The organism is Streptomyces sp. NPDC111516 (genome assembly GCF_055635345.1).
Genome location: NZ_JBVKBV010000025.1, coordinates 1 through 53856 on the forward strand (window position 1 = coordinate 1; position 53856 = coordinate 53856).

At 70.4% G+C, this 53856-nt stretch carries 57 protein-coding genes and 3 pseudogenes (1 of these 60 only partly in view); 28 read left to right on the plus strand and 32 right to left on the minus strand.

The window, feature by feature from the left end; all coding sequences use genetic code 11:
* The 3 genes and pseudogenes from ACZ7L9_RS31785 to ACZ7L9_RS31795 form a co-directional block, all read right to left on the minus strand.
* Positions 1-81, minus strand: a pseudogene (locus tag ACZ7L9_RS31785) (electron transfer flavoprotein subunit beta); the annotation flags it as partial.
* 201 nt (positions 82-282) lie between these two features.
* Entirely contained in the window at positions 283-789 is a 507-nt protein-coding gene (locus ACZ7L9_RS31790; protein WP_471420664.1) for a flavin reductase family protein, read from the minus strand.
* Between the two features lie 202 nt (positions 790-991).
* Positions 992-1318 carry a TlpA family protein disulfide reductase gene (locus ACZ7L9_RS31795; RefSeq protein WP_471420666.1) on the minus strand — a complete coding sequence of 109 codons (327 nt, stop codon included), beginning with the start codon at positions 1316-1318 and terminating at the stop codon, positions 992-994.
* A 218-nt stretch (positions 1319-1536) separates the two neighbouring features.
* On the opposite strand from ACZ7L9_RS31795, the gene ACZ7L9_RS31800 reads away from it, so the two are divergent.
* Positions 1537-2259 carry a lysophospholipid acyltransferase family protein gene (locus ACZ7L9_RS31800; RefSeq protein ID WP_471420668.1) on the plus strand — a complete coding sequence of 241 codons (723 nt, stop codon included), beginning with the start codon at positions 1537-1539 and terminating at the stop codon, positions 2257-2259.
* Between the two features lie 30 nt (positions 2260-2289).
* On the opposite strand, the gene ACZ7L9_RS31805 is transcribed toward ACZ7L9_RS31800, so the two are convergent.
* The 5 genes from ACZ7L9_RS31805 to ACZ7L9_RS31825 form a co-directional block, all read right to left on the minus strand.
* On the minus strand, positions 2290-2982 hold the full coding sequence (locus ACZ7L9_RS31805; RefSeq protein ID WP_471420670.1) for a B3/B4 domain-containing protein: 693 nt from the start codon (positions 2980-2982) through the stop codon (positions 2290-2292).
* 26 nt (positions 2983-3008) lie between these two features.
* The gene (locus tag ACZ7L9_RS31810; protein WP_471420672.1) at positions 3009-3608 is read right to left on the minus strand and encodes a transglutaminase-like domain-containing protein; all 600 of its coding nucleotides are present in this window, start codon (positions 3606-3608) and stop codon (positions 3009-3011) included.
* A 72-nt stretch (positions 3609-3680) separates the two neighbouring features.
* Entirely contained in the window at positions 3681-4760 is a 1080-nt protein-coding gene (locus tag ACZ7L9_RS31815; protein ID WP_471420674.1) for a threonine aldolase family protein, read from the minus strand.
* Positions 4739-5506, minus strand: coding sequence for an SDR family NAD(P)-dependent oxidoreductase (locus tag ACZ7L9_RS31820; RefSeq protein ID WP_471420675.1), 768 nt, complete (start codon positions 5504-5506; stop codon positions 4739-4741). The genes ACZ7L9_RS31815 and ACZ7L9_RS31820 overlap by 22 nt, the downstream gene beginning before the upstream one ends.
* 26 nt (positions 5507-5532) lie before the next feature.
* Entirely contained in the window at positions 5533-6930 is a 1398-nt protein-coding gene (locus ACZ7L9_RS31825; protein ID WP_471420677.1) for a DUF6421 family protein, read from the minus strand.
* Between the two features lie 270 nt (positions 6931-7200).
* Between ACZ7L9_RS31825 and ACZ7L9_RS31830 the strand changes: the two genes are divergently transcribed.
* On the plus strand, positions 7201-7884 hold the full coding sequence (locus ACZ7L9_RS31830; protein ID WP_471420679.1) for a glycerophosphodiester phosphodiesterase: 684 nt from the start codon (positions 7201-7203) through the stop codon (positions 7882-7884).
* 74 nt (positions 7885-7958) lie between these two features.
* Here the strand turns inward: ACZ7L9_RS31830 and ACZ7L9_RS31835 are convergent, their stop codons facing one another.
* A complete protein-coding gene (locus ACZ7L9_RS31835) occupies positions 7959-8510 on the minus strand; it encodes a GNAT family N-acetyltransferase (RefSeq protein ID WP_471420681.1) in 552 nt (183 codons plus the stop codon).
* A 77-nt stretch (positions 8511-8587) separates the two neighbouring features.
* Here ACZ7L9_RS31835 and ACZ7L9_RS31840 point away from each other — a divergent pair, with 77 nt between their 5' ends.
* From ACZ7L9_RS31840 to ACZ7L9_RS31875, 8 genes and pseudogenes are all read left to right on the plus strand, one after another.
* The gene (locus ACZ7L9_RS31840; RefSeq protein ID WP_471420683.1) at positions 8588-8974 is read left to right on the plus strand and encodes a VOC family protein; all 387 of its coding nucleotides are present in this window, start codon (positions 8588-8590) and stop codon (positions 8972-8974) included.
* 182 nt (positions 8975-9156) lie between these two features.
* Positions 9157-9750 (plus strand): DUF5134 domain-containing protein, encoded by a 594-nt coding sequence (locus ACZ7L9_RS31845; RefSeq protein WP_471420685.1) that lies wholly within the window; start codon positions 9157-9159, stop codon positions 9748-9750.
* Between the two features lie 97 nt (positions 9751-9847).
* Positions 9848-10783, plus strand: a complete 936-nt coding sequence (locus ACZ7L9_RS31850) for a M56 family metallopeptidase (RefSeq protein ID WP_471420687.1) — start codon at positions 9848-9850, stop codon at positions 10781-10783.
* 33 nt (positions 10784-10816) lie between these two features.
* Positions 10817-11515, plus strand: coding sequence for a phosphatase PAP2 family protein (locus ACZ7L9_RS31855; RefSeq protein WP_471420688.1), 699 nt, complete (start codon positions 10817-10819; stop codon positions 11513-11515).
* Positions 11516-11534: 19 nt separating this feature from the next.
* Positions 11535-12260 (plus strand): HAD family hydrolase, encoded by a 726-nt coding sequence (locus ACZ7L9_RS31860; protein WP_471420690.1) that lies wholly within the window; start codon positions 11535-11537, stop codon positions 12258-12260.
* A 45-nt stretch (positions 12261-12305) separates the two neighbouring features.
* Positions 12306-12485 carry a hypothetical protein gene (locus ACZ7L9_RS31865; protein WP_471420692.1) on the plus strand — a complete coding sequence of 60 codons (180 nt, stop codon included), beginning with the start codon at positions 12306-12308 and terminating at the stop codon, positions 12483-12485.
* A gap of 90 nt (positions 12486-12575) precedes the next feature.
* Positions 12576-12758 (plus strand): annotated as a pseudogene (locus ACZ7L9_RS31870) (DUF305 domain-containing protein); the annotation flags it as partial.
* A gap of 77 nt (positions 12759-12835) precedes the next feature.
* Positions 12836-14260, plus strand: a complete 1425-nt coding sequence (locus ACZ7L9_RS31875) for an FAD-dependent oxidoreductase (protein WP_471420694.1) — start codon at positions 12836-12838, stop codon at positions 14258-14260.
* Positions 14261-14262: 2 nt separating this feature from the next.
* Here the strand turns inward: ACZ7L9_RS31875 and ACZ7L9_RS31880 are convergent, their stop codons facing one another.
* The 5 genes and pseudogenes from ACZ7L9_RS31880 to ACZ7L9_RS31900 all read right to left on the minus strand — a co-directional run.
* On the minus strand, positions 14263-14643 hold the full coding sequence (locus tag ACZ7L9_RS31880) for an ArsR/SmtB family transcription factor (RefSeq protein ID WP_471420696.1): 381 nt from the start codon (positions 14641-14643) through the stop codon (positions 14263-14265).
* Between the two features lie 90 nt (positions 14644-14733).
* Positions 14734-15150: an acyl-CoA thioesterase gene (locus ACZ7L9_RS31885; protein ID WP_471420698.1), complete on the minus strand. Its 417-nt coding sequence runs from the start codon at positions 15148-15150 to the stop codon at positions 14734-14736.
* Positions 15151-15414: 264 nt separating this feature from the next.
* Positions 15415-16512, minus strand: a complete 1098-nt coding sequence (locus ACZ7L9_RS31890; RefSeq protein WP_471420700.1) for an NADH:flavin oxidoreductase/NADH oxidase — start codon at positions 16510-16512, stop codon at positions 15415-15417.
* A gap of 101 nt (positions 16513-16613) precedes the next feature.
* Positions 16614-17003, minus strand: coding sequence for a hypothetical protein (locus tag ACZ7L9_RS31895; RefSeq protein ID WP_471420702.1), 390 nt, complete (start codon positions 17001-17003; stop codon positions 16614-16616).
* Between the two features lie 38 nt (positions 17004-17041).
* Positions 17042-17179 (minus strand): annotated as a pseudogene (locus ACZ7L9_RS31900) (hypothetical protein); the annotation flags it as partial.
* Positions 17180-17411: 232 nt separating this feature from the next.
* On the opposite strand from ACZ7L9_RS31900, the gene ACZ7L9_RS31905 reads away from it, so the two are divergent.
* A complete protein-coding gene (locus ACZ7L9_RS31905; RefSeq protein WP_471420704.1) occupies positions 17412-17957 on the plus strand; it encodes a GNAT family N-acetyltransferase in 546 nt (181 codons plus the stop codon).
* On the opposite strand, the gene ACZ7L9_RS31910 is transcribed toward ACZ7L9_RS31905, so the two are convergent.
* A complete protein-coding gene (locus ACZ7L9_RS31910; protein WP_471420706.1) occupies positions 17945-18661 on the minus strand; it encodes a cupin domain-containing protein in 717 nt (238 codons plus the stop codon). The genes ACZ7L9_RS31905 and ACZ7L9_RS31910 overlap by 13 nt on opposite strands.
* Positions 18662-18844: 183 nt before the next feature.
* Between ACZ7L9_RS31910 and ACZ7L9_RS31915 the strand changes: the two genes are divergently transcribed.
* The gene (locus ACZ7L9_RS31915) at positions 18845-19933 is read left to right on the plus strand and encodes a WD40/YVTN/BNR-like repeat-containing protein (protein ID WP_471420708.1); all 1089 of its coding nucleotides are present in this window, start codon (positions 18845-18847) and stop codon (positions 19931-19933) included.
* Positions 19934-20041: 108 nt separating this feature from the next.
* On the opposite strand, the gene ACZ7L9_RS31920 is transcribed toward ACZ7L9_RS31915, so the two are convergent.
* Entirely contained in the window at positions 20042-20719 is a 678-nt protein-coding gene (locus ACZ7L9_RS31920) for a uracil-DNA glycosylase (protein WP_471420710.1), read from the minus strand.
* A 155-nt stretch (positions 20720-20874) separates the two neighbouring features.
* On the opposite strand from ACZ7L9_RS31920, the gene ACZ7L9_RS31925 reads away from it, so the two are divergent.
* Complete coding sequence (locus ACZ7L9_RS31925; protein ID WP_471420712.1) at positions 20875-21981, plus strand: N-acetylglucosamine kinase; 1107 nt, start codon at positions 20875-20877, stop codon at positions 21979-21981.
* Between the two features lie 119 nt (positions 21982-22100).
* Positions 22101-23024 carry a sirohydrochlorin chelatase gene (locus ACZ7L9_RS31930; protein WP_471420714.1) on the plus strand — a complete coding sequence of 308 codons (924 nt, stop codon included), beginning with the start codon at positions 22101-22103 and terminating at the stop codon, positions 23022-23024.
* 148 nt (positions 23025-23172) lie between these two features.
* On the opposite strand, the gene ACZ7L9_RS31935 is transcribed toward ACZ7L9_RS31930, so the two are convergent.
* From ACZ7L9_RS31935 to ACZ7L9_RS31955, 5 genes are all read right to left on the minus strand, one after another.
* Positions 23173-24258 (minus strand): lactonase family protein, encoded by a 1086-nt coding sequence (locus ACZ7L9_RS31935; RefSeq protein ID WP_471420716.1) that lies wholly within the window; start codon positions 24256-24258, stop codon positions 23173-23175.
* A 131-nt stretch (positions 24259-24389) separates the two neighbouring features.
* Complete coding sequence (locus ACZ7L9_RS31940; RefSeq protein ID WP_471420718.1) at positions 24390-25895, minus strand: FUSC family protein; 1506 nt, start codon at positions 25893-25895, stop codon at positions 24390-24392.
* 280 nt (positions 25896-26175) lie between these two features.
* Positions 26176-27495, minus strand: coding sequence for a sensor histidine kinase (locus ACZ7L9_RS31945; protein WP_471420720.1), 1320 nt, complete (start codon positions 27493-27495; stop codon positions 26176-26178).
* A 10-nt stretch (positions 27496-27505) separates the two neighbouring features.
* Entirely contained in the window at positions 27506-28669 is a 1164-nt protein-coding gene (locus ACZ7L9_RS31950) for an acyltransferase family protein (protein WP_471420722.1), read from the minus strand.
* Positions 28670-28729: 60 nt separating this feature from the next.
* Entirely contained in the window at positions 28730-28861 is a 132-nt protein-coding gene (locus ACZ7L9_RS31955; RefSeq protein WP_471420724.1) for a hypothetical protein, read from the minus strand.
* 241 nt (positions 28862-29102) lie between these two features.
* Between ACZ7L9_RS31955 and ACZ7L9_RS31960 the strand changes: the two genes are divergently transcribed.
* The 3 genes from ACZ7L9_RS31960 (at position 29103) to ACZ7L9_RS31970 (ending at position 33221) form a co-directional block, all read left to right on the plus strand.
* Positions 29103-29585: an Lrp/AsnC family transcriptional regulator gene (locus ACZ7L9_RS31960; RefSeq protein WP_471420726.1), complete on the plus strand. Its 483-nt coding sequence runs from the start codon at positions 29103-29105 to the stop codon at positions 29583-29585.
* A 469-nt stretch (positions 29586-30054) separates the two neighbouring features.
* Positions 30055-31275 (plus strand): serine/threonine-protein kinase, encoded by a 1221-nt coding sequence (locus ACZ7L9_RS31965; RefSeq protein ID WP_471420857.1) that lies wholly within the window; start codon positions 30055-30057, stop codon positions 31273-31275.
* A gap of 617 nt (positions 31276-31892) precedes the next feature.
* Complete coding sequence (locus tag ACZ7L9_RS31970) at positions 31893-33221, plus strand: geranylgeranyl reductase family protein (RefSeq protein WP_471420728.1); 1329 nt, start codon at positions 31893-31895, stop codon at positions 33219-33221.
* Positions 33222-33246: 25 nt separating this feature from the next.
* On the opposite strand, the gene ACZ7L9_RS31975 is transcribed toward ACZ7L9_RS31970, so the two are convergent.
* Positions 33247-34035: a LysR substrate-binding domain-containing protein gene (locus tag ACZ7L9_RS31975; RefSeq protein ID WP_471420730.1), complete on the minus strand. Its 789-nt coding sequence runs from the start codon at positions 34033-34035 to the stop codon at positions 33247-33249.
* Between the two features lie 58 nt (positions 34036-34093).
* On the opposite strand from ACZ7L9_RS31975, the gene ACZ7L9_RS31980 reads away from it, so the two are divergent.
* Positions 34094-34495, plus strand: a complete 402-nt coding sequence (locus tag ACZ7L9_RS31980; protein WP_471420732.1) for a DUF5997 family protein — start codon at positions 34094-34096, stop codon at positions 34493-34495.
* 243 nt (positions 34496-34738) lie between these two features.
* Here ACZ7L9_RS31980 and ACZ7L9_RS31985 read toward each other — a convergent pair whose 3' ends face one another.
* The 6 genes from ACZ7L9_RS31985 to ACZ7L9_RS32010 all read right to left on the minus strand — a co-directional run bounded on the left by ACZ7L9_RS31985 (position 34739) and on the right by ACZ7L9_RS32010 (position 41024).
* Complete coding sequence (locus ACZ7L9_RS31985) at positions 34739-35893, minus strand: glycosyltransferase family 4 protein (protein ID WP_471420734.1); 1155 nt, start codon at positions 35891-35893, stop codon at positions 34739-34741.
* A gap of 16 nt (positions 35894-35909) precedes the next feature.
* Entirely contained in the window at positions 35910-36719 is an 810-nt protein-coding gene (locus ACZ7L9_RS31990) for an FkbM family methyltransferase (RefSeq protein ID WP_471420736.1), read from the minus strand.
* Positions 36720-36966: 247 nt separating this feature from the next.
* Positions 36967-37638, minus strand: a complete 672-nt coding sequence (locus ACZ7L9_RS31995) for a response regulator (RefSeq protein ID WP_471420739.1) — start codon at positions 37636-37638, stop codon at positions 36967-36969.
* A 176-nt stretch (positions 37639-37814) separates the two neighbouring features.
* Positions 37815-37988, minus strand: coding sequence for a hypothetical protein (locus ACZ7L9_RS32000; protein WP_471420741.1), 174 nt, complete (start codon positions 37986-37988; stop codon positions 37815-37817).
* Positions 37989-38194: 206 nt separating this feature from the next.
* Positions 38195-40072, minus strand: coding sequence for a transketolase (locus ACZ7L9_RS32005; protein WP_471420743.1), 1878 nt, complete (start codon positions 40070-40072; stop codon positions 38195-38197).
* A gap of 181 nt (positions 40073-40253) precedes the next feature.
* Entirely contained in the window at positions 40254-41024 is a 771-nt protein-coding gene (locus tag ACZ7L9_RS32010; protein ID WP_471420745.1) for a dienelactone hydrolase family protein, read from the minus strand.
* 276 nt (positions 41025-41300) lie between these two features.
* On the opposite strand from ACZ7L9_RS32010, the gene ACZ7L9_RS32015 reads away from it, so the two are divergent.
* Both ACZ7L9_RS32015 and ACZ7L9_RS32020 read left to right on the plus strand, forming a co-directional pair.
* The gene (locus ACZ7L9_RS32015) at positions 41301-41699 is read left to right on the plus strand and encodes a DUF6221 family protein (RefSeq protein WP_406492191.1); all 399 of its coding nucleotides are present in this window, start codon (positions 41301-41303) and stop codon (positions 41697-41699) included.
* A gap of 472 nt (positions 41700-42171) precedes the next feature.
* Positions 42172-42672, plus strand: coding sequence for an inorganic diphosphatase (locus ACZ7L9_RS32020; protein ID WP_471420747.1), 501 nt, complete (start codon positions 42172-42174; stop codon positions 42670-42672).
* A 37-nt stretch (positions 42673-42709) separates the two neighbouring features.
* On the opposite strand, the gene ACZ7L9_RS32025 is transcribed toward ACZ7L9_RS32020, so the two are convergent.
* Positions 42710-43243: a SixA phosphatase family protein gene (locus ACZ7L9_RS32025; protein ID WP_471420748.1), complete on the minus strand. Its 534-nt coding sequence runs from the start codon at positions 43241-43243 to the stop codon at positions 42710-42712.
* Between the two features lie 627 nt (positions 43244-43870).
* On the opposite strand from ACZ7L9_RS32025, the gene ACZ7L9_RS32030 reads away from it, so the two are divergent.
* Genes ACZ7L9_RS32030 through crcB form a run of 3 tightly spaced genes read left to right on the plus strand, consistent with a single transcriptional unit; the run spans position 43871 to position 45059 of the window.
* Entirely contained in the window at positions 43871-44335 is a 465-nt protein-coding gene (locus tag ACZ7L9_RS32030) for a fluoride efflux transporter FluC (protein WP_471420750.1), read from the plus strand.
* The gene (locus ACZ7L9_RS32035) at positions 44332-44688 is read left to right on the plus strand and encodes a DUF190 domain-containing protein (RefSeq protein WP_471420752.1); all 357 of its coding nucleotides are present in this window, start codon (positions 44332-44334) and stop codon (positions 44686-44688) included. Before ACZ7L9_RS32030 ends, ACZ7L9_RS32035 begins: the two co-directional genes overlap by 4 nt.
* The gene (crcB, locus tag ACZ7L9_RS32040; RefSeq protein WP_471420754.1) at positions 44685-45059 is read left to right on the plus strand and encodes a fluoride efflux transporter CrcB; all 375 of its coding nucleotides are present in this window, start codon (positions 44685-44687) and stop codon (positions 45057-45059) included. Before ACZ7L9_RS32035 ends, crcB begins: the two co-directional genes overlap by 4 nt.
* 170 nt (positions 45060-45229) lie before the next feature.
* Here crcB and ACZ7L9_RS32045 read toward each other — a convergent pair whose 3' ends face one another.
* Positions 45230-45862 carry a TetR/AcrR family transcriptional regulator gene (locus ACZ7L9_RS32045; RefSeq protein WP_471420755.1) on the minus strand — a complete coding sequence of 211 codons (633 nt, stop codon included), beginning with the start codon at positions 45860-45862 and terminating at the stop codon, positions 45230-45232.
* A gap of 87 nt (positions 45863-45949) precedes the next feature.
* Here ACZ7L9_RS32045 and ACZ7L9_RS32050 point away from each other — a divergent pair, with 87 nt between their 5' ends.
* The 3 genes from ACZ7L9_RS32050 to ACZ7L9_RS32060 all read left to right on the plus strand — a co-directional run bounded on the left by ACZ7L9_RS32050 (position 45950) and on the right by ACZ7L9_RS32060 (position 50232).
* Positions 45950-47383, plus strand: coding sequence for a purine-cytosine permease family protein (locus tag ACZ7L9_RS32050; RefSeq protein WP_471420757.1), 1434 nt, complete (start codon positions 45950-45952; stop codon positions 47381-47383).
* Positions 47384-47497: 114 nt separating this feature from the next.
* Complete coding sequence (locus tag ACZ7L9_RS32055; RefSeq protein ID WP_471420760.1) at positions 47498-49129, plus strand: amidohydrolase; 1632 nt, start codon at positions 47498-47500, stop codon at positions 49127-49129.
* Positions 49126-50232 (plus strand): C45 family autoproteolytic acyltransferase/hydolase, encoded by a 1107-nt coding sequence (locus ACZ7L9_RS32060; RefSeq protein WP_471420762.1) that lies wholly within the window; start codon positions 49126-49128, stop codon positions 50230-50232. The genes ACZ7L9_RS32055 and ACZ7L9_RS32060 overlap by 4 nt, the downstream gene beginning before the upstream one ends.
* A gap of 300 nt (positions 50233-50532) precedes the next feature.
* Here ACZ7L9_RS32060 and ACZ7L9_RS32065 read toward each other — a convergent pair whose 3' ends face one another.
* Positions 50533-50961: a zf-HC2 domain-containing protein gene (locus tag ACZ7L9_RS32065; RefSeq protein ID WP_471420763.1), complete on the minus strand. Its 429-nt coding sequence runs from the start codon at positions 50959-50961 to the stop codon at positions 50533-50535.
* A gap of 410 nt (positions 50962-51371) precedes the next feature.
* Positions 51372-52478 carry an alpha/beta hydrolase gene (locus ACZ7L9_RS32070; protein WP_471420765.1) on the minus strand — a complete coding sequence of 369 codons (1107 nt, stop codon included), beginning with the start codon at positions 52476-52478 and terminating at the stop codon, positions 51372-51374.
* A gap of 74 nt (positions 52479-52552) precedes the next feature.
* Here ACZ7L9_RS32070 and ACZ7L9_RS32075 point away from each other — a divergent pair, with 74 nt between their 5' ends.
* On the plus strand, positions 52553-52693 hold the full coding sequence (locus ACZ7L9_RS32075; RefSeq protein WP_471420767.1) for a hypothetical protein: 141 nt from the start codon (positions 52553-52555) through the stop codon (positions 52691-52693).
* Between the two features lie 535 nt (positions 52694-53228).
* Positions 53229-53856 carry the start of a PP2C family protein-serine/threonine phosphatase gene (locus ACZ7L9_RS32080; RefSeq protein WP_471420861.1) on the plus strand. It continues 683 nt past the right edge of the window, so the window shows 628 of its 1311 coding nt (coding positions 1-628); its start codon is at positions 53229-53231; its stop codon lies beyond the right edge, outside the window.

A 53856-nucleotide genomic window follows, 5' to 3' on the forward strand; every position in this document is an offset into this window, starting at 1 on the left:
CAGCGTCAGGTCATCGGCGAAATGCCGGTCCCCCGTGGCGTCGGGCACGTACTTCACACAGACAACGATCCTCAAGCTCACGCCGGCTCTCCTACTGCATCGTCATTTCCGGGCTGCCTTGTTGCACGCAGCATAGGCGCCTGATGGGGCGGATTCCGGTCAGGGCGACCGACGCTCCGACCAGAAATATTACTAGTCAGTACACCCAGTGCTTTACCCATGAGCAAGCGCTTGGAACTGTGATCTGGCCAACGTGCGGCGCCCAGGTGCCGCTTGGAGTTCTCAGTCCCGCAGGCCGGTGAAGCTGCCCCGGTGATAGAGCAGCGGGCGACCGCCCCCGGCCGGGTCGCCGACCACTGCCTCCGCGATCACGATCCGGTGGTCGCCCGCTGGGACCCGCGCCACCACGCGGCAGACCAGCCACGCCAGCACACCGTCGAGGACCGGCACACCTTCGGGCCCAGTGCGCCAATAGGTGGACGGGCCGAACCGATCGGCGCCGCTTCGGGCAAAAGTGGCGGCCAGCTCCCGCTGGTGTTCGCCGAGTACGTGGACACCTATGTGCTCGGCCTCGGCCACGACCGGCCAGCTGGAGGACGCGGTCCCCACGCCGAAGGAGATCAGTGGCGGCTCGGCGGCCACCGAGCTGAGAGAGGTGGCGGTGAAGCCGACCGGCCGGTCACCTGCGGCGGTGATCACTGACACACCGGCGGCGTGCTGCCGGAAGACCGAGCGGAGAAGTTCGGGGGATGCCGTGCGGGAGGTACCGAGCTCGGGCGATGCCGTCATGGAGAGGTCCTTCTACGGGGGTGGCGTACGGGGCCGTGGTTGCTCAGACACCCGGACAGCGCGCACTCGCGCAGGCCCTGTCCTGCCGATCTTCGCGGGCCCGGCCGTGGAGAAGGAGTCCTGGCGGCACAGCGTCACACTGACGATGCGCCGCCAGTGCAGTCAAGAGCGATCCGCAATGTGGGAGATCCATCACGGTCCGTCACATCGCCTGTCCCAGCGCGGCGACCACGTCGACGGTGCGCGGTTGCCCCACGGCCCGGCGGACGATCCGGCCGGTGGCGTCGAGGACGAGTACGGTCGGCGTCCGGCTGATCTCCAGTTCGCGCACGAGAGTGAGATGCGCCTCGGCGTCGATCTCCACATGCGCGACACCGTCCACCATGCGCGCCACCTCGACAAGGGTGCGCCGAGTGGCCCGGCAGGGCTGGCAGAACGCGCTGGAGAACTGCACCAGGGTTGCCCGCTCCCCCAATTCCGCGCCGAGTTGGGCCGCGCCCAGCGTTCCCCGGTGTGTCCGCCTGTCCACCTTCGGCCTCCTGTCAGAGCTCTTCGCAAGGGGTCAGCACCACCGGGCGCCGAGACATTCCCAGCGGTTCCACGTGACGAGAATCTCGCGCCCCGCGCCCTCCGAGACTGGCCACCGCGTCGCGCATGGGGCACGATCGGCCCAATGCCGCAAACCTACGGCTGCGTAACTTCCGCCGGGAGAATCCTCCCCAGGCGCTGAAGAAGGGTCTTCCCGAGATGGCAGAACTCGTCTATCGACCGGTCATCGGCGCCGCTCGTACGTTTTTCAAGGCGCTTGACCTGAAGATCGACACTCAGGGTTCCGAGCACATCCCGAAGACCGGTGGCGCGGTACTGGTGAGCAACCACATCAGCTATCTGGACTTCATCTTCACCGGGCTCGCGGCGCTGCCGCAGAAGCGGCTCGTCCGGTTCATGGCGAAGGAATCGGTCTTCCGGCACAAGGTGTCCGGGCCGCTGATGCGCGGCATGAAGCACATTCCCGTCGACCGCAAGCAGGGCGAGGACGCGTATGCGCACGCGCTCGACTCGTTGCGCTCCGGCGAGATCGTGGGCGTCTTCCCCGAGGCCACCATCTCGGAGTCGTTCACGCTGAAGAGCTTCAAGTCCGGCGCCGCCCGGCTGGCCCAGGAGGCCGGAGTGCCGCTGATCCCCATGGCGCTGTGGGGGACCCAGCGGCTGTGGACCAAGGGCCGGCCGCGCAATTTCAAGCGCAACCACATTCCGGTGACGATCCGGGTGGGCGAGCCGGTGGAGGCGCCCACCGACCAGTACGCGGGCGCGATCACCCGACGGCTGCGGGAGCGGGTCCAGGAGCTCCTGGAAGCGGCCCAGCGCGCCTACCCCGTGCGCCCGAAGGACGCGAGCGACACCTGGTGGGTGCCCGCGCACCTCGGCGGTACGGCTCCGACGCAGGCCGAGGTACGCGAGAAGAGCTGACGCGGCCGGTTCACGGCCACGACCGAAGTATCACTCCGGGGTGCCGACGGTGATCCGCGCCCCGGGGCTCAGCTTCTCCAGCCACTCGGCGAGTTCGGCGCCTGCGGCTTCGAGTTCACCGATCGTCATGGGCTCGAGGCGCTCCAGCAGGAATACGGCGTTCACGGACTCCTCGGTGAGCCGGGTGCGCACACCTTGTCGCCAGTTCCAGCGGCGGCAGGTGACGCCCTCGTCGTCGCACCAGACGACTTCGCCGGGCTCGGGGTGCTCCACGGTCTCCTCACCGCCGGCGACGGTGAGGAAAGGCTCCTGGCCGGTGGAACGCATGAGCCGCATGGTGCCGTTGATGCGGTCGGTATCCTCGCCGCCGACCGGGATCAGGTGGGCGACGCTGATGGCGTTGTAGAGGTCGACCAGGAGATTGATGCGCGGCAGCCCGGCGTCGGTGAGCGCGCGCCGGGCCAGGGCTTCGGCGGAATTGCGGGTGCGGGAGGGCTTCGCACCGAAGGCGGTGTAGGTGTCGCGCCAGGCGGCGAGGTGGGGGGCCTCGTGCGGGGCGCGGCCGTCGAGTCGCTCGGCCATGCGGCGGGCCGCCTCGTCCAGCAGGGCCGAACTTTCTTCGTTGCTGGGCCCGTTGACCAGGCCGCGCACTTCGACCGCGAGGTGGGTAAAGCTGGGGGCGAGGGTGCGTACGTCGTCGGAGACGGTGAACGTCAGGGTCATCGGCTGCCTTGCCTCGGGACGGGATCTCAGAGCGCTGTAGGGAGAGTGCCCCACAGCTGTGTGCGGTCCTCGGCGGACCGGAGGCCGCAAAGCACCGCCGGATGCGGTGCTACATAGAGTACCGGGTAGTCCACTTCATTGAACTCCGGGCGGACGGGCCACGCCAGTCGCTCCTCGCCGAGCGAGAAGTGGGCGTCGACACCCGGCTTGTTGCCCCGGGGGTCCTGACGGTCCCAGCGGTCGCGACCGGGCAGCCGGACCGCGATCAGCCCGTGCACGGGGCCCGGATCCCCGTTCCCATCACAGAGCCTCTGATAGCAGATGGCAGTCGGGATACCCGCCGCACGGAGGAGGGCAGTCAGGGCGTGGGATTTCGAGTGACAGATGCCGTTGCGCGTCGCGAGGACGTCGGAGGCACGCCAGGTGACCCGCATGTCGCCCGAATCAGCGGAGTGCGGAATGGCGTCACGCACGAAAGCGTAGGCGGCGGCCGCGTATGTGTATGCGTTGGTGGTGCTACTGCGGAGATCGGCGACCGTATCCCGTACCAACGGATGCTCGTGATCAATGGCCGCATCGACGGCGAGATAGGCGGAAAGTTCCGGGACCTGCTGGATCAGCTCCATGGCCACCGAGCGTAAGTAAGCGACCGACCGGACGTCAATTACTTTCCGGTCGATCGCATACTTATTCAGCGGCTACTTTGTCATCTCTTCCTTCAGCGCAAAGACGAAGGCGTCGACGTCGTCCTCTGTGGTGTCGAAGGAGCACATCCAGCGCACATCACCGGCTGCCTCGTCCCAGAAGTAGAAGCGGAAGCGCTTCTGCAGCCGTTCGCTCACGTCGTGCGGCAGCCGGGCGAAGACGGCGTTGGCCTGGACCGGATGGAGGATCTCCACACCGTCCACCGCGCGCACACCCTCCGCGAGCCGCTGAGCCATGGTGTTGGCGTGCCGGGCGTTGCGCAGCCAGAGGTCTCCGGCGAGCAGCGCCTCCAACTGCACGGAGACGAAGCGCATCTTGGAGGCGAGCTGCATCGACAGCTTGCGCAGGTGCTTCATGGCCCGGACGGCGTCCGGGTTCAGGACGACCACGGCCTCGCCGAAGATCGCCCCGTTCTTCGTGCCGCCGAAGGAGAGGACGTCGACGCCGACGGTGTTGGTGAACGTACGCATCGGTACGTCCAGTGACGCCGCGGCGTTGGCTATCCGGGCCCCGTCCAGGTGGACCTTCATGCCGTGACCGTGGGCGTGGTCGCAGATGGCGCGGATCTCATCGGGTGTGTAGACCGTGCCCAGCTCGGTGTTCTGGGTGATCGAGACGACCTGCGGCATGGCCCGGTGCTCGTCGTCCCAGCCGTACGCCTGCCGGTCGATGAGCTCGGGAGTGAGCTTGCCGTCCGGGGTCGGCACGGTGAGCAGCTTGAGACCACCCACCCGCTCCGGGGCGCCGCCCTCATCGACGTTGATGTGGGCGGACTCGGCGCAGATCACCGCGCCCCAACGGTCGGTCATCGCCTGGAGGGAGACGACGTTGGCGCCGGTTCCGTTGAAGACCGGAAAGGCTTCGGCGGTGGGACCGAAGTGACTGTGCATGACCCGCTGGAGGTGCTCGGTGTAGTCGTCCTCGCCGTAGGCGATCTGGTGACCGCCGTTGGCCAGGGCGATGGCCGCGAGAATCTCCGGGTGCGTGCCCGCGTAGTTGTCACTGGCGAAGCCGCGTACCTGCGGGTCGTGGTGGCGTCGCGCGTCGGTCCTTACGGTTGTGGGGTCAGCCACAGGCGCTTTCCGTTCACTTCCGGGGCGGGCCGGTCCCAGACGCCGGCGATGGCCTCGGCCAGGTCCTTGACGTCGGTGAAGCCCGCGAATTTCGCATTCGGGCGCTCGGCGCGCATCGCGTCGTGCACCAGTGCCTTGACGACCAGGATCGCAGCCGCGGTCCTCGGACCTTCGTCGCCCCCCGCCTTGCGGAAGGCGTCCGCGAGGGCGAGGGTCCAGGCCTCGGCGGCGGCCTTCGACGCCGCGTAGGCCGCGTTTCCCGCGGTGGGCTTGCTCGCCCCGGCCGCGCTGATCAGCACATAGCGACCCCGGTCACTGCGCTGCAGCCCCTCCTGGAAGGCCAGCGAGGTGTGCTGGACCGTACGGATCAGCAGCTTCTCCAGCAGGTTCCAGTCGGCGAGGTCGGTCTCGGCGAAGCTGGCACTGCCGCGCCAGCCGCCGACGAGGTGGACCAAGCCGTCGATCCGGCCGAATTCCTTCTCGGTCTTGTCCGCCCATTCGCGGGCGGCGGCCAGGTCCAGCAGATCGACGGTGTCGCCGGTGACGGTCGCTCCGCCGTGGGCGTAACGCGCCGCGTCGACCGCCTCGGCCAGGCGGGTGGCGTCCGCGTCGGAGGCTACGACCGTCGCACCGGCCTCGGCGAGCCTCAGCAGCGTGGCCCGCCCGGCCGGGCCCGCGGCTCCGGCGACCGCGATCACGGCACCTTCGAGAGCACCGCTCCCGTTACCCTTGCCGTTTCCGTTCATGGCCACCGCCTCCTCAAGCTCGGCGCTCACGCGGCTGCCCGCTCGGCATCCGCGGCGGTGATCCCCTTGGTCGAGGCGATCACGTTCTTCAGCTTCTTGGAGAGCGCCTCATAGAACATGCTCAGGGGAAACTCATCCGGAAGCACATCGTCGACGAGCTTACGCGGCGGCTGGGACAGATCCAGCGCGTCCGGGCCCTTGGCCCAGCGTGAGCCAGGGTGCGGTGCGAGATAGGTGGCGACCAGGTCGTAGGCGGCGAACCAGTGGACGAGCTTGGGGCGGTCGATGCCGTCCCGGTAGAGTTTCTCGATCTCGTCGCACAGCTGATTGGTGACCTGCGGGGCACGGCCCCAGTCGATCCTCAGCGTGTTGTCCGTCCAGCGGATCACGTCGTGCTTGTGGAGGTACGCGAAGAGGAGCTGGCCGCCGAGGCCGTCGTAGTTGCGGACGCGCTCGCCGGTGACGGGGAAGCGGAACATCCGGTCGAACAGCACGGCGTACTGCACGTCGCGGCCCTGCGGGAAGCCGTCGGCCTCCAGTTTCACGGCCTCCTTGAAGGCGGTGAGGTCGCAGCGCAGCTCCTCAAGGCCGTACATCCAGAACGGCTGGCGCTGCTTGATCATGAAGGGGTCGAACGGCAGGTCGCCGTGGCTGTGCGTCCGGTCGTGGACCATGTCCCAGAGCACGAAGGCCTGCTCGCAGCGCTGCTGGTCGCCGACCATTTCACGGATGTCGTCGGGCAGCTCGACGCCGAGCAGCTCGACCGCGGCCTCGGTGACCCGGCGGAACCGGGCGGCCTCGCGATCGCAGAAGATTCCACCCCAGCTGAAGCGCTCGGGGGCCTCGCGCATGGCGACGGTCTCCGGGAAGAGCACCGCGGAGTTGGTGTCGTAGCCCGAGGTGAAGTCCTCGAAGGTGATGCCGCAGAACAGCGGATTGTCGTAGCGGGTGGCTTCGAGCTCGGCCAGCCAGTCGGGCCAGACCATCCGCAGCACGACTGCTTCGAGGTTGCGGTCCGGATTGCCGTTCTGGGTGTACATCGCGAAGACGACCAGGTGCTGCAGCCCGTCGGTGCGGCCCTTGGCCGGCTGGAAGGCGAGCAGCGAGTCGAGGAAGTCCGGCACACCGAAACCGTCCGCGGCCCAGCGACGAAGGTCCACGACCAGAGCACGGTGGTAGGCCGCGTCGTGCGGGAGCAGCGGGGAGAGCTCCTCGATCGCTGCGATCACACGGTCCAGCGTGGCCCGGGCGGCCTCCCCGGACGGCGCGCCCTCGGCGTCGAAGTCGATGGAACCGTCCTTCGACTGCCAGGGCCGGATCTCCTCCACGGCATTCTTGAGCGTGGGCCAGGCCGGGTGCTCGATCACCCGCCGGTCCGGACCTATGTCACCTGCGGCGACGTCGTGCACAAGAATTTCCGTCATAACTCTTCCTCCACAGGAGAACCTCGCGTCAAGCAACCGTATCCGTGCACGGTTCCTTCGGACAAGTGGGCTTCAGGAAATTATCCTGCCAACCCCCCGTGGTCACCGCGGTTCTTCCTGTGATGCATCTCTTCTGCGACCACTTCCGTCGACGGGGCGTGGTTCGGTGGCTGTCGGCGGGAGGCGGGCCACTAGGCTGCCGTAGTGCCGTGCCGCCTGGTGGGTAGGAGCCGCACGCGGGCGGGACACCGTCGACGGAAGCGAGTTGCCTTGTCTTTTCTCACCATCGGTCATCGCGGAGTGATGGGTGTCGAGCCGGAGAACACCCTGCGGTCGTTCGTCCATGCGGAACGGGCCGGGATGGACGCCATCGAACTGGACCTTCATCTGAGCAAGGACGGCGCGCTGGCCGTCATGCACGACGCCGATGTCGACCGTACGACGGACGGCAGCGGTCCGATCGCCGAGAAGACCTTGTCCGAGCTGCGCGAACTCGATGCCGGGCAGGGTGAGCGGGTGCCGGTCTTCGAGGAGGTACTCGACGCCGTACGGTCCCCCGTGCAGGCGGAGATCAAGGATGTGGCCGCGGCCCGCGCCCTGGCCGAAGTGATGCTGCGGCGCGGCCTCGTCGAGCGGGTGGAGGTGTCGTCGTTCCACGACGAGGCGGTCGCCGAGATCGCCCAACTGGTGCCGGAGGTACGGACTGTACTCATCGCGAGCCGCTGGCGGAGCGATGTGGTGGAGCGGGCGAAGGCGGTGGGTGCGGCGACGCTGGCGCTGAACATCCGCCGCCTCACCCTGGAGGTGGTCGAGCAGGCGCACGCCGAGGGACTGAAGGTCATCGGCTGGGTGGTGAACACCCAGGACCATCTGCGGCTGGTACGCGCCCTGCGGCTGGACGGCGCGACCACCGACTACCCGGACATCCGCCGCGCCGGCCGCTTCACCGCTTGATCACCGGACCGGCCGGACCGGTCTCCGGCTCTGCCGGAGAGATCACCGACCCGGCCGGTCGGTCGACCGACCGGTCAGACCAGGGCCTTGACGAGCAGCTCGAATGCGAGATCGTCGCGCTGCGGGATGCCGAAGCGCGCATCGCCGTACGGGAACGGGCTGAGCTTTCCCGTACGGCGGTAGCCGCGCCGCTCGTACCAGGCGATCAGCTCCTCGCGCACCGGTATCACGGTTATGTGCATCTCGGTCACCCCCCAGCTCTCCCGGACGGTGCGCTCGGCCTCCGCGATGATCACCTTGCCGAGACCGGCTCCCTGCAGCTCGGGACGGACCGCGAACATCCCGAAGTAGGCGGCGTCACCGCGGTGTTCGAGCTGGCAGCAGGCGACGAGCGCGCCGTCGCGCTCCACCACGAGCAGTCGGCTGCCGGGCGCTTCGACGACCTCGCGGACACCGTCCGGGTCGGTCCGCTGCCCGTGCAGGATGTCCGCCTCCGTGGTCCATCCGGCCCGGCTGGAGTCTCCCCGGTACGCCGACTCGATCAGCGTCACAAGTGCGGGCACATCGGCGTCGGCCGCGTCGCGGAAGGTCAGCTGTCCCGGGTCCTGGGCAGGGGCTGTGTCCATGCGGGGACTCTCCGTTTCTCTGTTGTGGCCGTGCCGGAGCAGCGTATCCCGCGCGCTCAAGGCCTATGGTCGGGCGCATGGTTCATGTGCTGAGCAGCCGGATCCTGCTGCGTCCGGCCGATCCCGAGCGGTCACGGATTTTCTACGGGGAGTTGCTCGGGCTGCCCGTCTACCGGGAGTTCGGCACCGGTCCCGAGCGGGGCACGGTCTATTTCCTCGGCGGCGGCTTCCTGGAGGTCTCCGGGCGCGCTGCCAAACCGCCCGTGCCCGGACTCGAACTGTGGATGCAGGTCGCGGACGTCCGGACGGCGCACGAGGAGGTGTCGGCCCGCGGCGTCGAGGTGCTGAGGCCGCCGGTGCGTGAGCCGTGGGGACTCGTCGAGATGTGGATCCGCGATCCGGACGGGCACAGGATCGTCATGGTGGAAGTACCGGCGGACCATCCGCTGCGCTACCGCCCCTAGAAGTACCGCTCGCGCTGTCAGCGCGGGGCGCGGCTTGTGTCCGCGAAGTCGACGGGCGCGGCACGCGGCGGGAAACACCCCCTCCGCGCGCTCCCCTATACCTCAGTGCGCCGCGTATGACGGTCCCGGTCCGGGCATTCGACTAAGGAGGACCGAAGTCGTGCGTCAGGGGGAGGTGCGCTGTGCACGGACCGGCGGTGTCCGGCTGGCTGCTGATGGCGTTGTGCGGGGTGACGGGTGCGTACTGCCTGCTGCGCACGCGCGGCAAGACCGGGGAGGAACGCAGGGCGGCGCGAGCCGAGGCACTGATGGGCTTCGGTATGGCCGCCATGGCAGTGCCGGCTGCTGTCGTGACGCCACCGGTGTGGGGGTGGGCGGTGTACGCGGTGCTGTTCGGCCTGGCCTCGTTGCGCGCGCTGTGGTTCTCCCGGCACAGTGCGCACCATCTGCACCATCTGGTCGGGTCGTCGGCGATGGTGTACATGGCGGTGGCGATGGCACCGGGCGGTGGCGGGGCCCATGGCGGGCACGCGGGCCACGGCGTCGCGGCGACGGCCGGGGGCGTACCCCTGCTGACCGGACTGCTGCTGGCCTACTACGCGGCGTATGTGCTGAGGTCGGGGGCCCGGTTGATACCGGTGGCCGCCATGGCGGGCGGTGGCGGGCCGGTCGCGGGTGAGCCGGTCGGCGGTGGCTGGGCCGCTCGTCCCGAACTGGCTCTCGCGTGTCGGCTGACGATGGGTATAGCCATGTTCGCGATGCTGCTCGCTCTCTGAGAGATCCACGAGACGGCGAGTGGGCCAAACCGTGGCGTACATCACTTGCCGTGCAGAGCCATACCCGTGGGTACCGCGCCGCTCATAGGCTGACGCCATGTTGGTCTCCCTCGCGCTGCTGTTGCTCGGTGCACTGGCCGCCGTCGTGACCCCGCGTCTGATGGCGCGGGCGCAGTGGCCGGAGCGTGAGCCCGTTGTCGCGCTGTGGGTGTGGCAGTGCGTGGTGGCCGGGGTGCTGCTCTGTTTCGCGCTCTCCATGACGTTCAGCGCTGCCGCGGCCTGGCAGGCGGTGCGCGGGCATGTGTTCGCGCCGGCGCCGCGTGCCGTGGTGGAGGCGTATGCGCTGGGCGGACACGGGCAGTGGTCCGCCGCCATGGCCGTGCTGCTGGCGCTCGGCGGGGTGTGGACGGCGGCGATGCTGACCCGGGAGATCCGTCGTACCCGGGTGCGTCGCAGGCGGCGCCGGGCCGAATTGCTGGTGCGTTCCCCGCTGATGCCCGGGGAGGAGCCCGGCAGCGGCCGGCTCGTCGTGCTGGAGGGAGAACGTCCGGATGCCTGGTGGCTGCCGGGTGCGGCGCCTCAACTGGTCATCACCACCGCGGCGCTGGGCCGCCTGAAGGGTCGCCAGCTGGATGCGGTGCTCGCTCATGAGCAGGGCCATGCGAACGCCCGGCACGACTGGCTGCTGCACTGTTCCGGCGCGCTCGCGTCCGGGTTTCCTCAGGTGCCGGTGTTCGCGGCCTTCCGCGACGAGATGCACCGGCTGGTCGAACTGGCCGCGGACGATGTGGCGTCGAGGCGTTTCGGGCGGCTGACGATCGCCCTGGCCCTGGTGGAACTCAACGAGGACCGGGGCGTGTTCGGCCCCTGCCCGACGCCGGACGCCGAGCTCCCGCTGCGGGTGAACCGGCTACTGACCCCGGTGGAGCGGCTCACGGCCGGCCGTCGGCTCCGGCTGACCGCGGCAGCCGCCCTGGTACCGGTGGTTCCCCTTCTGGTCGCCTTCCTTCCGGGACTCACAGCGCTGGGATAGCCGGGGGCGCGGAACTTCCGCGAAGATCGCCCCATGTCATCCCCGCCGCCGGTCCCACCCGCCCGCGCCCGGTCCCGCCCCACTCCCTTCGGCACGGCTGTGGTCTGCGCCGCTCTCGCCCTGGTCCTGCTGATCCTGGTCGCCGGGCGCTGGTCGCCGTTGATGACGCTGGACCGTACGGTTGTGGATGCCCTGCACCGAAGGGCGGTCACCGAACCCGGCCTCGTCCACGCCAACCGGATCCTGACCGACTGGGTGTGGGATCCGTGGACGATGCGCGCCCTGATCACGGTGGCCGTGGTGGTGCTGTGGTGGCGCGGGGCGCGGGCGCTCGCGGTGTGGGTCGCCGTGACGAGCGTGCTGTCGGCTCTCCTGCAGCAGGGGCTGAAGTCCTCGGTCGGCCGGGAGCGGCCGCGGTGGCCGGACCCGGTGGATTCCGCCCACTACGCGGCGTTCCCCTCGGGTCACGCGATGACGGCGATGGTGAGCTGTGGTCTGCTGCTCTGGCTGCTCCGCAGGCACGACGCAGGGCGCCGGGTGTGGCGGGCGGCGCTGGTGGTGGCCTGGGTCTCGGTGATCGGGGTGGGAGTCACCCGGCTCTACCTGGGGGTGCACTGGCCGAGCGACGTACTGGGCGGCTGGCTGCTGGGGGCGGCCTTGGCCGGGTTCTCCATCGCCGGATTCGCCCGGTACGAGGAGCGCGGCAAATCGGCCTTGCGGCGGCGCTCCTGAACCGAGCAGGATCGCCTTCATGCAGATCAAGGGTGTGCTCTTCGACTTCTCCGGGACTCTCTTCCGTATCGAATCGGTCCAATCCTGGCTGCGCGCGGTCCTCGCCGAACGGGAGGTGGCGGTGAGCGAGGCCGACTTCGAGCGGTACGCGCAGGGGCTGGAGGCTGCAGGGGCACTGCCGGGCGGTCCGCTTCCCCGGCATGTTCCCGCCCGGCTCGCCTCCGTGTGGGCCACCCGTGACGAGAGCGCGGAACTCCACCGGGAAGCGTTCACCGGACTGGCCCGGCAGGTGGTCCTGCCGGATCCGGGACTGTACGACGCGCTGTACGAGCGGCACAGATCACCCGCCGCCTGGCGGCCGTACCCGGACGCGGCGGAGGTGCTCGGCGCGCTGCGCGACAGCGGCATCCGCATCGGTGTCGTCAGCAACATCGGCTGGGACCTGCGGCCGGTCTTCCGGGCGCACGGCCTGGACGCCCTGATCGACACCTACGTCCTGTCGTACGAGCACGGCGTCCAGAAGCCGGACACACGTCTCTTCCACACAGCCTGCACACTTCTCGGGCAGAACCCGGCGGATGTGGTGATGGTCGGCGACGACCGGCGCGCGGACGGCGGGGCGGCGACGCTGGGCTGCGACGTGCGATTTGTCCACCATCTGCCGGTGGAGCAGCGGCCCGACGGGCTGCGGACGCTCGGACTGGTGCCGGGCGTTGCCCGAGAGACATGTGAGAGATGTCCCTGACGCGCAATGGGTCGGATTGTCACATCGTGGCCTTAGCCTGTATGCATGCCCCGTCGACCCGGCTCCTCCGATTCCGTGCGTACCGCCGCCGTGGTGAACAAAGAGATTCGTGACCTGTGGGAGCGCTCAGGCGGCTGCCTGTCCCCGGAGGACGAGGAGCAGTACCAGCGGTTGCTCGTGGAGTGGGCGGCAGCGACCGGCGGGAGTGCCAGGTCCGCCGCCTGACCCGGGTGCCGGGTGCCGCACTCCTGTGCCGAGCGGCGTCGGCCGCGGCGCGTCCCGCCGGGCTGTGCCCCCGGCGCAGCAGGAGCAGTTGCGGACGGCGCGGCCTTCGACAACCTCTTCCTGAAGTTGCTGATCACCCACCACCAGGGGGGCGATCACGATGGCGACCGACGTGCTCTCGCAGGGCAACGACGTGCAGGTCGAGGAGATGGCCGGGGACGCGTCGCCCAGCAGACGGTGGAGATCGACCGAATGCGCGCATTGTCGTCCTGACCACGTCCCGGGCGCGCCTCTCCCCCGCGCCGGCCACCGGTGCCATGCTGGACAGAGCCTGTGGGAAGAGGTGCGCCGTGCTCCGTGTCGCCGTCGTCGGCTCCGGTCCCAGCGGGGTCTACACCGCCCAGGCCCTGGTCGGGCAGGACCGGGTGCCCGGTGTCCGGGTCCATGTGCTGGACCGGCTCCCCTGCCCGTACGGCCTGGTGCGCTATGGCGTCGCCCCCGACCACGAGAAGATCAAATCGCTGCAGAACGGCCTGCGGGCCGTCCTGGAGCACGAGCGGATCACATTTCTCGGCAATGTCGAGGTGGGCGGCGACGGAATCCCGCCCGAACGGCTCGGCGAGCTCTACCAGGCGGTGGTCTACTGCGTCGGAGCGGCGACCGATCGCGGCCTCGCGATCCCCGGCGAGGAGCTGCCCGGCAGCTTCTCCGCGACCGAGTTCGTCTCCTGGTACAGCGCGCACCCCGACGCGGCCGCCAACAGCTTTGCGCTGCGGGCACGTTCGGCCGTGGTGATCGGGGCCGGCAACGTGGCGGTGGACGTGACGCGGATTCTCGCGCGGAGCGCGCGGGAGCTGCACCCCACCGACGTACCGCACGGGGCGCTCGGGGCGCTGGCCGGGAGCCGGGTGCGCGAGGTGCACATGGCGGGCAGGCGCGGCCCCTCGCAGGCCAGGTTCACCACCAAGGAGCTGCGGGAACTGGGCGCGCTGCCGCAGGCGCGGGTGGTCGTGGACGAGGCGGAGCTGGCCCTCGACCCCGCGTACGTCGATCCGTCTCCCCGGGCGGCACCTTCCGCACCGCCGAACGCGCCGCCCTTGACCACGGCGGCGCGGCGCAATGTCGAGGTTCTGCGCGGTTGGGCGGCGGCGGGCGCCGCGGGTATCGGCGCGGAGGGAGGCGCGGAGGGAGGCCCGGTGCGCACGATCCGGCTGCGGTTCTTTCTGCGTCCCGTCGAGTTCCTGGAGCGGGACGGCCGGGTGGCCGGGGTGCGGTTCGCGCGTACCGTGCCGGACGGCAGCGGGAGCGTACGCGACTCCGGTACGTACGAGGACATCGGCGCCCAGCTCGTGCTGCGGGCCGTCGGCTACCGCGGGCTGCCGCTGCCCGGCCTGCCGTTCGACGCGGCGCGCGGGACGGTGCCGCATCTGGCGGGGCGGGTACTGCGGGGCGGGGCGCCATCGATCGGGGAGTACGTCGCCGGGTGGATCAAGCGAGGGCCCACCGGGGTGATCGGTTCGAACCGGTCGTGCGCGAAGGAGACTGTGGAGTCACTGCTCGACGACGCCCCGCTGCTCGCCGCGCGCCCGGCGGCTCCCGACCCCGTGGCCGCGCTGCGGGCGTGGGGGGTGCGCCCGGTGGAATGGGACGGCTGGCTGTCCATCGAGCGGGCTGAGGCGGCGCTGGGCAGGTCGCTGGGCCGGGGACCGGTGAAGATCCCGGACTGGGCGGGACTGCTGAGCGCCGCGCAGGATGGCGCCCCGGGCGGATCGTGAGGCTACCGGCCCTCGCCGTCGCACTGCGCCTGCCGGTTCGCGGCGTCGAGGACGCTGTCGAGAAGCCCGGGGAACAGCGCTTCCAGATCGTCGCGGCGCAGCCCGTTCATCTTGGCCGTACCGCGGTAGATCTGCTCGACGATGCCGCTCTCGCGCAGCACCCGGAAATGGTGGGTGGTCGTCGACTTGGACACCGGCAGGTCGAAGCAGGAGCAACTGAGCTCGGATTCGGCGGCTGCCAGCTCGCGGACCACGCGCAGCCGCATCGGGTCGGAGAGCGCGTGGAGCACTCCCTCGATGCGGATCTCGTCCCGCGTGGGGTGGTCGAGCGCGCGGCCGCCGACCGCAGCGGTGCTTGTGGCGGGGGCGCTGACTGGGGTCATGATGGCTCCACTTCCTGGACCGCTACGGCATCCCATAATACGAGACCCATCGTAGTTCGGGATCCGCCGCACGCCGGATTCGGCAACCGGTCAGCCACTCAGCAGGTCCGGGTTCTCGGCGAGCGAAGCGAGGTGTCCCGCCGGGTCGGCGATCAGTTTGCGGGCCGTCAGGTCGAGCAGTCCCGCCACGCCGGTGACCTGCGCCGCGACCGTGCCGTCCTCCTTGAGGATCTGCTGCGCGACCTTGAACGTCTTCCCCTCGCCGTATACGAACCGACAGGTCACCCGCACCCGGTCCCCGCCGCGCAATTCCCGCAGGAACTTCACCGTCGTCTCAAGGGCCACCGGCCCGACGCCGCCGGCCAGCAGCTTCTCCTGCGGCAGGCCGGCCGCGCGCAGCAGTTCCCAGCGCGCGTGCTCGGCGTACTGCAGATAGACGGCCTGGTTCAGGTGCCCCTGCGTGTCGAGCTCGTAGCCCCGGACGGTCACGTCAACAGAAAAAGTCATGGACGTACCAACACCACCGCGCATTCCGGCATTCCCATCTGGTGGTCACGGAACCCCGGCTCGGACCGGGTTCGGCGCGAGGTGGGGGAACCTGAACTCGGCGCGGCTGCGGGCGACTTCGCCGTGACGCGGCTCGGCGTCGGAGTGGTCGGGGCGGTGAGTCGGGCGGCCCGGCGCAGGGCGAAGTGCGGCCCGGACTCCCCGCAACGCGTCACCTCGTGCGGGGCGCCCGGGCCGGCGAGGTCCGCACGGTCGGACCGCGCGTCAGACCGCGCGGAGGTACTGCTCCGGCGTACGGACCTCGCTGCCCAGTTCGCGGGCCGCGTACTGGGCCCACGACGGGCTCCGCAGCAGCTCGCGGCCGAGGAGGACCGCGTCCGCCCGGCCCTCGGTGATGATCTTCTCGGCCTGCTGCGGATCGGTGATGAGGCCCACGGCCGCCACGGGCAGCGAGGTCTCCGCCCTGACCCGCTCGGCGAAGGGAACCTGGTAGCCAGGACCCGTCTCGATGCGGGCGCGCGGGGCGTTTCCGCCGCTGGAGACGTCCAGCAGGTCGACACCATGGGCCTGGAGCTCCCTCGCCAGTCGCACGGTCTCGTCGACGGTCCAGCCCTCGCGCTCGTCCTCCTCGTTCTCCGCGAGCCAGTCCGTGGCGGAGATCCGGAAGAGCACGGGCAGTTCCTCCGGCCAGACCTCCCGCACCGCGTCGACGACCTGCAGGGCGAAGCGGACTCGGTTTTCGAAGCTGCCGCCGTACTCGTCCGTCCGCCGGTTGCTGTGCGGGGAGAGGAACTGGCCGATGAGGTATCCGTGTGCTCCGTGCACCTCGGCGACCTCGAAGCCCGCGTCGACGGCGCGGCGGGCCGCATCACGGAACCGGCCGACGATGCCCTGGATCTCATCCACCGTCAGTTCGTGCGGCACGGGGTGACCGTCGTCGAACGGCAGCGGGCTGGGCGCGACGGGCGTCCAGCCGTGCGCGTCCGGACCGACGGGGCCGCCGCCCAGCCAGGGGGCCGCAGTCGACGCCTTGCGTCCGGCGTGGGCGAGCTGGATGCCGGGAACCGATCCCTGCCCCTTGACGAAATCCGTGATCCGCCGGAAGGCGGCGGCCTGGGTGTCGTTCCAGATGCCGAGGTCCGCCGGGCTGATCCGGCCCTCGGGGCTGACGGCCGTCGCCTCGGTGAGGATGAGTCCGGTTCCGCCGATGGCGCGTGCCGCGAGGTGGGCGAAGTGCCAGTCGGCCGGGACGCCCGCGTTCGGCCCCACCGGTTCGGCGCTGTACTGGCACATGGGCGCCATCCACACCCGGTTGGGAATGACGAGCGACCGCAAAGTGTAGGGCTCGAAGAGGGCACTCACGTCGGACTCCGTTTCGACGGGTATGGAAGAAGCATTAGTACGATACCTCTCGTACTACGACGCCCGTCAAATTACGACGTGCTTCGTACAAGGGTGCCTCCTCACCCGTTCCATCCGCGCCGCCTGAGCGTGATCGCGGTGTCCGCGTCGTACTCCTGGGTCCAGTTGCGTCCGGCGCCCGACTTCCAGGTGACCCGGGCGGTGGCGCCGTCGGTCCTGACGCTCTCCACCGTCATGGCCCGGTCGCCGTCCCGTACGTCCCCGCGGCGCAGCTCACCCGCCGTCACCGTGACGGGCTCCGCCGACTGCGCGCTCTCGGCCTCGTCCGCCGCGAGGGCGAGAGCCGCCGCCAGCTCCCGGGCGCGGGCAGGGGTGCCGATCACATCGATCTCTCCCGACGGTGCCACGCCCCGGATCCGGACCCCCGCCCCGACAGGGGTCACCTCCAGGGACGTGACGTGTCCGTCGCGGTCCTCGAACCCACTCGCCATCGCTCTGATCTCCCCTTGCCGGTACGCCATTCGGCTCGGTTCAGCCGGAGGCTCTCCGGCGGGCCCAGGTAGCTGGGCTTGAGGCCGCCGGTGTCGACCACCAGGTTCTGCAGCACCACCGTCGGGTCGACCATCCAGAATTTGAGCACATGGACGCCGGGCCGGCCGATCCGGTGCAGATGCGACGTGGAGATTCCGAAAGTTTCCAGAAGCTCCCCGCACGGCTGACGGGAAGGCCGGACTTCTGTGCAGCGAGGCAACCATCTCGCTGCTCGCGTCCTGTAAGTCGCTGGTGGTCCGCAGCAGCACCGCCGCCCCCAGCCGCTGGCCCCGCACCCCGCTCACCCGGCCCGGCCTGCACTTTATTTCCGTTGTTGGCCGGGCCGAACCCGCGTACCGTCCCCCGTCATGACGACCACCCCGACCCTGCACACCGGGCGGCTGCTCCTGGAGCCGTACACACTCGCGGACGAGGACGGCTTCGTTACGCTCTTCCAGGACAGCCGGGTGTCCCGGTGGATGGGTGACGGACCGCAGACCGAGTCCGAGGACCGTGCCCTGTTCGGGCGGGTCTTCAGCAAGGTGTACGCACAGGAACTCTTCGACGTATGGGCCGTGCGCAGAGGCGGCCGCCTGGTCGGCCACGCGGAGATCAAGCCCTCCCCGTCCCCGGATGTGGACGGTCACGAGATCGTCTACGCGCTGGCTCCGGCCGCGTGGGGACAGGGGTTCGGCACCGAGGTCGCGAAGGCGCTGACCTCGTACGGGTTCGGCGTTCTCGGGCTCACCGAAGTGCACGCGACGGTGGCCGCCGAGAACGCCGCCTCGCTGGCGCTGCTGGGCCGGATCGGCTTCCGGCACGTCCGGGACGCGGTGGAGGACGACGGCAGCACGACCCGGGTACTGAGCTGCTTTGCCGGTGGTGACAGCGCCGGGGCCGGTCAGCCACGGTAGACGTCGAGGTGCCCGCACATGCCGAACGTCCCGTGCGCGGAGGGCTGTTCGGCGTGCACGCGGGCGTCGGCGAGGTATCCGCCGTCACCGCGCGTCAGGGCGTCCAGCTGGCCGCCGGTCACCTCGGCCGCGGCCGCGGCCCCCTTCCGCCAGCGCTCCCGCCAGTCCTCGGTTCTCGGGCGTACGAGTGCGGCGGCGGCCCGGTGGAAGGCGGCGAGCGGTTCTGGGTCGCCCGTCTCGGTGGCCCGGCGCAGCGCGAGGAAACCCGCGACAGCGAGGTCCCGGCGGGTGCGGGCGGCCCGTTCCTGTTCCGCTTGGGAGCCATCGGCGGGAAGGGCGGCCGCCGCCCGGTAGGCCTCGGGGTCCGCCAGGTGGCGGGGCGGCAGAGTGAGGACGGCGTCACCGGCCTCGGGCAGTCCGCTGTTCTCCATGAGGACGACGATGCGCAGCCCGTCCTCGTTGACGAGGCGGTGGATCGTGCCCGGCGTGAACCAGACCAGTGCCCCCGGCGTCAGTGGCGTCTGCCGGAACCCGGACGTGGTGAGGGTCTGCACCGAACCCGAGCCCCCGACCACCACATACCCCTCGGAGCAGGTGAGGTGGAGATGGGGTGTCCCGCCGCGCAGGCCGTCCTCGGTGGGCCAGTCGTAGACCCGCAGGTGGGACACGGCGACGGCGCCGGGCAGCCCTTCGAAAGTCGGCACAGGTGCTCCCAGATCCCTCAGCGAAAGCGCTCGGCAAGCGCTTTCCACACGTGCTGTACCGTACCGCCGCCGACCGCGGAAGCAACAGGATCCGGGTGTCCGGGGCCGCCCTGCGGGTCTCTGTCAGTGGCCGGGTGCAGACTGACCCCTATCCGGCACAAAGACGTATCGGGAGGTTCGGCCATGACGGACGTACTGCTCACCGTAGGCACCCGCAAGGGACTCTTCATCGGCCGCAGGCGCGGCGGCACGTGGAAGTTCGACGGCCCGCACTTCAATGCCCAGGCGATCTATTCGATCGCCATCGACACCCGCAGGGAGGTTCCCCGGCTGCTGGTCGGCGGGGACAGCACGCACTGGGGCCCGTCGGTCTTCCACTCCGACGACCTGGGCGCCACGTGGGTCGAACCGAAACAACCGGCCGTGAAGTTCCCGGAGTTCACCGGGGCATCGCTGGAGCGGGTCTGGCAGCTGCACCCGGCGGGCCCCGAGGCGCCCGATGTCGTGTACGCGGGGACGGAGCCGGCCGCGCTGTTCCGTTCCGAGGACGGCGGGGAGTCCTTCGAGCTGGTCCGCCCGCTGTGGGAGCATCCGACGCGTTCGAAGTGGGTGCCGGGCGGCGGCGGCGAGGGTCTGCACACCATCCTCACGGATCCGCGAGATGCCCGGGAGTTGACGGTCGCGGTCTCCGCGGCCGGGGTGTTCCGCACCAAGGACGGCGGTGCGAGCTGGGCTCCGGCGAACAAGGGCGTGTCGGCGGTGTTCCTTCCCGACCCGAACCCGGAGTTCGGCCAGTGCGTCCACAAGGTGGCCAGGGACGCGGCCGATCGCGACCGGCTCTACCTCCAGAACCACTGGGGAGTCTTCCGGAGCGACGACTCCGGGGACAACTGGACGGACATCGGCCGGGACCTCCCCTCCGATTTCGGTTTCGCCGTAGCCGCACACCCGCACCGCGCGGACACGGCGTACATCTTCCCTGTCAACGCCGACGCCGACCGCGTCCCGGCCGAACACCGCTGCCGGGTGTTCCGCACCGAAGACGCGGGCCGTACCTGGGAGCCGCTGTCGGCAGGCCTGCCCGAGGAGATGCATTACGGCACGGTGCTGCGCGACGCGCTCCGTACGGACGACGCCGACCCGGCCGGCATCTACTTCGGCAATCGCAACGGCGAGGTGTACGCGAGCGCCGACGACGGCGACAGCTGGCAGCAGCTCGCCGCGCATCTGCCGGATGTCCTCTGCGTCCGGGCGGCGGTCATCGGTTCGTGACCACCGGCGGTTGATCCACGCGGCAGGCCCGGCCGGGCAGCCGGCGGCGGGTCGGCAGCACTCCCTCTCGGGGCCGGTGCCACGTCGAGGTCCGTGAACGTCCGGCTGCTACGGCAACTGCCAGTCCACCGGCTGGGCGCCCTGGCGGAGCAGGAGTTCATTGGTACGGCTGAAGGGGCGTGAGCCGAAGAAACCGCGGTCCGCCGACATGGGCGAGGGGTGCGCGGACTCGATCGCCGGGAAGCCGTCGAGGAACGGCCGCAGATTCCGGGCGTCACGTCCCCACAGCACGGACACCAGGGGCTTGCCGCGTGCGGCCAGCGCCCGGATGGCCTGCTCGGTCACTTCCTCCCAGCCCTTACCGCGGTGCGCGCCCGGCTTGCGGGGGGCCGTCGTGAGCGCCCTGTTCAGCAGCAGCACGCCCTGGCGGGTCCAGGGCGTCAGATCGCCGTTGGACGGCCGCGGAAGCCCCAGGTCCGTGTGCAGTTCGCGAAAGATGTTCTCCAGACTGCCGGGCAGCTGACGCACATCCGGTGCCACCGAGAAGCTCAGGCCCACCGCCATCCCGGGTGTCGGGTAGGGGTCCTGACCGACGATCAGGACACGTACCTCGTCGAAGGGTTGCTGGAACGCGCGCAGGACGTTCGCTCCGGCGGGCAGATAGGTGCGGCCGGCCGCGACCTCCGCACGCAGGAAATCGCCCATCGCGGCGATGCGTCCGGCCACCGGGGCAAGGGCCTCGGCCCATCCGGGCTCGACTACTTCGTTCAACGGTCGTGGTGCCACGAAACATCACTCTACCGGCGTACACGCCGCGTCCCGACGCGCGGTGCCGCAGGTCTTGGACCGAGCGGCAAATGGCGACGCCCCCCATTTGCCGCTCGGCCTCAACCCTAGGGATAGGCTGCCGGCGTCATTCCTCTTCTTCCTGGAGCCGGTTCATGAGCTCACGCAGGTGTTCGCCGGAAAGCAGCGGTGCCGGTGCGCGTCCGGGCGAGGAGACGGGTGCGTCGGGGCCGTTCGTGCTGGGCGTGGACTCGGGCGGTTCCGGGCTGCGGGTGGCGCTGGGGGCCCTCGGCAGGTCCGCGCCGGTGGGTACGACGGTCTGCGCCGAGCCGGTACGCACCGGACCTGCGGGCATCGACGCGGGCCATCTGCTGGAACAACTGCTGCCCGCCGCCCGCCTGCTGCTGGAGCGGCACGGCTGGGGCAGCGGCAGCGGCAGCACGGAAGGCTCCGCGATCACCGCCATGGCGATCGGCGCCGCCGGTATGGCGACGCTCGGCGGGCAGTTGCGCGCCGAACTGCCCTCGGCCCTGGAGCAGGCGCTCGGGGTGCGCCGGCTGGCTCTCGCGGCCGACGCAGTGACCGCGTACGCGGGTGCCGTCGGTCAGTATCCGGGGGCGGTCGTCGCGGCCGGCACGGGCATGATCGCGCTGGGTACGGATCTGACGAGCTGGCGCCGGGCCGATGGCTGGGGGCATCTGCTGGGTGACAGCGGTGGCGGCGCCTGGATCGGGCGGGCCGGTCTCGATGCGGCCATGCGCGCCCACGACGGGCGGCGCGGTGGGTCCGCCCCGCTGCTGGCCCGGCTGGAGGCCGTGTTCGGGCCGGCGCCGGAGCTGCCGGGGCTGCTCTATCCGCGTACCGACCGGGCTGCCGTGCTGGCCTCGTTCGCGCCCGCGGTCGCCGCTTGTGCCGGGCACGATCCGGTCGCCGAGGGCATTCTGCGCGAAGCCGCCGGACATATCGCGGAGGCCGCCGCGGCGGTGTGCCCCAAGGCCGGGGCCGACGACGAACCATGCCAAGTGGCTCTGACGGGCGGCCTGTTCCGGATGGGCGATCCGCTGCTCGTACCGCTGCGCGAGGAACTGTCCCGGCAGGTCCCGCAGGCACGGCCGGTCCCCGGTTCGGGTGATCCGCTGGCCGGGGCGGTGTCCATCGCCCAGGCGTTGGCCACCGGCGATCTGCGACTGCCCCGCCATCCGACACTGCTCCGCGTACCCGGTGAAGGGCCCTGGAAGGAGCCGGGACAGGCGCCCGGATAGGTACCGACAGAGCAGGATAGTCGGCCAGTAAGCCTCTCATCGGATAAAAGCGGACAGATGACGCCCGACTGCCCCCTCCCCGAACGGAGGGGTACCCAAAACCAGTAGCATGCGGCGCCATGAGCACCCCCACTGGGCCCGCTTCCGGCCTGCCTGTACGAATGCCGCGACCTCGCCAGTCCGGACGGCACCGCCGCCCGGAGCCCGTGGTCGCACCCGAGGGCGCTGCCGCGCTCGTTCTCGCCGTTCCCGGTACCCCCTCTTCGGCCACGCGGAGCCTGGCCGAAGAGGTGATCAGCATCGCCCGTTCCGAGCTGCCCGGCCTCAACGCCCGGATCGGCTACCTCGACGGCGACGATGCCGAGTACCCGACGCTGTCGTCCGTACTCACCCACAGCGCCGCCGAACGCGTCGAGCGCTACGAGCAGGCGCTGGCCGTCGGCCGTGAGGTCGCCGAGCCCGAGGGGCCGTCCGCCGTCGTGGTGCCGCTGCTCGCGGGGCCGGACAGCGCACTGATCCGGCGCATACGGCAGGCCGTGATGGACAGCGGTACGCAGGTCGAGCTGACCGATGTGCTCGGCCCCCACCCGCTGCTCGCCGAGGCGCTGCACGTACGGCTCTCCGAGGCCGGTCTGGCCCGCGCCGACCGTGCCAGGCTCTTCACCGTGGCGACGGCTGCCGACGGCATCGTGCTGGCCACGGTGGGTGGCGAGGAGGCCGTGCAGGCCGCCGGGATCACCGGCATGCTGCTCGCCGCCCGGCTCGCCGTACCGGTGATGGCCGCCGCACTCGACGTGGAGGGCTCCGTCGCGTCGATCGCCGAGCAGTTGACGGGTTCCGGCTCGGCGCAGCTCGCGCTCGCTCCCTACCTCGTCGGCCCCGAGGTGCCCGAGGGGCTGCTGGATGCCGCCGCGAAGGAAGCGGGTTGCGCGACGGCCGAGCCGCTCGGCGCGTATCCGGCGATCGGCAAGCTCGTGCTGTCGATGTACACGACGGCGCTCGGCATCGCACCGGCTTCGCCGCAGGGTGCGCAGGCGCACTGACCCGGTGCCGGTGCGCCCGGGGCCCCTCGTCCGGATCACGCCGGGCTCGCGGGCCCTGGCGCCGTGTGTGCCCTCGATCGCCGGACGGGCTTGAACCTCCTGGCCCGTACGGCGATCGCACGGTGCGTGGCGCAGTGGTGTCGTGATCTCAGGCGAAGATCACGCAGGAGGCGGCCGGGGCCTCCAGCGCGCCCGCGAGGTGCGGAATGCCGGTCACCGGGTCGACGGCGAACCAGCTGACGTTCCCGGACCGCTCGTTGGCCGCGTACAGCCATCGGCCGGTGGGGTCCAGCGCGAGGTCGCGCGGCCAGTTCCCGCCGCAGCCCACGGTCGTGACCAGGGTTGCCTGCTCGCCCGTCGCGTCGAGCGCGAGAACGGAGATGCTGTCGTGCCCCCGGTTGGCGGTCCAGAGGAACCGTCCGTCGTGCGAGACGACCACCCCGGACGGGTACGTCACCGTGTCCGTGCCGCCCGCCGGTTCCTCGGGCAGCACGGAGGTCTCACCGACCGGTACGAGGACTCCCGTGGTGGCGTCCCACCTGCATGCGGTGACGGTCGGTTCGAGTTCGTTCAGGACGTAGGCATGGCCGCCGGCGGGATGGAACGCCAGATGGCGTGGGCCGGTGCCCGGCCGCAGGGCCCTCTCGCCGTACGTCCGCAGCACCCCGGTGGTCGGGTCGAGCACGCAGATCCGTACCGAGTCCGTACCGAGGTCCACGCTGAGCAGCCAGTTCCCGGACGGGTCCGGCAGCACCTGGTGGGGGTGCGGGGCCTGCTGGCGGCCGGGGTTCGGACCGCTGCCCTCGTGCCGGAGCACGGTGGTGACATCGCCGAGGGAACCGTCGGCCCCCACGGACAGGGCGGTCACGCTGCCGGAGCCGTAGTTGGCGGTGAGCAGATGCCCGCCCGCGAGCGCGAGGTGGGTCGGACCGCTGCCTTCGACCGGCCGGATCTCGCCGATCGGCTGCGGCACATCGCCGGTGATGTCGAGGGCGGCGGCCGCGCCGTGCTCCGTCTCACTGACCGTGTAGAGCACCCTGCCGCCCGGTCCCGGTCCGTGGCCCAGGACGAGATAGGAGGGATCGGGGACGGTGTCCGTCGCGCCGAGGACCGTCAGCGCCCCGGTCTCCTGATCCACGGCGGCGACGGTGATTCCCCGCCCGCCCGCCGAGGTGAACGACCCGATGAATGCCCGCCCCGCGCCGTTGTCGCTGCCCGCCGCACTGCTTGTCATCGCACTGCCCCTCTTCGCCGAGTGACCACGGCCGTTCTCGCCGTCGTGATCTTCCGGGGGCGACGGTAGCAGTCGAGCCTTCGAGGTCTAGACCAAGGCCCTCGACTGTCGGCGGGGTCCTCGGGGCGGCCTCACACACTGATCAGCGGGGCGCGCGGATCGCTGCGCAGCGGGGTGGCGAGTTCGACGAGGGCCCGCTCCAGACCGTGCAGATGGGCGAGCGCGGGTTCCGCGACGGCCCGGCGTTCCGGGACGCTCGGTGAACTCGCCCGGTGCGGCAGGTCCGGGGCCGTCAGCGCCTCCACGGCGGCCTCGACGCGCCAGCAGGCGGCGGCGAGGCGGGCGTCGTGGGACGCTTCCGGGTCCGCGGCGACGGAGGTCAGTCCACGCACCTCCCGTGCGCAGGTGTCCAGCAGGGCGAGTACCTGTCGGGCACGGGCCTTGCGGGCGCGCAGCGGACTCAGCGGGTGCACCAACGGGGCCAGCGACAGCCGCACCCGTCCGAGGAGCGCCTCCAACTCGGCGATCCGGGGCGCGGGATCGGCGGTCTGCGTGCCCGAGAGCCGCGCCGCGGCCTCTGCCGTACAGGTGTGTACGCAGCGCAGGGCCCGCTGGATCCACGCGTCGGTCGTCGCGTGTGTGGTGACCGGCAGCACGAGGAGCACCGCGAGCATCGCGCCGAGCGCTCCGGCTGCGGTCTCGGTGAGCCGCAGCACGAGCAGGGCCGGGTCCAGCACGCCGAGGAGTCCGTAGAGCGCTCCGGCCATCACCGTCACCGAGAACACCATCCAGGTGTGGGAGACCGCGGCGGTGTAGAAGATCCCGAAGACGCCGATCGCGACGAGGACCGCGCTGGGCACGGCCGCCCCGTGCAGCGGAACGACGACGGCCAGGCCGATGGGGATGCCGATCAGTGTGCCCAGGATCCTGCGGAAGCCGCGTACCAGCGTCTCGCCGCGCGAGGCGGTGTTCACGAAGACCCACCATGTGGCACCCACGGCCCAGTACCAGCGCTGCTCGGACAGGAGCAGTCCCGCCACGAGTGCCATGGCTCCCCCGGCGGTCGCCTGAATCGCCTGGCGTGTGGTCGCGCGTGCCAGCCCCTTACCGGTCACCGGGGCGGGCACGGGGGCGGCGGGCAGCCGTCTCTCGTAGCACCACAGTCCGAAGCGTACGGTCGACGAGGCGAGCAACGAGAGGGCGACCGCGGAGTACAGCTCGGGCAGCTGTCGGGGCAGTGTGTGGAGGAACTGCGTGGTGAAGAAGGCCATGAACGCGAAGACGCCCAGTGAGTGACCGCGCGGCCCCCATCGCCTGGCGTACACGCCCAGGCCCATGACCGCGAGGAACGCCATGTCCCGCGCCAAGGGGTGATCGTGCAGCCCGGCGGCGAGGGCGAGCACGGGGAAACCGGCGGCCGGCAGCAGGGCGGTGGTGATCGCCTGAGCGCGCACCGTGGTGTCAAGCACCGTGAACAGGGCCAGCAGCGCGGCGAGACCGCCGGTGATCGCCGCGACGAGCGAGTGACCGACCAGCCCGCAAACCGCGACGGCCGACCCGATGCCGAGGACGGCCCGGACGCCGCTGCGCAGCCGCAGTCGGCCCGGGTCCGGGGAAACGAACATCCTCTTCAGCACCGCATGCTCCCGCTTCTGCATACCGGCCCTGCTCACCGGCATGAAAAAGGCGCCGCGGGGATCCGCAGCGCCATCGACGGGTACATCACAACATCTCTGCGACATGTGACTCAACACGACAGGAGTTCACTGGACCATTGGCCCAGATTCCAGGCGATTTATTGCGCCACGGATAGGCCAACGGACCGGAACGGGACCGAACTCCCACGCGCAACTCCCCGGCATGAGTGTGGCCGTCGCGTGGACGCATGACTCGATGGCACCTCGACCGGGCGGGTGGTCATCGGTACTGGGCAGGGGCCTGCGCGGGCAGGATCGCGGTCACTTCGTAGCCGCCGTCGGGGGTGGCTCCCGCGGCGAGTTCGCCGCCCAGCATCGCGGTGCGCTCGCGCATACCGAGCAGACCATGGCCCGCGCCCGCCGAAGGTGGGGCGACCCGGTCCGGCGAGGTGTTGGTGACCCGGACCGTGACCCCTGCCGCGTGGTGGTCGATCCCCACCCGCACCTGCGCACCCGGGGCGTGACGCATGGCGTTGCTGAGGGCCTCCTGCACGATGCGGAACGCCGAAAGCTCGACACCCGGTGACAGGGGGCGAGGCTCCCCGGTGGACTCGGTGGCGACGGTGAGCCCGGCACCGCGCGCATTGGCGATCAGTTCGCCCAACCGGTCGAGGGTGGGCTGGGGGGCGTGCCGGGTGGCCTGCGGGGGGTCCTCGGAGCGCAGCACGCCGAGCACCCGGCGCAGTTCGGTGAGCGCGTCGACCGCGTTCTTGCGAATGCCCTCGACGTTCTCCTTCAGCTCGTCGGACGGGTTCTCGACCAGGTGCGGGACGACCTGCGCCTGGATGGAGATGACCGACATGTGGTGGGCGACCACATCGTGCAGTTCGCGGGCGATCCGGCTGCGTTCCTCCAGAAGGGTGCGCCGCGCGCGCTCCCCGGCCGTGAGTTCCTCCTGTACGACCAACTGCGTACGGGCCACTCCGAGACCGCGGAGCGAGGCCCCGACCACCACCGTGGCGACGAGGACCCCGACGGCGAGTCGGATGTCGCCGTGATCGGGCCAGCGTCCGCTCGCACCGCAGGCGAGTCCGACCAGCAGGGTGATCGTCAAGGTCTCGGCCGCGATCCGGGGCCGGACCCGAAGGGCGAGCAGGAACAGCACCGCGGTCTGCAGCGCGATCCCGGCCGCGTCCCAGGGGTACGTCACGCCGCCGGGCACCGGGACCGCGGCGAACGGACCGGGGTCGGCAGCCGCGGCGAACGGGGTGACCACGACCATGACGAGCATCGAAGCCCACCAGGCCTGGACCGGGCGGAACAGCGCGCCGACGACCGCCGCCGACTGGACCCCGGCGAACAAGATGCCGAGTTGAATGCCCGTCCCGTAGCGGAAGGCGAACTGGTTGGTCTGAACGATGAACATGCCCACCGCGAGCATCCCCAGTGGAACCGCGATAACCGGCCGCCAGTCCAGCCAACGCGGCTGCCCCGGCTGCCCGTTCGGGTCGGCCGACGACGTCAGGAGATCCGTACGCAGGGTACGGGGCACAGCCCGCAGCACCTGTGCCGACCGCTTGACCATGTCTCCCCGTTTCATGGACCGCACCTTAGACATGCCGCGCCGCCCCCGCCCGTGCGGGACGCCGTTCGCGGACGACCGGACTGTTCCTCCGCGCCCGGCCCTGCTCGTGACCACGAAACGCCGCCCAGCAGATCAACAGCGCCCCGGCGAACGCGGGCAGCCAGGCCAGCCGGGCGAGTACCCAGCCTGGGGCGTCGGGGACGGTGTGCAGGCCCGGCAGGGTCCCGCCCACCAGGAGGCCGGTGGCGGTGACCGCGATCATCGCGGTCTGGTGCCACAGGAAGATCGTCATCGCGGAGAGGTTCACCGTCGCCACCGCCGCCCAGAGGGCCGGACGTCGCAGCGCCCGGCGCAGCGGGCCGAGCAGCAGCAGCGCCGCTCCGCACTGGGCGAGGCCGAATGTGACCACGGCGAGCGTCGGCGGGTCGAGGTTGGAGATCTTCCCGCCGGGCACTCCGACCATCACTGCGGGGTAGCCGGCCCGGAGTACGAGTCCGGCGGTGGCGGCGGCTCCGCCGAGCAGCAGCGCCCAGCCGGTCCTGCGGCCGCACAGGTCGCCCCGCGCCCAGGCCGCGCCAAGGCAGTACGGAACCAGCCAGCCGGCCAGCACGTTGACCGAGGCGAACCCGCCGGGGGCGTCCAGGCCGAACCGGTAGACGTCGGTGATCAGCACGACGGCGAACGGCCACAGCGGATGCAGCCTCGCCACGAGCGGGGTCGCCGCGGTCAGCACCGCGAAGACCACCAGGAACCAGAGTGGGGACCACACGAGCTTGCACAGCGCGCGCACGCTGTCCTGGTCCGCTCCCGAGGCGAGCATCGCGCCCGCCGCCACGGTCCATACGAGCAGCACGACGACCACCGGCCGCAGCAGCCGGGCCATCCGCGTGCGGAGCCACCGGCCGTAGTTCTCGCCCCGGGCGCGGGCGGAGGCGTAGCTCTTCGCCCCGGCCTGTCCACCGACCAGGAAGAAGACGGCAAGAGTCTGGAACACCCAGGAGACCGGGGTGAATTGGGGCATATGTTGCAGTGGGCTCGAACCGTGCATGGTGCCGCTGTCGACGACCAGTGCGGTCACCATCCAGTGGCCGAGGACGACGCCCAGGATGGCGATGGCGCGCAGGGCGTCGATGGCGCGGTCGCGGTCGGCGGGAGTGGCGGATTCGATCCGCCGGACGAAGTCACGCATGGCGCTCTCCCGAGGGCTCTGCGGGCATGGCCGTTCCGGCCACGATCCGGACGATGTTCTTCAGCGGTACGGAACGGGGTGGACGGTCTTGGTCGCTGTGGCCGCCGTCGCCCGCCGCGAACATGTCGGCGCGGCCGAAAGGTCGGGGACCAGCGCGGCGGCCGGGCCGCTCGGGCGTGTGTGGGACGGCATGGCGAGGGTTCCTTCCGTACCGGACGGCTTGTGGTGCTTCGGGTACAGAAGCTATGGACGGGGCCTCGTAGTCCGCGTCACGCCCGGGTGTGAACCGCTTTCGTAGGTCTGGAGGACTACGGGTACGAGACGGGCATGGGACGGGAACCGGGGCTGCGCCGGATCGGTGTGAACCAGCAGCCGACGGGCCGTTGGTACAGTCGCAGCCCGGATCGGCCTACCAGGAAGTGACCAGCGGACCATGGCGGTGGACGCCCTCGACACCCGCATCCTGCGGTTGCTCATCGAGCAACCGCGTACCAGCGTCCGCGAGTACGCGCGCATCCTCTCTGTTGCCCGGGGCACTCTCCAGGCCCGGATCGACCGGCTGGAGCGGGACGGTGTGATCACCGGTACGGGACCGGTCCTGTCCCCCGCCGCGTTGGGTCACCCGGTGCTGGCCTTCGTTCATCTGGAGGTCACCCAGGGGCATCTGGACGAGGTCGGTGAGGCGCTCGCCGTGGTGCCGGAAATCGTCGAGGCCTTCTCGACCACGGGCGGCGGTGATCTGCTGGCCCGGGTGGTGGCCCGCGACAACGGGCATCTGGAGGATGTGATCCAGCGGCTGATCCGGCTGCCCGGCGTGGTCAGGACGCGTACCGAGGTGGCGCTGCGCGAGCGGGTGCCGCACCGGCTGCTGCCGCTGGTCGAATCGGTCGGCCACTCGGCCGGCGGCCCGAAGTGATCACCGTGTCGGCATGCCGGATACCCTGAACTCACCACACGTCCCGGCCTCTTCGGCCCTGTTCAACCTCGGCGGCAGGCCGGTGGAGCAGAACACCCCTTTCCCCGGCTCAGCAGCCGTGAGGCGCTGACGGTCCTGCGCGTCGGCCGGTTCCGTCGTCCTGGTCCTGCCCGTCACGTTCATCGGAAGCCCGTCGGCCACCTCGCTCCCGATGATCTTGTACGGGGCCGAGCACCGCAACCATGGTGCGGGATCCGCGGCGCCTCCGCGCCGCGGAGCACCTGAGAGCAGCGGGATGGCCACGCGGCGTGCCATTGAGGTCCGGCGGCCCGATATCCTGATCATGCCGCGCGCCCGACCCCCGTCGGGGCGCTGCCGTGGCAGTCGAAGCGGCCCACAATTCGAGATTGGTGCACAGGTGCTGGTAGCAGGTCGGTACCGCTTGACGTCCCCCATCGGCCGCGGCGGCATGGGTGAGGTGTGGCGAGCCTCCGACGAAGTGCTCGGCCGGGCGGTGGCCGTGAAGCTGCTGCTGGGCGACCACGCGGACGAGTCGGCGACCGCCCGGTTCCGCCTGGAGGCGCAGACAGCGGCCCGCCTGAGCCACCCTCATCTGGTGGCCGTGTTCGACTTCGGGTCCTGGGAGAACCGCTTCTTCCTCGTGATGGAGCTCGTCGAAGGCAGAAGCCTGGGCGATCTGCTCGCGGCCGAGGAGCGGCTCGGCGCCGAGCAGGTCGCCCGGATCGCCGGCCAGGCCGCCGCGGGGCTCGCCGCCGCCCATCGGCAGGGCATCGTGCACCGCGACATCAAGCCCGGGAACCTGATGGTGGATGCCGAAGGTTCCGTCAAGATCGGCGACTTCGGCATCGCCCAGTTCGTCGATGACCCTTCCGCCGCGCTGACCACCACGGGACAGATCGTCGGCACCAGTCTCTATCTCGCCCCGGAACGCGCCCTGGGCCGCACGGCCGGTGCGGCGTCCGACATGTACTCCCTCGGCTGTGTGATCTACCAACTCCTGCTGGGCGAGCCGCCGTTCCGCTCCGACACGGCTACAGCCACGCTCTATCAACATGTCGATACCGCACCCGTGCCGCTCGGGCAGCGCGGCGTCGACCTGTCCCCTGCCTTCGACTCCTATCTGCTGGGACTGCTGGCGAAGCAGCCCGAGGACCGGCCCACGGCCCAGCAGGTCGCCGACTGGTTCCAGAGCGACGCGTGGCGGGGACAGCCGGAGCCCCTGCCGATGTACGCCCCCGCCCCTCCCGCGATGACGCCCAACGCTCCCCGTCCCCCTGCATCCGCCGCCGCGTTCGGCGGAGCCCCGGCGCCCGCCGCCGCGCAGCAGGCCGAGGGCTCGACGACGTACCGCATGCCGCAGGCCGGTGGGCACAGACGACGTGCGGCGGAACGGGCCGCGCCCACCGTACGGCGCACCGGTGCCCGCGAGGCCATCAGACGCCGGCCCAGAGTGGCGAGCGCCATCGCCGGTACAGTCGCCTTCCTCGCGGCCGTGTACCTGGGGATGAACCTGTTCTCGCCGGATCCCAGCTCGGCCGGCACGCCGGACACCGGCTCCACCGCGACCACCGGACCCGACGCACCGGCGCCCGGCCAGCCGGCGCAGAGCAACGGGAACGACGGTGGCAACGGAGACAGTGGGGACGGCGGGGACGACGAACAGGACTGAGTTCCTTCCCGGCGGCGCTCGGACAGCGAGCGTGAGCTGTCTCCGGTGCGGCGGGAGGACGGCGACTTCCCGCCCCCTGCCGCAGGTCGCCACCGACTGCGGGCCGGTTCACGTAACTCCCTTGTCCGATCGACCGGTTGGACGGGCCGAAACCGCATGAATGGGCGGCCCACCGGGCATATGGCGGGTATCCGTCAGGGGGTGGTGGCAATGGGCCGCATCAAGATCGTCCGACGCCCACAACGGCCGTCGCAGCCGCCGCCCCTCGATCTGCGGACCCCGTCCGGCCGCCCGCTGCCGTACTGATTCAGCACCGCGGCGTACCGGCGCGCAGGAAGATGCCGGAGAGGACATTGGACAGCGGGATGAAGCCGCCCTGACCGAAGGCGGCCATCGGCTATCCGTAGACGGCAGCCATCGACTCGCCAAGAGCCGCGCAGGCCGGTCCGTCGGTGGCCGCCCGGGTATGGCCACCGGTGGTTGACGCCGCGTCAGGCAGGTCTTGGACGTCCAGGCCTGGTTCCGTACCGGCCCTTCTTGATCGATGATGATGCCCGGGGCCGCCGTTCTCGTACGGCACCCGCTGTCCCAGGACCAGGAACAGGAAGGGGTTCCCCATGCGGGAGACGACGCCGGACCGGTCTCCGTCCGACGATCGGTCCGTCCACGGCTCGGACGAGGATGCCCAGGTGATCGTGGTGGGAGCGGGACCGGCGGGCTCGGCCGCGGCCTTCCACCTCGCCAGAGCGGGCGTCGATGTCCTGCTCCTGGAGAAGTCCCGCTTTCCCCGGGAGAAGGTGTGCGGGGACGGCTTGACTCCACGGGCCGTGTACCAGCTCATCCGGATGGGCGTCGACATCAAGGCTCCGGGGTGGACGCGTTCGCGCGGGATGCGCTGGGTGTCCGGGGAACATCAGGTGCACATCGACTGGCCCGCGCTCGGGCGTTACCCGGACTTCGGCCTCTCGCGCAGCCGGCACGACTTCGACGACATCCTGGCCCGGCACGCCGTCGCCGCCGGAGCCCGGCTGCGCAGCGGCGTGAAGGTGACCCAGCCGCTGACCGACCGCGCCGGCCGTATCACCGGCGTCGGTGCCACGACCGAAGCGAAGGAGCCGCTCGCCTTCCACGCACCGATCGTCATCGCCGCCGACGGTGCCTCCGCCCGCCTCGCACTCAGCATGGGCCTGCAGCGGGACAGGAAGAGGCAGATCGCGACGGCCGCCCGCCGCTACTACCGCAGTCCGGAACGCTCCCGGGAGGAGTACCTGGAGCTGTGGGCCGACCTCCGCTTCCCGGGCAGTGATCACTACCTGCCCGGGTACGGGTGGATCTTCCCCATGGGCGACGGCCGCGTCAATGTCGGTCTCGGTGCGCTGCCTCACCAACGGCACGGAAAGGCGGACCTGCGCGCCACGTTGGACGAGTGGCTGGCCCGTACCCCGCACGCATGGGGACTGCGTGAGGAGAACGCCGAGGGCCCCGTCCGGAGCGCCGCCCTTCCGCTGGGCTTCAACCGTCACCCCCTCTACACCCGGGGGCTCCTCCTCGTCGGCGACTCCGGAGGCATGATCAGCCCCTGGAACGGCGAGGGCATCGGCCAGGCCATGGAAGCCGGTGAAGTCGCGGCCGAGACCGCCACGCTCGCCCTCGCACTACCCCGGGGACCCGGGCGGGAGCGGGCGCTGCACGGCTACCCCGTCGAGATGAACCGCCGCTGGGGGCGGTACTACCGGCTGGGGAACACTGCGGCAGACCTTGTCTTCAGCCGTTCCGGCTTCCAACCGGTCCTCAACCGTTACGTCATGGGGTCGCCGTTCCTGCTCGACACCCTGGCCCGGCTGCTCACCAACCTCACGGACAAGCCCTCGCACGACCTGATCGACCATCTGCTCAATGGTGTCGTGCGCCTCGTCCCGGAACCGAAGGTGCGACGCAGGCGCTGACGCGCCCGGCGGGCGTGGGCCGTGTCTACGACCGGCGCCGGGGCTTCCCGCGCTTGCCGCCGCCCTTGGCGACACCGCCAAAACCGCTCCGCGGGCTCTTCCCGGACGCCTTGCCGGCGGCCTTCCCGGTGCTGGGCTTGCGCCGTGCGGTGCCCGTACCGGGGCGTCCGGTCTTCGATTCCTTCGGTTGTGCCGGGGACTTGGGGCGGCCCCGTGAACTGTTGACGGTCCGGCCCCGGACGATCCCGATGAAGTCCTCCACCAGGTCCGTGGTCTCGTCCTCCAGCCACGACAGCGCGACACGCGACTCGGGGGCGTCCGACACCGGCCGGTACGTGAGGTCCTTGCGGTGGTGCAGGCGGGCGAGCGACTGCGGGACGACGAGGAGGCCCACTCCTGCCGCCACCAGCTCGATGGCGTCCGCCGTCGTGGCGGGTCGATCGATCGCGGGCCGTCCCGGCCGGTGCTCCCAGACGAGGGTGTCGTCGAGCGGGTGGAGCACGATGTCATCGGCGAGATCCTCGGCGGAGACCTCGTCGACCGCCGCGACGACATGGTCCTTCGGAACCACCACGACCGTCGTCTCGGTGTAGAGGGGGATCGCGCTGAGGCCAGTCCGGTCGATCGGCAGCCGTACGAGACCCGCGTCGGCGCCACCGCCCCGCAGCACGTCGGACGCCTCGGCGGCCGACACCCCGATGAGGGTCAGGGGGACGTCGGGCAGCCGCTCGTTCCAGATCCGCACCCACTTGGTGGGCGTCACCCCCGGGACATACGCGAGCCGGAACGAAGGGGTTTCTTCCGAGCTTGTCACTCCGCCAGGTTACCGGCCCTGGTCAGAGGTAGCGCACATGCTCGATACCCTTGACACCATGACGTCGCAGAAGACCGCCCAGACAATGAAGCCCGCAACCGCGGCAAAGAAGCTGGGTGTGTACCTAGAGGCCACCCCCGCCGAGTTCCAGGAGGGTGTCGTCTCGCGCACCGAGCTGAACGCACTGCAGTCCGATCCTCCCGAGTGGCTGCAGGAACTGCGACGCAACGGCCCGCACCCCCGGCCGGTGGTCGCGGCGAAGCTGGGCGTCTCCATCTCGGGTCTCGCCCGTGGCGGAATCACGGACGCCCTCACCACGGAGCAGATCGAAGCGCTGAAGACGGAAAACCCCGACTGGCTGCAGCAGGAGCGCACCACCCAGGCCGAGGTCCGGAAGGAAGCGGTGCGTATCCAGGAGAAGAAGAAGGAGAAGGACGCAGCCCGCGGGTCGCGCTCCTGACTTCTGGCTTCCTGCCCCCGGCACCTCCGTCCCCGGCGCGTACGGGCGCGCTCAGGCGCCGGCGGGCCCCGTCTCCCGAGAACGGCACGGTCCCGGCGCCGGGCCCCGCAGGTCGAGGACCGAGCTGCTCAGCAGCGGCTCGATGCTGCACCCCTGCCGACCCGACTGGCGCCGTCGTCGAGACGCAGCCCGGGCTCCGTCGAAGAGCGCTGCGGTACGCGGGGCCGTCGCCGTTCGCCGTGCCTACTCCTGCCCCGGCGTGACCGCCGGGATGTTCTCGGGGTTCAGCAGCTGTGTCAGATGGCGGGCCGAGGCGTCCCAGGACCAGGATTCCCGCGCCCAGACGCGGCCCGCGGCTCCCATCTCGGCGGCCAGGTCGGCGTCGAGAAGTATCCGGGTCAGTGCACCGGCTACCGCCGTGGTGTCGGTGCCGTCGACGACGCGGCCGGTCCGGCCGTCGAGCACCGTGTCCGGAGCACCGCCCGAGTTGCCGACGACCACCGGCAGACCGCTCGCCGCCGCCTCCAGGAACACGATCCCCAGCCCCTCCGCCTCCAGCCCCGCCTTCCGGGTGCGGCACGGCATCGCGAAGACGTCCGCCGCCGCGTAGTACGCCGGCGTCTCGGTGTGCGACTTCCCGCCCACGAAGCGGACCGCCCCCTCGCCGTGGCGCAGCGCGAGCTTGCGCAGCCGTGCCTCGTCCGGGCCGCGTCCGACCACGACGAGCACCGCATCGGGCACCTCCCGGCGGATCAGCGGCAGAGCCCGGATCAGCATGTCCTGGCCCTTGCGCGGGACCAGCCGGGCCACACACAGAATCACCCGCTTGCCCTGCAGACCGAGCTCGGCCCGCAGGGCGGACCCGGCGTCCGCGTCGGGCCGGTACACCTCCGCGTCGACCCCCGGCACCAGGCGGCTCATCCGCGCACGCGGACCGAGGGACGGCTCGATCCGGGTCCGCGTGTACTGGCCGAGATACGTGACGACATCCACGCCCTCACCGATGCGGCGCATCATCCGGCGTGCACCGGGTGTCCTGGCCCACCAGATCTCATGGCCGTGGGTGGTCGCCACCATGCGCCGTATGCCACTGCGGCGCAGCGCCGGCGCCATCAGGGCGAGCGGCGCCGCGGCCCCGAACCAGACCCGGTCGCAGTCATGGGCCCTGGCTATCTCGACCGCGCTGCGCGTGACCCGCCCGGTCGGCAGCAGCATGCCGCTGGTATCACGTACGACAGGAAACGGGAGCGCCGCGTCGTAGGCCGTGTCACCGGGCTCACGCGACGTGTAGACCACCACGTCGTCGTCCGGTATCCGCGTCGCCATCGCGTGCACGAAGGTCTCGATACCTCCCTGACGCGGCGGGAAATCGTTGGTGATGACAAGGGTGGAGCCCATGAATGCGTTGGATCCTTCAGCTGGATGGGGTCGAGCGAACCGTGAAGAGGTAGTTGCGGCAGTCGTCGGTCACGTCGGCCACACGTATCCAACTCCCGTTCCGCCAGCGGTACATGGCGTAGTCGAGCTCGGCGAGCCGGCCGACCAGTTCGGCCGCCTTCATGTCGTACTTCTCCAGGTGCCGGTCCTCGATCTCCAGCAGGAGGGCGGGGCGGTGGCGCAGCAGCGTGCGCCGGGCGCCGGACAGCACGGCTGCCTCCGCCCCTTCGACATCGGCCTTGATGAAGTCGACCCGGTCCAGGCCCATGTGGTGACAGAGTCCGTCCACCGTCCGCACGGGAGTGGTCACGCGCCGGGAGGTGGCGAATTCGACGTTGGGACCGGGTCCCGAGGCGCCGTCGGTGAGGTAGGCGCGTCCGTGGACGGGCAGCAGGCGGCGCCGGGGCAGGCTCATCGTTCCTTCGTGCGCGCGCTCCCCGAGTGCCATGCGGTGCACGGTGACGTTGTCGCAGCCGAGGGTGGCGGCAACGGTCCTGAGCCATTGTGCGGGGCCGTGCAGCGGTTCAACGCTGTGCACCTTTCCCGACGGTCCGGCCAGCGCGGACAGACTCCAGGTGTAGAGGCCGTACTCGGCCCCGACGTCGAGGCAGACAGCGCCCGGCCGCACCAACGGCCGCAGTCCCGCCACTTCGTCTTCCACGAAGTCCCAGCGTGGGGATGCCCAGCGCAACGCGAGCGCGACCGACAGCACGCGCAGCCCCGACTGCGGGCGACCGTCGGCCCGGGGGGCCGAGGGATCCGGCCGACGGGTCAACCTGCCGCTCATCAAACGCCTTTCAGCCTGCACGGGCGCACGGGTTCTGTTGCCGGAGCGACGCCACACGCGGCCGGCGATCTATCGCATCATCGGATGCGGGATGATCCAATCCTTCTTCAGGAGCAGATTGGCCCGCGCGTCAGACCTGAGATGTACATCTCAGGTCTGGACCCGCCGGTCCGAAACCGTCATGAAGGAACACGGATCAGGGCTTAACGCCCCGGCCGGGCGAGCAGGCGGTTCCCTCGGAGGAGCCTCAGTATCCGCCGGGGCGCACCAGGCCCGTCTCGTACGCGTGGATGGCTGCCTGGGTGCGGTCGCGCAGGCTCAGCTTGACCAGGATCCGGCTCACATGGGTCTTGACGGTCTGTTCCGCCACCACCAGCCGCTCGGCGATCTCCGCGTTCGACAAACCCTGCGCGATCAACGACAGGACCTCGGTCTCGCGCTCCGTGAGGTTGCCGCTGCGGCCCTTGACCGGGCTGCGGGGGACGTCGGCCATCCGGGAGAACTCGGCGATGAGACGCTTCGTGATGTTCGGGGCGAGCAGGGCCTCACCGGCCGCCACCACCCTTACCGCCTGGGCGAGTTCCGCGGCTGACGCGTCCTTCAGCAGAAACCCGGACGCCCCGGCGCGCAGCGCTTCGTAGACATACTCGTCGAGGTCGAACGTGGTCAGGACGAGGACCTTGGTGGTGTCGGCGGGTGACGCCATGATGCGTCGTGTCGCCTCGATGCCACCGACCCCGGGCATCCTGATGTCCATCAGAACGACGTCCGGGGTCAGTTCGGCGACCTTGGCGACGGCGTCGATGCCGTCCACGGCTTGGCCGACGACCTCGATGCCGGGTTCGGCGTCGAGCAGCACCGTGAAGCCCTGACGGACCATCATCTGGTCGTCGGCGATCAGTACGCGGGTGGTCGTCACTGGTTGCCCTCGACAAGGTAGGCGGGTTCGGCGGGCAGCTGTACGGGCAGCATCGCGATCACTTCGTATCCTCCGTCGGGGGTGGCGCCGGAGGCCGGCGTGCCACGCACCTGGACGCCACCGTGCGGGGCCCCGCGCAGGCGGCCCCCTCCAGCGGTCCTCGCACAGCCACCGGATCAGGCACGAGGGGCGCTCGGGGTGGCCGCGGGCAGCAGGCCCCGGACGGTCGGTGCGGGCGCCGGTACGTCGGAGGGCCTGACCGCACCCGATACCGGTACGGCCACCGACGCGACGACCAGTGCGGTGAGCAGGGCGCGGCGCAGGCGTCTTCTGCGTGGGCGGGACACCACAGAATGGTTCCTTCCGTACCGGATGTCATTCTCGATTCCGGTACGAAGCTATGGATCACACCTCGTAGTCGGCATCCCGCCGGGGAGTGAACCTTGCGCGTAGTTATGAAGTACGGGGGTAGGTGGCGGATTCCGTCAACCGCCGACTCGCACGCATCCGCGGCGGGCCCTGCTCGCAGGACGCACGGGTCCCGGATCAGCAGCGCTCAGCGGCCGACGAGGTCGTGGGCGGTTCGGATGATGTGGGTGCGTGAAATGCCCGCGGCGTCGAGGAGTTCCGAGGTGGTTCCGGAGCCCGGCAGCTTGCGTACGGCGAGGTGGGCGAATGCGGGAGCAAGTCGCTGTGCGGCGAGTGCGGACAGCACGGCCTCACCGATGCCGCCTTCGGGGTGGTGGTCCTCGACGACGACCAGTGCGCCCGTTTCCCGGGCGGCGCGGGCGAGCATGTCGAGGTCCAGCGGCTTGACGGAGTACAGGTCGACCACCCGGGCAGGGATGCCGTCGGCGGCCAGCTGGTCGGCGGCTGCGAGGCATTCGTGAACGGTGACACCGGCGCCGATGAGAGTGACCCGGTCGCGGTCGCTCGCGCGCAGCGTCTTGGACCCGCCGACGGGAAAGGTCTCGTCGGGGCCGTAGAGGACGGGGTAGGCACCCCGGGTCGTGCGGAGGTAGGAAATGCCGTCCAGATAGGCCATGGCGGCGGTCAGGGCGGCGGTGGATGTGGCGTCGCTGGGGTAGAGCACGGTGGAACCGTGGACGGCCCGCATCATGGCAAGGTCCTCCAGGCCCATCTGGGACGGGCCGTCCGCACCGATCTCGACACCGCAATGGGTCCCGCACAGGCTCATGGAGATCTGGGAGACAGCCGCCATGCGGATGAAGTCATGGGCTCGGGTGAGGAAGGCCGCGAAGGTGGTGGCGTACGGGCGGTAGCCGCGTACGGCCATACCGACGGCGCTGGCGATCATCTGCTGCTCGGCGATGTAGGTCTGGAAGTACCGCTCCGGGTGCGCCTTGCCGAAGTCCTCCGCGTGGGTGGAGTTGCCCACCTCGGCGTCCAGGGCCACGATGTCGGGCCTGGCGCCGATCGCGGCGAGCGCCTTGCCGAAGGCGACGCGGGTGGCGACGGATTCGCCGATCCGGAATTGCGGCAGCGTCACCTGCACGGGGGCGGCCGGGGCGGCGGAGGGGGCAGCGGACGGGCGGTGGCCGCGAACGGTGAGGTGGCGTACGCCGCCCAGTTCGGTGATGGCGCGCGCGGCGAGGTCCTCGGGCAGCGCCTTGCCGTGCCAGCCCTCGGCATCCGCGACCTCGGAGACACCCTGGCCCTTGACGGTCCTGGCGACGACGACCGTGGGGGCCTGCCCGTCTCCTGCGACGGCCAGGGCCTGCTCGACGTCCGCGAGATCGTGGCCGTCGACGACGAGGGCGCGGCAGCCGAACGCTTCGGCCCGGCGGGCGTAGGCGCCGGTGTCCCAGCCCAGCTCCGTGGGTCCCCTCTGGCCGAGACGGTTCACGTCGATGATCGCGACGAAGTTGGCCAAGCGGTGGCGGCCCGCCTTGTCCAGGGCCTCCCACACCGACCCCTCGGTCATTTCGCTGTCGCCGCACAGCACCCATACCCGGTACGGCAGGTGTTCCAGATCGCGTCCGGCGAGCGCGATGCCGACGCCGTACGCGATGCCCTGGCCCAGCGAACCGGTGGCCGCGTCCACCCAGGGCAGGACCGGAGTCGGGTGACCCTGCAGACGAGCGCCGTTGCGGCGGTAGGTGGTCATCAGTTCCTCTTCGCCGATCGCGCCGGCGGCGAGGAACATCGAGTACAGCAAGGGGGAGGCGTGGCCCTTGGAGAAGATCAGGTGATCGTTGGCAGGGTTCTTCGGGTTCTGCCAGTCGTAGCGCAGTTGGCGCGTCATGAGGACGGCCATCAGATCCGCGGCGGACAGGCTGGAGGTGGGGTGGCCCGAACCGGCGGCGGTGCTGGCGCGGACGGAGTCCACTCGCAGTTGCTGAGCCAGCTGGAAGACCTGGTCGAGGCCGCTGTCCGGCCCTAGGGAGACAGTGTGGGTGTTCTGGGCCGTCATCGCGGTTTCCTCTCTCGTCCTGCCTTCTGATCCGGGCGTTCTGAGCCGGGCGTTCTGAATTCGGGCGTTCGACGGCCGCCGGCTCGCGGGCCGCGCGCAGGGACTGCGCGCGTGGCGTCTGCGGCCCCCTGCCGACCGTATGTCCATGGCGCGGGGGCCGCGATTCAGCGGGGGCCGTGATTCACACGCGTGCCGGTCCGATGGTGCGGTCCAGGAGTGCGGTCAGTGCCGTCCAGTGGCGATCGTCCGCTGTGCCGTCGTACCTGACGGTGTCCGCCTGGGTGAAACCGTGGTGCGCCCCGGTGTAGACCTCACCGTGGTGGCGCACGCCCGATGCGGTGAGGGCCTCTTCGAGGCGGTCGATCTGCTCGGGGGGCATCGAAGGATCCTGGTCGGCGTGGCCGAAGTACAGCTCCGCGGTGATCCGGTCGGCGAGCAGGTGCGGGCTGTCGGCGGAGTCGGTGGCCAGGTTCGCGCCGTGGAAGCCGGCCGCGGCCGCGATCCGCTCCGGGTACGTGCCTGCGGTGCGCAGAGCGAGGCCGGCGCCCATGCAGTAGCCGGTAACACCGACCGGCCCGTCGGCGGCCATGGGGCAGTCGGCGAGCCAGTTCAGACAGGCGTCGGCATCGCGCATCGCCAGATCGGGTGTCAGTGACCGCAGGATCGGGCCGAGACGCTCGAAGATGTCCGGCCGTCGGGCCGGATCGATGAATTCGGGCAGTTCGACCACCGGCGCTCGCCCATGGCGGTAGAAAACGTTGGGTACCAGGACGGTGTAACCGATTCCGGCAAGGCGGTCGGCCATCTTCTTCAGCTGGGGACGGAGTCCGAAGGCGTCCATGTAGAGCAGGACCGCGGGGTGCGGACTGCTGTCATCAGGATGGGCCAGGTAGGCGTCGGCAGCGCCGTCCTGTGTGGGAATGTCCACGGATGTTCCGCGCACGGAGGACATGGGCGGTTCTCCTCTCTCGTCGGGCGCTCCTCCGTGCCCGGGGCAGGAGGTGTGCGGTTGCGGTCAGCGACCGTAGACGGTCGTTGATCGTTCGGGCGGTTGTCCGGCCGCGGCCGGGCACGCCGTCGGGGACGTGGTGCCGGTCTTCCGACTCGGTATCGTCGTCCGGCAGCCCCGGTGAACGAGGCGTACGAGACGAACGAACAGCACTCGCGCGGACAGAGTAGGTGCAGTTCCCGGCAGGGAGCCAAGAACGGTGAAGGACTCGCAATCCCGATGACAGAAAACTCCGACATGATCGACTTTGTTCGGGCACGTCTCGCCGAGGAGGAACAGATCGCGCGAGCGGCAGGCGGAGAGAACTGGCGGTGTCCGGCCGACGTGCCCGGCGAGGTCCACGACCGGTCCGGCGCCATCGCGTTCATCGTGCGGAATCGCGGATTCGACCAGCACATCGCTCACCAGGACCCTGCGCGTACGTGCCGCCGGATCGAGACGAGCAGGGTTCTCCTCAATGAGTACGCGGAGGTCGCCGACAGGGATACCGACCGCCCCGAGCACGACTTCTCATCCGGCCGTGCCGTCGGACTCGGCTTCGCCGTCCGGCAGATGGCCGCAGAGCACGCCGGCCACCCCGACTACCGGGCCAAGTGGCTGCCACGGTTCATCCAGTAGCGTCCGACGCCTGCCGCCGCGTCCGGGAAGCAGACGCGCCGGCGACTGCCCGCGGGCGTTCCGGGGCGCCGCGGCCTGGCGGGCGGAGCCCTGACCGAGGTCCTGTACGGCTGTTTCGTCCCCGCTCGGCCGCACCACGGCCCTTCCGCGCTGCCCGATGCATGGGGCAGGCGCACACTGGAATCGTGCGCCGATCGTGCCGGTGATCATGTCCGCATACGCCGCGACTCGCGCCGCACCCTCGGCTCATGTGCCCGCAAGGCATCCGCCTGCACCACGTCCTTGCCCTGCTGCGCAAGCGGGGCCGGCGCACCCGTCACGAGGTCGAGTGCGCCCGGAGCAGCGTGGGCCGATGCGCACCCACCGTGCTCGACGGACGGTTCCGCGGCGGACCGCCGACCCCTCGCGAAGGTCCCCCGGCGCACCTCATTGACGCACCGAAGAACCAACACCCCATCACCAGGAGGCAGCTATGGAGTTCGACGTGATGGTGGAGATCCCTCGGGGATCCCGCAACAAGTACGAGACGGACCACACCCTGCACCGCATGCGCCTGGACCGAATGCTCTTCACGTCCACCAAGTACCCGGCGGACTACGGCTACATCGAGGGAACGCTGGGCCGCGACGGCGATCCGCTGGACGCTCTCGTACTGGTCGGAGAGCCGACGTTTCCCGGCTGCATCATCGAGTGCCGGGCTGTCGGCATGTTCGTCATGAAGGACGAGAAGGGGCCCGACGAGAAGGTCCTCTGCGTGCCCGCCCATGATCCGCGCTACACCTCCATGCAGGACATCGGCGACATTCCCACCTTCGACAAGCTGGAGATCACCCACTTCTTCGAGGTCTACAAGGACCTCGAACCCGGCAAGTCCGTGGAGGGATCCCACTGGGAAGGACGGGATCCGGCGTACGCGGAGATCGAGGCATCCCGCGAACGCGCCGTCGCCGGGAGCAGCGGAGAGCTCTCGTGACCACCTCGGGTCTTCCGGCGGGCCGGAACGGGGATCCTCAACGCCTGACGCGGACGCCGCGCGGCACGGCGAAATCGGTGAGCGCCGCCGTGCCCGGAGCGAGCCGGGCCCACGTGCCGGGCAGCACCAGCACCGCTACCGCGGCGGTCGGGAACTTCACGCGGGCCCGCGTGAGTGCTTCGTCGTCCCCGTCTCCCGCCAGAGACAGGACCATGTCCTGCACTCCTGGCTGATGGCCGATCAACAGCACGGTCCGCCGCCGCTCCGGGACGTCACGCACGACGGAGACCAGGACGGACGCGTCGGCCTCGTACACCCGCGGCTCGAAAACCACCTCCGGCGCGGTACCCAGTTCCGCCGCAACCAGATCCCAGGTCTGTCGGGTACGCCGGGCGGTCGAGCAGATGACCAGGTCGGGCACGCACTGTGCCTCGTACAGCCACCGTCCGGCCGCCGGGGCGTCCCGGCGGCCCCGGCCCGCGAGCGGGCGTTCGTGATCGGGTACACCCTCCGGCCAGGCCGACTTGGCGTGCCGCAGCACGATCAGCCTCGCCGCCGCCGACCTGGGCACGGTCTCACCCGCTTCCGGTAGCCGGACGCGCCCGATCTCGCGGATGAGTCAGGTCCTGTCCTGTCGATCTTCGTGGATCAGCACGGGGCGTCCGGTGCGGTGCATCGCAAGGCGGAGGATCGTCCTCGTACTGGACGTACTCGGGCGACTCCGACAACGCGGCGAGGTGCCGCGCCAGGCGGTCCGGGCCCGCGAAGATCGGCAGGACAGGACCTACAGGCCGGGACACGGTCCGGACAGACAAGCCCTACGCACCCCCTGCGTGCACGGCCGGCTCCGGGGCGAGCGGCAGGTCGGATACGACTGGATCACACAGAATCATCGGCGCCATGCGGCGCGGTTACGGCGAGCCTCATCGCCGGATGTGTCCAGTGTCCCGCGCGAGGACGGGCGCCACAACCGCCGTACCTCCCCCCACCCCCGCCCGGACAGGAGAACGTCCCCGGCACCCGCTAGGCTTGCCCGAGGCGGTGGTCCCGTACGCACCGCACGGCGGTGGGGCCCGCCGTACCCGAACCGCGGCAACGACGCCGCCAACGGTCCCTACTTGCGACGCGCACTTCACGCATGCCCGTGCCCGGCGAGTAGGAGACGTACGTGAAAGAGTCCCGGAGCCCGATCCCCCCGATGGTGAACGAACCCGTCGACCCCGACGTCGATCTCCACGTTCCCGCGCAGCACAGGGAACTCCGGCTGCGCCAGGGCCCCGTGGTGGCCGCTGTCGCGCTCGGCGGCGGGGTGGGGACGGCCGCACGGTACGGGGCCTCGCTCCTGTGGCCCACCGCGGCCGATGCCTTCCCGTGGACAACCTTGGCCGTCAACGCCATCGGCTGCGCGGTCATCGGTGTCTTCATGGTCGTGATCACCGACGTCTGGGCGGCCCACCGGCTCGTACGCCCCTTCTTCGGCACCGGCGTCCTCGGCGGCTTCACCACCTTCTCCACCTACGCCACCGACATCCAACGCCTGGTGGACGGGCGCGAAGCACGCACCGGCCTCGCGTACCTGGCCCTCACGCCGCTGGCCGCCATGGCCTCCGTGTGGATCGCGGTCACCGTGACGCGACGCGTCATCGAATGGAGGCAGCCATGAGGCTCACCGGTTCCGCGCTGCGCGTCACCATCTTCATCGGCGAGAACGACATGTGGCACCACAAACCCGTGTTCACCGAGATCGTCCACCGGGCCCGCAAGGCCGGTCTGGCCGGCGCCTCCGTCTTCCGCGGTATCGAAGGCTTCGGCGCCTCCTCCCTGATCCACACGACGCGATTGCTGTCCCTGAGCGAGGACCTGCCGGTCGCCATCGTGATCGTCGACACCGATGACCGGATCCGGACCTTCCTGCCGCAACTGGATGAACTGGTCACCGAGGGGCTCGTCGTCCTCGACGACTGCGAAGTCATCCGCTACACGGGCCGTCACGCCCGCGCCGAGGAGGGGCGGTGAACTGGCTGCTCGTGATCGTGGGCGCCATGGTCGGAGCCCCGCTGCGCTATCTGACCGACCGCACGGTCCAGTCCAGGCACGACAGCCTCTTCCCGTGGGGCACCTTCACGGTCAACGTCGTCGGCTGCTTGGTCCTCGGGCTGCTCACGGGCATGGTCACGGCCGGAGCAGCCTCCTCCGACGTACAACTGCTTGTCGGCACCGGCCTGTGCGGGGCACTCTCGACGTACTCCACCTTCTCCTACGAAACGCTGCGCCTGGCGGAGGACGGTGCCCGGTTCTACGCCGCGGCCAACGTCGCGGCGAGTGTGGTGGCCGGGCTCGGAGCCGCGTTCACCGGCAGGGCGCTCGCCCAGGCCATCTGGGGATAGCCACTCCTCGGGCGGGGCGCTCGCACCTGCCTGGCCTCCTCGATCCTTCGCGGGGGCGATGCCGGACGTTCCGTAACACCAGCCGGGCCGCGCGGGCCGCCCGGTCGGCGGCACGGATCCGGTCACCTCGTCGAAGGAGACCCGGCCCGGTGCCGCCCGGTCCGGGTGTGTCAGGCGCGGGTGCGGAGGGTGCCTCTGGTGAGGCCGAGCAGGCGTTCGGCTGTTGCGATGGCCATGTCTTCGAGCACCGGATGGTCTACCTGTGTGTCGTCATTGGCGTACGCGCCGAGACCGTCGACGGTGACCAGGATGTGCAGGGCCACTCCGAGTGCGTCGTCGGTCGTGAAGTCCCCGGTGCGGCGGCCTTCCTCGATGAGGTCCGCAAGGGCGGTACGCGTCGCGGACTCCTGCGTGCTCACCGCCGAGCGCAGCCCCGGCTTGAATCTGCTGACATGCCGCGCGTTGAGCCACAGTCGGCTGAGATCGCGGTATTCGCCGTCGGTGAGGCGCACGAGGAAGCGCCCCAGCCGCACGTCCGGAGGAAGCCCGTGTTCGTCACGCGGCAGGAGCGATTCGCGTTCCTTCGTTGCAGCGTGGGAGAACGCCTCGCTCACCAGGTTGTCCGCGGCCGGGAAGTAGTGGCCGATGAGCCCGGGGCGGACGCCCAGCTCGTCGGCGACGCGCCGGAGCGTGATGCGCTCCAGCCCCTCTTCCAGCGCGATGCTCGCCGCGGTCTGCACGATTTCCGCGCGGCGCTCGCCGGGCAGCTTCCGGGTTCGTGTCGGCTGAGGTCTTGACGTCATGGAGGACACGCTATTGGATGTGTGCCCAACATGCAGTTGGCCATTTGCCCAATAGCGGCTCACGGCCGACGGATCCGAGAGGCCCCGATGACGACGACGAATCCCGGCTCCTCCGCGAGCCTCCTCGACGAACACGGCTCCGAGCGCACGGGGCATGTGGAAACAAGGGGTATCGACCTGGTTCCTGCGGACGAGCGCGGTGGGCGACCGCGTCAGCTGTTCGCTGTCTGGGCAGCGCCGAACGTGAGCTACCTGAGCTTCGTCGTCGGCGCCACGCTGATCCTCATGGGCCTTACGCTCCCGCAGGCCCTCGGCGTGATCCTCGTCGGGAACCTGCTGTGGATCTGTACGGGCGTCGTCGCGGCGAGCGGTCCGGCCGCCGGCACGAGCGGGTCGGTCATTTCTCGCGCAATGTACGGCGTCGTGGGCAACAAGATCGTGCTCGTCGTGACCGGCTGGCTCATAGCCGCCGCCTACCTCGCCCTGAACTGGTCGGCCGCCTCGGTCGCGGGCATCGGACTGGCCGGCCGGTTCGGCCTGCCGGACAGCTCGGCCGTCGACGCGGCCGTCATCTGCGTCATCGCCGGGGGAACGCTGCTGATCGCGATCTTCGGATACGCGACGATCGTCCGTCTCTACACCGCCCTCAGCGTTCTCCTGACCGTTGTGTTCATCGTCGTCACGGGGTACGTGCTTGCCGGAACCGACTGGTCCTACGCTCCGGCCGAGCCGCTCAAGGGGACCGCGCTCGCCGTGGCACTCGGCACGGGTTTCACCGTCATCGCCTCCACTCCGCTCTCGTACAGCAACAGCCCGGACCTCGCCCGCTACTTGCCTCGCGACAGCAGCCCGGTCGCCATCGCCGGGTGGACGGCGCTCGGTGCGTACCTGCCGAGCACCATCTTCACCATGGTCGGCGCGCTCGCGGCCACCAGCCTCGACATGAGCGACCCGGAATCCGCGCTGGAGAGCATCCTGCCGGGCTGGTTCATCCCCGTCTTCGTCATCGCGGTCGTCGTCAACACCATGACGAACAACGGCATGACTGCCTACAGCGCCAGTCTGTCCATCCAGTCGGTCGGCGTCCGTCTCGCGCGCATCCCGGCCGTCTTGATCATCGGTGTACTCGGCACGATCATGACGCTGTACGCGATCCTCGTCTTCGACTTCCTGACCAGTGTCAACACCATGCTCCAGCTCGTGGTCGTCGTGACCGGCCCAGGCATGGCGGTGGCCGTGACCGACCTGGTCCTGCGGCGCAACCGCTACAACGGGGCCGACCTTCTCGAACAGCAACGCGGCGGCCCGTTCTGGTACCACCGCGGCGTCCACTGGGCCGGATTCCTCGCACTCGTTGTCGGCGGCCTCACGTCCGCGATGTGGGTGAACACCAGCTTCTGGACCGGCCCGATCGCCAAGGCTCTGGGCGACGTCGACCTGGCGATTCCGTCCGGCATGATCGCCGCTGCCGCCGTCTACTGGGCGATGACCCGCGCCCTTCGGAGCATCCCGCGCAACTGACGCGTGCTCCCGATCGGGCGGCCCCGTGCGCACGAGCCACCCCTGCAATCCCGTACACCCCTCCCCCGATACCCCCGTACATCGAACGCAGCAGAACAGAAGGAAAAGGAACCTGTGCACGCCGACGTCATAGTGCTCGCCCGCCACATCGAACATCTGACCGGGGAGACCGTCGACCCGTCCGCGAACGCGGTCGCGATCGCTGATGGTCGTATCATCGCCGTCGGCGACGCGCCGGACCTCGAACCACTGCGGGGCCCCGGCACGGCCGTCCACGAGTTCCCGGGCGCCGCTGTCCTGCCCGGCCTCACCGACGTCCACGCGCACCCCGTTTGGGGGTCGATCTCGATCGGCAGCGGCGTGGACCTGTCCGGCGCATCGACCCTCGAGCAGGTGTTCACCCGCCTGACCGAGGCCGCGGACGCACGGGCGATGGACGAGTGGATCACCGGATACGACCTCGATGTGAACGTGTTCCACGGCGACCCGACCGGCATCGTGTTCGCGGAGCGCTTCCCCGGCAGACCGATCTCGCTGATGACACGCGACGCACACGCGCTCGTCGTGAGCCCGCGCGTCGTGGAACTCGTCGGCCTGACCGGCCATGAGACGTTCACCGACGCCTCGTCGATCGAGGTCGGCCCGGACGGCCGCCCGACCGGCTTCGTGGTCGAACTCCAGGCCATGGACCTGGTATTCGACCACTACCCCGAAGTGCCCGTGGACACTGCCGCCGCATACGTACGCCACCAGCTCGAACAGCTCGCGCGCAGCGGACTCACCGGCCTGCACGCGCTCGACTTCTCCGACCCCTCCGAAGCGGTGTACCGGCGCATCGAGGAACACGAGGACCTGCCGCTGCGTATCCGCTGCTCTCCGCTGGTGCCGGCCGACTCACCGCCGGAAGTCTGGCAGCACATCGTCGATCTCCAGGGTCGGCGCGGGCGGCGCTGGCACGTCGAGGGCGCGAAGTTCATGCTCGACGGTACGGCGGACAACGGCACGGCATGGTTCGACCGCCCGGACATCCACGGCGAGAACCGCGAGCCGCTGTGGCGCGACATCGACGCTTACCGCGACGCGATGCGCTTCTTCACCGAGCGCGGTATCCCGACCGCTACCCACGCGATCGGCGACCAGGCCGTCCGGTTCGCCCTCGACGTCATCGAGGAAGTGGGCCCGGCCACCCGCGCCCCGCACCGCATCGAGCACATCGAGTCCATCCCCGACGACCTGCTGGGCAGGTTCGCTGAACTCGACGTCGTGGCAAGCCTCCAACCCGTGCACGCGACCCGGCACACGCGCGCCGACGGCACCGACAACTGGTCGCGGCGCATCGGGCCCGACCGCGTCGCCCACGGCTGGCGTACACGCGATCTCCTGGATCACGGCGTCGTCGTGGCGCTCGGCTCCGACTGGCCCATCGGCCCCGGCGATCCGCGCATCGGCCTGGCCGACTGCCAGTTGCGCCGCCCGGTCGAGGAGCCGGACGCGGCGCCCGTGCAGCCCGGCCAGGCGGTCTCCGCGCGCGAGGCGTACACCGGCATGACCGCCGCCGCGGCGTATGCCGCCGGCGCGTCCGCCGAACTCGGGCGGATCGCGCCCGGCTGTCTCGCCGACCTCACCGTGTTCGCGGCCAACCCGCTCGACCTCGCCCCCGAAGCACAGCCCGGCAACGCCGTCCTCGCGACGATCCTCGGCGGTGCCGTACAGCTCCACACGAACACCGCGAAAGGACGCTCGTGACCGCGACGTCAATCCCACGCCCCGAACACCGCCGCCACGTCAAGGCCGCCGAAGCCGACCCGCACACCCGCGGCATCGTTCGCGGCGAGCAACTGCGCGACGGGATCCCCGCCGCGATCGACGCATATGCCCGGCTCTTCACCCTCGGCTCCATCACCCCTGCCCAAGTACGCGAGGACGCCGAGCGCGCCCTCGACGTCATCGGACGGTTCCGCCCAGGAACGCGCGCCGAGATCGAAGGCATCGCCCGCGGGTCCGGCACCGAACCGTGGCGCATCGCCGCCCTCAACGCGCGCACCGAGATCCTGGCACGCAGCGCCACCGTGCCGCCCGGCGAATGCACCACGATCGTGCGCCGCATCACCGGCGCCGGCCGTTCGGCGCCACGCACGTTCGGCGTCCAGACATGGGACTGGCACATCGAACTGAGCACCCTGTGGCACACGCTGGAGGTGCGCGGCGGCCGACACGACTTCGTCGGCCTCACCGAAGACGGCATCCTCGGCAAGATCGGCGTCAACAGTGCCGGACTCGCCCTGCACTTCAACATCCTCGGACACGTCCGCGACAGCATCGGCGGCATCCCCGTGCACGTACTCGCAGCGATCGTCCTCGAAGAGGCGGGCAGCGTCGCCGAGGCCGTCGAGATCGTCCGCAGCGCACCCCTCACGTCGTCCGGTTCGTTCGCCCTCTTCGACGAGACGGACGCAGTCCTCCTCGACCTGAGCCCGGTCGGCGTGTTTTCGATGCAGCCCGAACACGACACGCTCGTGCGCACCAACCACTTCCTGACGCCGACCCCCGCCGCGGACGAGAAGACGTGGCTCTACCAGCCCGATTCGGGCGAGCGCTACGACTTCGTCCGCGCACGTCTCACGCGCGCACAACCGCCGACCACGCTGGACGACCTCACGGGCCATCTCGTGACAGGGGACGGTGAGCCGCCGGTGACCTGCCTTCCCGACCTGGACAAACCGCTCGGCCAACGCTGGGCAAGCCTCGCGACCGTCGCCCTCGAACCAGCGACGCACACCGCCAGAATCCTCGACGGCACACCCGCAGACATCGGCTCGCGCGACTGGCGCATCCTCACTGCCGGCTGATCCGGACGCAGCCCGCCCGTGGACGGCCTGGGCGGGCTGCCGCAATCCCGCGCATGCCCGGTTCGTCAAGGCAGGCGGCGAGCCGCGGACCCTCGATAACCGTGCTGCCCGCGGCCGGTCCCAGCCGGCCGCGAGCCGGACGGACGCCGAGGTCGGTACTCCCACCACGGCCAGGCGTCCGGTGCCCACGAGGGCGGGGCTGGCGGCCGGGCCCGGCCGGGCCGCCCAGGCCCGCGAAGTGACTCGTCAGGGCCGGTGCCGCAGCGCCCCAGGGCCCGTCGCCACTTCCACCAGGTCTGTTCACCTGGTGTACGACGTGGTCTTGCTGACCCACTGGGCGAGTGTGATCTGCGTCGTCGGGGCGGCTCGGTCCGGCCTGCGGTGATGGCCGCATTCGTCCCGGGTGGCCGCGCACGCCCGCCTGTTTCGGCCTTGGCCACAAGCCAGGGCGTCGCGCAGAAGGGTCAGGTGTGCGGGCACCGCCGCCCTGCGGTCGTGCTCGTCCAGGCATGTGTCGCAGGTCGCCAGGTGAGCCCTCACAGCACTCGCCTCATCGGGTGCGAGGATCTCGAGTGCCTGTCCAGCCAGTAGTTCACGGATCCTGCGGCATTCCTCGACGACAGGCTTCTCGCCGGACATCTTGGTCGAGCAGTGGGCTTCGGTCATGGCGAAACCTCCGTTCTTGGTCTCACCTTCGTCCAGCAACGGCCCCTGGCGCGTCGTCTCCACACAGTGATTCCCGACTACCACGGCTGCGGTATCCGGTACGCCGGACTACTGCTGGGACCCAGCTCAGAACACCGTGCCGACGATTACGCGGGCACCTCTGTCGGTTCTGGTGTCCGTCTACAACGTGGCCGACCGCACGGTCGCGGGCGGCGAGGCGTTACTGTCCCCGACGGCGACGCGGCTTGCCGCCAGCGGGTTGTCCCGAATCCCGAGCAACTGAAAGACCACCCCGCAGCCAATGGCGACGGCCAGTACGCCGAACGGGTGACAACGTCACCACACCAACGCGGAACGGCCGACCGCCGAAGGCGACTATTACCGGCGGCGAGGTCGGGAAGTCGTCGGTTCGTTCGATCCAGGGCATGGTTCCGGCGTGCCTGCAGGATCTGTACGCCGAGCTGCCGAGGGGCTCACCCCGTGGGCGAGGCCGAGGTGGCTGCGCCGCTGCACTGCATCGCCTGCCGGGGATGGTCCGTCGGCGTCTCGGGGCCCTCGTGCCGGACTGCCAGGAGGCGCTGGAGCCAGCGGGTACGGGCGTTGCGTGCGTCCTGGCTGAGGGCAGCCTGCGGTGCCAAGCTGTCGAAGCCGTGGTAAGCACCGGGCCATACATGCAGTTCAGCCTGGCCGCCGTCCTGCCAGATCGCGTTCGCGTAAGCCACGTCCTCGTCCCGGAACATCTCGGCCGACCCGACTTCGATATAGGCCGGGGGGAGTCCGGAAAGATCCGTGGCGCGGGACGGAGCCGCGTAGGGCGGCAGGTCCGCAGCACCGTAGCGGTCACCCAGCAGTGCCTTCCACGCGGTCGCGTTGGAGGTGAGGTCCCACACGCCCAGGCCCGTCATCTGATGACTGGAGAAGGTGCTGCCGCGGTCGTCGAGCATCGGGCACAGCAGCAGTTGCCCCAGTGCCGCAGGACCGCCGCGGTCACGTGCCAGCAGGGCAAGGCCCGCGGCGAGCCCGCCGCCGGCGCTCTTCCCTCCGATGATGATGCGATCCGCGTCGATGTCCAGTTCCGCCGCGTGCCCGGCCGCCCAGACGAGTCCGGCGTAGCAGTCCTCCAGCGGTCCCGGGTACTGTGCCCGTGGCGCCAACCGGTACTCGACCGAGATGACAGCCAGTTCCAGCGGAACGGCCCACTCGCGAAGAATCCGCGGAAGCACGGACCACGCGTTGCCCATGACCATTGCGCCTCCGTGCATGTAGTACAGCAGAGGCAGCGGCCCGACGAGCCCGGACGGCCGCGCGCTCACGAGGGTGACATCCGGTCCGTCCGGCGGTCCCGGCACACAGAACTCCGCCACCTCGAAACGGCCGTCGGCGCCAAGGTCCTCGGCCGTCGGCCTGGGCCGGGTCGCGGCATCCTGCTCTTGCCGGGCCTCAAGATTGCCCGGGGTGACCGGCTCTCTCGACTCCTTACCCAACGCAGCCAGCACGATGCTCAGTTCGGGGTCGAAAGGGGGCGCTGCCTTCGGTGTCGGGACACGGCCGGACTCCGACGGCGCGCGGCGAACACTCATGTCCCACCCTCCCCCCCTGTCGGACGGCGGGATACCGCCCGGCATTCCTGCTGCAACAGCTCGGCCGCACACACGTGCCGTGGGCACGCGGCCCGCTGACGGTGCCGTTCCCCGGCTTCCGTAGCGTCACCGGGGCCGAGGAGAATGCCATGGTCCTCCAATGCGGCCCCCTGTCCAAGGCCCAGCTCTCCGAGGTCGCTGAGCTGCTGCAGTGAGAGGCCCGGCCGAGCGCCCGGCCGCGTGCGCCGCCCGGACCAAGTGATCGACAGTATCGGGGCGAGCGTTGGAGTTGCGCCAGGACAGACAGCGGTGCGGTTCACGGGTTGGCGCCGTCACCGACGCCTGAGCGCCAGGGCGCGCTGAGCGCCAGGGCGGCCAACGGAAGACGAGGACCTGGCCGACACACCGGTGCCGGCGTCGGCGAACTGTGCGCGATCCGGGTCGTGGACCGAATGAGCTCGTCAGCCCCTTCGGCCGATGCTCCTTGGCTTCAGGACTGGGAGGCCAGTAGCGCTGAGCCCAGTGGGGGAGCCATCTGCGCCGAATGGGTGTCTGCGGACACTTTGCGGCCAGTCGCTGGACGGCGGGGCTGGACCGCGGTTCAGATGAAGAACGGGGATACCCGGAGTGGGCGGCGGAAGTGAGGCGGTGGCGATGGCGGAGGACCGGCAGGACCCGGGAGGCCGGGACGACGCCCCGCAGAAGGACCGGGACACCCCTCACGGGGAGACACCGGCCGGGGCGTCCTACATGTCGCTGCTGAACCTGCCGCTCAGCTCGGACCTTGACCGCATCGGCGAACAACTGCACGCCCTGGCTCGCGCTCAGGGCACCCTCCAGGGGTTGCTTCAGGCAGTGCTGAGCATCACCGGCGAACTGGAACTGCCCGCGGTCCTGCGCCGCATCGTCAGCACCGCGATGAACCTGGCGGGTGCCCGCTACGGAGCCATGGGAGTGCTCGACGAGGAGGGCAGGTTCCTGGCCGAGTTCATCCCGCTGGGACTCACCGCGAAGGAGCTGGCGCACCTGGAAGGAGTCGAACTCCCACGCGGACGGGGCCTGCTGGGCCACCTGATCCACCACCCCGAGCCGCTGCGGGTGAAGGACATCGCCGCGCACCCGGAGTCGGCCGGCTTCCCTCCCGGCCACCCGCCCATGCACTCCCTGCTCGGCGTCGCGATCAGCGTGCGCGGACGGATCTACGGCAACCTCTACCTCTCCGAACGCAAGGACGGGCGCCCCTTCGACCGGCACGACGAGGGCGTGATCCTGGCACTCGCCGGCACAGCCGGGGTGGCCATCGAGAACGCCCGTCTCTACCAGCAGGTCCGCCACAGCGCCGAACAGTTCCAGCGGCTGCTGCTGCCCCGCCTGCCGG

What these genes read in the sequence shown, in the direction of transcription:
- ACZ7L9_RS32030 (WP_471420750.1), top strand. Translation starts at nt 43,871, where the DNA reads ATGGTGAACGAACCCGTCGACCCCGACGTCGATCTCCACGTTCCCGCG.
- ACZ7L9_RS32010 (WP_471420745.1), bottom strand. Translation starts at nt 41,024, where the DNA reads ATGTCCTCCGTGCGCGGAACATCCGTGGACATTCCCACACAGGACGGC.
- ACZ7L9_RS31855 (WP_471420688.1), top strand. Translation starts at nt 10,817, where the DNA reads ATGTCATCCCCGCCGCCGGTCCCACCCGCCCGCGCCCGGTCCCGCCCC.
- ACZ7L9_RS31825 (WP_471420677.1), bottom strand. Translation starts at nt 6,930, where the DNA reads ATGACGGAAATTCTTGTGCACGACGTCGCCGCAGGTGACATAGGTCCG.
- ACZ7L9_RS31790 (WP_471420664.1), bottom strand. Translation starts at nt 789, where the DNA reads ATGACGGCATCGCCCGAGCTCGGTACCTCCCGCACGGCATCCCCCGAA.
- ACZ7L9_RS31880 (WP_471420696.1), bottom strand. Translation starts at nt 14,643, where the DNA reads ATGACCCCAGTCAGCGCCCCCGCCACAAGCACCGCTGCGGTCGGCGGC.
- ACZ7L9_RS31835 (WP_471420681.1), bottom strand. Translation starts at nt 8,510, where the DNA reads ATGGACACAGCCCCTGCCCAGGACCCGGGACAGCTGACCTTCCGCGAC.
- ACZ7L9_RS31970 (WP_471420728.1), top strand. Translation starts at nt 31,893, where the DNA reads ATGCGGGAGACGACGCCGGACCGGTCTCCGTCCGACGATCGGTCCGTC.
- ACZ7L9_RS32070 (WP_471420765.1), bottom strand. Translation starts at nt 52,478, where the DNA reads ATGAGTGTTCGCCGCGCGCCGTCGGAGTCCGGCCGTGTCCCGACACCG.
- ACZ7L9_RS31965 (WP_471420857.1), top strand. Translation starts at nt 30,055, where the DNA reads ATGGGTGAGGTGTGGCGAGCCTCCGACGAAGTGCTCGGCCGGGCGGTG.
- ACZ7L9_RS31985 (WP_471420734.1), bottom strand. Translation starts at nt 35,893, where the DNA reads ATGGGCTCCACCCTTGTCATCACCAACGATTTCCCGCCGCGTCAGGGA.
- ACZ7L9_RS31805 (WP_471420670.1), bottom strand. Translation starts at nt 2,982, where the DNA reads ATGACCCTGACGTTCACCGTCTCCGACGACGTACGCACCCTCGCCCCC.
- ACZ7L9_RS31865 (WP_471420692.1), top strand. Translation starts at nt 12,306, where the DNA reads ATGCCCCGTCGACCCGGCTCCTCCGATTCCGTGCGTACCGCCGCCGTG.
- ACZ7L9_RS31885 (WP_471420698.1), bottom strand. Translation starts at nt 15,150, where the DNA reads ATGACTTTTTCTGTTGACGTGACCGTCCGGGGCTACGAGCTCGACACG.
- ACZ7L9_RS32005 (WP_471420743.1), bottom strand. Translation starts at nt 40,072, where the DNA reads ATGACGGCCCAGAACACCCACACTGTCTCCCTAGGGCCGGACAGCGGC.
- ACZ7L9_RS31860 (WP_471420690.1), top strand. Translation starts at nt 11,535, where the DNA reads ATGCAGATCAAGGGTGTGCTCTTCGACTTCTCCGGGACTCTCTTCCGT.
- ACZ7L9_RS31810 (WP_471420672.1), bottom strand. Translation starts at nt 3,608, where the DNA reads ATGGAGCTGATCCAGCAGGTCCCGGAACTTTCCGCCTATCTCGCCGTC.
- ACZ7L9_RS32035 (WP_471420752.1), top strand. Translation starts at nt 44,332, where the DNA reads ATGAGGCTCACCGGTTCCGCGCTGCGCGTCACCATCTTCATCGGCGAG.
- ACZ7L9_RS32020 (WP_471420747.1), top strand. Translation starts at nt 42,172, where the DNA reads ATGGAGTTCGACGTGATGGTGGAGATCCCTCGGGGATCCCGCAACAAG.
- ACZ7L9_RS31820 (WP_471420675.1), bottom strand. Translation starts at nt 5,506, where the DNA reads ATGAACGGAAACGGCAAGGGTAACGGGAGCGGTGCTCTCGAAGGTGCC.
- ACZ7L9_RS32050 (WP_471420757.1), top strand. Translation starts at nt 45,950, where the DNA reads ATGACGACGACGAATCCCGGCTCCTCCGCGAGCCTCCTCGACGAACAC.
- ACZ7L9_RS31980 (WP_471420732.1), top strand. Translation starts at nt 34,094, where the DNA reads ATGACGTCGCAGAAGACCGCCCAGACAATGAAGCCCGCAACCGCGGCA.
- ACZ7L9_RS31915 (WP_471420708.1), top strand. Translation starts at nt 18,845, where the DNA reads ATGACGGACGTACTGCTCACCGTAGGCACCCGCAAGGGACTCTTCATC.
- ACZ7L9_RS31950 (WP_471420722.1), bottom strand. Translation starts at nt 28,669, where the DNA reads ATGCGTGACTTCGTCCGGCGGATCGAATCCGCCACTCCCGCCGACCGC.
- ACZ7L9_RS31955 (WP_471420724.1), bottom strand. Translation starts at nt 28,861, where the DNA reads ATGCCGTCCCACACACGCCCGAGCGGCCCGGCCGCCGCGCTGGTCCCC.
- ACZ7L9_RS31930 (WP_471420714.1), top strand. Translation starts at nt 22,101, where the DNA reads ATGAGCACCCCCACTGGGCCCGCTTCCGGCCTGCCTGTACGAATGCCG.
- ACZ7L9_RS31990 (WP_471420736.1), bottom strand. Translation starts at nt 36,719, where the DNA reads ATGAGCGGCAGGTTGACCCGTCGGCCGGATCCCTCGGCCCCCCGGGCC.
- ACZ7L9_RS32015 (WP_406492191.1), top strand. Translation starts at nt 41,301, where the DNA reads ATGACAGAAAACTCCGACATGATCGACTTTGTTCGGGCACGTCTCGCC.
- ACZ7L9_RS31850 (WP_471420687.1), top strand. Translation starts at nt 9,848, where the DNA reads ATGTTGGTCTCCCTCGCGCTGCTGTTGCTCGGTGCACTGGCCGCCGTC.
- ACZ7L9_RS31945 (WP_471420720.1), bottom strand. Translation starts at nt 27,495, where the DNA reads ATGAAACGGGGAGACATGGTCAAGCGGTCGGCACAGGTGCTGCGGGCT.
- ACZ7L9_RS31925 (WP_471420712.1), top strand. Translation starts at nt 20,875, where the DNA reads ATGAGCTCACGCAGGTGTTCGCCGGAAAGCAGCGGTGCCGGTGCGCGT.
- ACZ7L9_RS31800 (WP_471420668.1), top strand. Translation starts at nt 1,537, where the DNA reads ATGGCAGAACTCGTCTATCGACCGGTCATCGGCGCCGCTCGTACGTTT.
- ACZ7L9_RS31905 (WP_471420704.1), top strand. Translation starts at nt 17,412, where the DNA reads ATGACGACCACCCCGACCCTGCACACCGGGCGGCTGCTCCTGGAGCCG.
- ACZ7L9_RS31935 (WP_471420716.1), bottom strand. Translation starts at nt 24,258, where the DNA reads ATGACAAGCAGTGCGGCGGGCAGCGACAACGGCGCGGGGCGGGCATTC.
- ACZ7L9_RS31895 (WP_471420702.1), bottom strand. Translation starts at nt 17,003, where the DNA reads ATGGCGAGTGGGTTCGAGGACCGCGACGGACACGTCACGTCCCTGGAG.
- ACZ7L9_RS32045 (WP_471420755.1), bottom strand. Translation starts at nt 45,862, where the DNA reads ATGACGTCAAGACCTCAGCCGACACGAACCCGGAAGCTGCCCGGCGAG.
- ACZ7L9_RS31840 (WP_471420683.1), top strand. Translation starts at nt 8,588, where the DNA reads ATGGTTCATGTGCTGAGCAGCCGGATCCTGCTGCGTCCGGCCGATCCC.
- ACZ7L9_RS31960 (WP_471420726.1), top strand. Translation starts at nt 29,103, where the DNA reads ATGGCGGTGGACGCCCTCGACACCCGCATCCTGCGGTTGCTCATCGAG.